This is a genomic window from Bacillus sp. HNG, from assembly GCF_003400205.1.
GTDB lineage: Bacteria > Bacillota > Bacilli > Bacillales > Bacillaceae_L > Ferdinandcohnia.
The window spans coordinates 288,358-346,028 of sequence record NZ_QUQV01000002.1 but is presented as its reverse complement, the minus strand read 5'-3'; the positions used below and the strand labels follow the sequence as shown (position 1 = coordinate 346,028).

General features: G+C 37.5%; 63 protein-coding genes, 1 pseudogene and 1 other annotated feature (2 of these 65 only partly in view). Of the genes and pseudogenes, 48 read left to right on the top strand and 16 right to left on the bottom strand.

Translation table 11 applies throughout. From position 1 onward, the window contains the following. Together DZB84_RS05070 and DZB84_RS05065 are read left to right on the top strand one after the other, a co-directional pair. Positions 1-369 carry the 3' portion of a YitT family protein gene (locus tag DZB84_RS05070; RefSeq protein ID WP_116351176.1) on the top strand. 474 nt of this gene lie to the left of the window's left edge, so the window shows 369 of its 843 coding nt (coding positions 475-843); its start codon lies beyond the left edge, outside the window; it ends in the stop codon at positions 367-369. Positions 370-418: 49 nt separating this feature from the next. Next, entirely contained in the window at positions 419-1,294 is an 876-nt protein-coding gene (locus DZB84_RS05065; RefSeq protein ID WP_189655150.1) for a BsuPI-related putative proteinase inhibitor, read from the top strand. Positions 1,295-1,343: 49 nt separating this feature from the next. Here DZB84_RS05065 and DZB84_RS05060 read toward each other — a convergent pair whose 3' ends face one another. The 3 genes from DZB84_RS05060 to DZB84_RS05050 form a co-directional block, all read right to left on the bottom strand. After that, positions 1,344-1,541 carry a DUF3813 domain-containing protein gene (locus DZB84_RS05060; RefSeq protein ID WP_116351174.1) on the bottom strand — a complete coding sequence of 66 codons (198 nt, stop codon included), beginning with the start codon at positions 1,539-1,541 and terminating at the stop codon, positions 1,344-1,346. A gap of 1 nt (position 1,542) precedes the next feature. Further along, positions 1,543-1,692: a competence protein gene (locus tag DZB84_RS05055; RefSeq protein WP_116351173.1), complete on the bottom strand. Its 150-nt coding sequence runs from the start codon at positions 1,690-1,692 to the stop codon at positions 1,543-1,545. A gap of 159 nt (positions 1,693-1,851) precedes the next feature. After that, complete coding sequence (locus DZB84_RS05050) at positions 1,852-2,667, bottom strand: Cof-type HAD-IIB family hydrolase (protein WP_116351172.1); 816 nt, start codon at positions 2,665-2,667, stop codon at positions 1,852-1,854. Positions 2,668-2,811: 144 nt separating this feature from the next. On the opposite strand from DZB84_RS05050, the gene yjfP reads away from it, so the two are divergent. Continuing rightward, on the top strand, positions 2,812-3,579 hold the full coding sequence (gene yjfP, locus DZB84_RS05045) for an esterase (RefSeq protein ID WP_116351171.1): 768 nt from the start codon (positions 2,812-2,814) through the stop codon (positions 3,577-3,579). 49 nt (positions 3,580-3,628) lie between these two features. Here yjfP and DZB84_RS05040 read toward each other — a convergent pair whose 3' ends face one another. The 7 genes from DZB84_RS05040 to DZB84_RS24825 all read right to left on the bottom strand — a co-directional run bounded on the left by DZB84_RS05040 (position 3,629) and on the right by DZB84_RS24825 (position 7,327). Next, complete coding sequence (locus tag DZB84_RS05040; RefSeq protein ID WP_116351170.1) at positions 3,629-3,937, bottom strand: metal-sulfur cluster assembly factor; 309 nt, start codon at positions 3,935-3,937, stop codon at positions 3,629-3,631. Between the two features lie 262 nt (positions 3,938-4,199). Beyond that, positions 4,200-4,502 (bottom strand): metal-sulfur cluster assembly factor, encoded by a 303-nt coding sequence (locus DZB84_RS05030; protein WP_116351168.1) that lies wholly within the window; start codon positions 4,500-4,502, stop codon positions 4,200-4,202. A gap of 14 nt (positions 4,503-4,516) precedes the next feature. Then, a complete protein-coding gene (locus tag DZB84_RS05025) occupies positions 4,517-5,758 on the bottom strand; it encodes a hypothetical protein (RefSeq protein ID WP_116351167.1) in 1,242 nt (413 codons plus the stop codon). 14 nt (positions 5,759-5,772) lie between these two features. Then, on the bottom strand, positions 5,773-5,979 hold the full coding sequence (locus DZB84_RS05020) for a DUF2249 domain-containing protein (RefSeq protein ID WP_116351166.1): 207 nt from the start codon (positions 5,977-5,979) through the stop codon (positions 5,773-5,775). Next, positions 5,979-6,218, bottom strand: coding sequence for a DUF2249 domain-containing protein (locus tag DZB84_RS05015; protein WP_116351165.1), 240 nt, complete (start codon positions 6,216-6,218; stop codon positions 5,979-5,981). The genes DZB84_RS05020 and DZB84_RS05015 overlap by 1 nt, the downstream gene beginning before the upstream one ends. 123 nt (positions 6,219-6,341) lie before the next feature. Further along, on the bottom strand, positions 6,342-7,031 hold the full coding sequence (locus DZB84_RS05010) for a Crp/Fnr family transcriptional regulator (RefSeq protein WP_116351164.1): 690 nt from the start codon (positions 7,029-7,031) through the stop codon (positions 6,342-6,344). Between the two features lie 158 nt (positions 7,032-7,189). Further along, positions 7,190-7,327 (bottom strand): hypothetical protein, encoded by a 138-nt coding sequence (locus DZB84_RS24825; RefSeq protein WP_189655149.1) that lies wholly within the window; start codon positions 7,325-7,327, stop codon positions 7,190-7,192. Positions 7,328-7,530: 203 nt separating this feature from the next. Here DZB84_RS24825 and DZB84_RS05005 point away from each other — a divergent pair, with 203 nt between their 5' ends. From DZB84_RS05005 to DZB84_RS04990, 4 genes are all read left to right on the top strand, one after another. Beyond that, positions 7,531-7,761, top strand: coding sequence for a DUF2249 domain-containing protein (locus tag DZB84_RS05005; RefSeq protein ID WP_116351163.1), 231 nt, complete (start codon positions 7,531-7,533; stop codon positions 7,759-7,761). Between the two features lie 149 nt (positions 7,762-7,910). Further along, positions 7,911-8,516, top strand: a complete 606-nt coding sequence (locus tag DZB84_RS05000; RefSeq protein ID WP_189655148.1) for a molybdenum cofactor guanylyltransferase — start codon at positions 7,911-7,913, stop codon at positions 8,514-8,516. A gap of 113 nt (positions 8,517-8,629) precedes the next feature. Next, entirely contained in the window at positions 8,630-8,923 is a 294-nt protein-coding gene (locus tag DZB84_RS04995) for a DUF5316 domain-containing protein (protein ID WP_116351161.1), read from the top strand. Between the two features lie 144 nt (positions 8,924-9,067). Continuing rightward, the gene (locus tag DZB84_RS04990; RefSeq protein ID WP_116351160.1) at positions 9,068-10,192 is read left to right on the top strand and encodes a TIGR04053 family radical SAM/SPASM domain-containing protein; all 1,125 of its coding nucleotides are present in this window, start codon (positions 9,068-9,070) and stop codon (positions 10,190-10,192) included. 133 nt (positions 10,193-10,325) lie between these two features. Here DZB84_RS04990 and DZB84_RS04985 read toward each other — a convergent pair whose 3' ends face one another. Beyond that, positions 10,326-11,030 (bottom strand): Crp/Fnr family transcriptional regulator, encoded by a 705-nt coding sequence (locus tag DZB84_RS04985; protein ID WP_116351159.1) that lies wholly within the window; start codon positions 11,028-11,030, stop codon positions 10,326-10,328. Between the two features lie 451 nt (positions 11,031-11,481). Between DZB84_RS04985 and modB the strand changes: the two genes are divergently transcribed. The 5 genes from modB (at position 11,482) to DZB84_RS04960 (ending at position 15,546) form a co-directional block, all read left to right on the top strand. Next, complete coding sequence (modB, locus tag DZB84_RS04980) at positions 11,482-12,135, top strand: molybdate ABC transporter permease subunit (protein ID WP_116351158.1); 654 nt, start codon at positions 11,482-11,484, stop codon at positions 12,133-12,135. A 135-nt stretch (positions 12,136-12,270) separates the two neighbouring features. Further along, positions 12,271-12,795 carry a cupredoxin domain-containing protein gene (locus tag DZB84_RS04975; protein WP_116351157.1) on the top strand — a complete coding sequence of 175 codons (525 nt, stop codon included), beginning with the start codon at positions 12,271-12,273 and terminating at the stop codon, positions 12,793-12,795. 14 nt (positions 12,796-12,809) lie between these two features. After that, entirely contained in the window at positions 12,810-14,297 is a 1,488-nt protein-coding gene (locus DZB84_RS04970; protein ID WP_116351156.1) for a cbb3-type cytochrome c oxidase subunit I, read from the top strand. Continuing rightward, positions 14,287-14,895, top strand: coding sequence for an SCO family protein (locus tag DZB84_RS04965; RefSeq protein ID WP_116351155.1), 609 nt, complete (start codon positions 14,287-14,289; stop codon positions 14,893-14,895). The genes DZB84_RS04970 and DZB84_RS04965 overlap by 11 nt, the downstream gene beginning before the upstream one ends. A gap of 9 nt (positions 14,896-14,904) precedes the next feature. After that, positions 14,905-15,546, top strand: coding sequence for a hypothetical protein (locus DZB84_RS04960; RefSeq protein WP_116351154.1), 642 nt, complete (start codon positions 14,905-14,907; stop codon positions 15,544-15,546). A gap of 94 nt (positions 15,547-15,640) precedes the next feature. Here the strand turns inward: DZB84_RS04960 and ric are convergent, their stop codons facing one another. Then, a complete protein-coding gene (gene ric / locus DZB84_RS04955) occupies positions 15,641-16,348 on the bottom strand; it encodes an iron-sulfur cluster repair di-iron protein (RefSeq protein WP_116351153.1) in 708 nt (235 codons plus the stop codon). A gap of 151 nt (positions 16,349-16,499) precedes the next feature. Between ric and DZB84_RS04950 the strand changes: the two genes are divergently transcribed. The 13 genes and pseudogenes from DZB84_RS04950 (at position 16,500) to DZB84_RS04890 (ending at position 29,408) form a co-directional block, all read left to right on the top strand. Then, on the top strand, positions 16,500-17,501 hold the full coding sequence (locus tag DZB84_RS04950; RefSeq protein ID WP_411266254.1) for a methyl-accepting chemotaxis protein: 1,002 nt from the start codon (positions 16,500-16,502) through the stop codon (positions 17,499-17,501). Positions 17,502-17,560: 59 nt separating this feature from the next. Beyond that, positions 17,561-18,829, top strand: coding sequence for a molybdopterin molybdotransferase MoeA (locus DZB84_RS04945; RefSeq protein WP_116351476.1), 1,269 nt, complete (start codon positions 17,561-17,563; stop codon positions 18,827-18,829). Next, positions 18,814-19,323: a molybdopterin-guanine dinucleotide biosynthesis protein B gene (gene mobB / locus DZB84_RS04940; RefSeq protein WP_116351151.1), complete on the top strand. Its 510-nt coding sequence runs from the start codon at positions 18,814-18,816 to the stop codon at positions 19,321-19,323. Before DZB84_RS04945 ends, mobB begins: the two co-directional genes overlap by 16 nt. Continuing rightward, complete coding sequence (locus tag DZB84_RS04935; RefSeq protein WP_116351150.1) at positions 19,320-19,793, top strand: molybdenum cofactor biosynthesis protein MoaE; 474 nt, start codon at positions 19,320-19,322, stop codon at positions 19,791-19,793. Before mobB ends, DZB84_RS04935 begins: the two co-directional genes overlap by 4 nt. Then, the gene (gene moaD / locus DZB84_RS04930; protein WP_116351149.1) at positions 19,790-20,023 is read left to right on the top strand and encodes a molybdopterin converting factor subunit 1; all 234 of its coding nucleotides are present in this window, start codon (positions 19,790-19,792) and stop codon (positions 20,021-20,023) included. The genes DZB84_RS04935 and moaD overlap by 4 nt, the downstream gene beginning before the upstream one ends. A 137-nt stretch (positions 20,024-20,160) precedes the next feature. Further along, a complete protein-coding gene (gene argC / locus DZB84_RS04925) occupies positions 20,161-21,201 on the top strand; it encodes an N-acetyl-gamma-glutamyl-phosphate reductase (protein WP_116351475.1) in 1,041 nt (346 codons plus the stop codon). 18 nt (positions 21,202-21,219) lie between these two features. Beyond that, positions 21,220-22,449: a bifunctional ornithine acetyltransferase/N-acetylglutamate synthase gene (gene argJ, locus DZB84_RS04920; protein ID WP_116351148.1), complete on the top strand. Its 1,230-nt coding sequence runs from the start codon at positions 21,220-21,222 to the stop codon at positions 22,447-22,449. Between the two features lie 11 nt (positions 22,450-22,460). Then, positions 22,461-23,237: an acetylglutamate kinase gene (argB, locus tag DZB84_RS04915; protein WP_116351147.1), complete on the top strand. Its 777-nt coding sequence runs from the start codon at positions 22,461-22,463 to the stop codon at positions 23,235-23,237. Beyond that, positions 23,237-24,388, top strand: coding sequence for an acetylornithine transaminase (gene argD, locus DZB84_RS04910; RefSeq protein WP_116351146.1), 1,152 nt, complete (start codon positions 23,237-23,239; stop codon positions 24,386-24,388). Before argB ends, argD begins: the two co-directional genes overlap by 1 nt. Before the next feature lie 110 nt (positions 24,389-24,498). After that, positions 24,499-24,894: pseudogene (locus DZB84_RS04905) on the top strand (carbamoyl-phosphate synthase domain-containing protein); the annotation flags it as partial. 93 nt (positions 24,895-24,987) lie between these two features. Further along, on the top strand, positions 24,988-28,113 hold the full coding sequence (carB, locus tag DZB84_RS04900) for a carbamoyl-phosphate synthase (glutamine-hydrolyzing) large subunit (protein ID WP_116351144.1): 3,126 nt from the start codon (positions 24,988-24,990) through the stop codon (positions 28,111-28,113). After that, complete coding sequence (gene argF, locus DZB84_RS04895) at positions 28,110-29,069, top strand: ornithine carbamoyltransferase (protein WP_116351143.1); 960 nt, start codon at positions 28,110-28,112, stop codon at positions 29,067-29,069. Before carB ends, argF begins: the two co-directional genes overlap by 4 nt. Before the next feature lie 159 nt (positions 29,070-29,228). Beyond that, entirely contained in the window at positions 29,229-29,408 is a 180-nt protein-coding gene (locus DZB84_RS04890) for a YjzC family protein (protein WP_116351142.1), read from the top strand. Positions 29,409-29,570: 162 nt separating this feature from the next. Here the strand turns inward: DZB84_RS04890 and DZB84_RS04885 are convergent, their stop codons facing one another. Beyond that, positions 29,571-29,759: a YjzD family protein gene (locus DZB84_RS04885; protein WP_116351141.1), complete on the bottom strand. Its 189-nt coding sequence runs from the start codon at positions 29,757-29,759 to the stop codon at positions 29,571-29,573. A 152-nt stretch (positions 29,760-29,911) separates the two neighbouring features. On the opposite strand from DZB84_RS04885, the gene DZB84_RS04880 reads away from it, so the two are divergent. From DZB84_RS04880 to DZB84_RS04870, 3 genes are all read left to right on the top strand, one after another. After that, positions 29,912-30,643 (top strand): alpha/beta hydrolase, encoded by a 732-nt coding sequence (locus DZB84_RS04880; RefSeq protein ID WP_116351140.1) that lies wholly within the window; start codon positions 29,912-29,914, stop codon positions 30,641-30,643. Between the two features lie 90 nt (positions 30,644-30,733). Beyond that, positions 30,734-31,300, top strand: coding sequence for a hypothetical protein (locus tag DZB84_RS04875; RefSeq protein WP_116351139.1), 567 nt, complete (start codon positions 30,734-30,736; stop codon positions 31,298-31,300). Positions 31,301-31,387: 87 nt separating this feature from the next. Continuing rightward, entirely contained in the window at positions 31,388-32,344 is a 957-nt protein-coding gene (locus DZB84_RS04870; RefSeq protein WP_116351138.1) for a BMP family ABC transporter substrate-binding protein, read from the top strand. A 32-nt stretch (positions 32,345-32,376) separates the two neighbouring features. Here DZB84_RS04870 and DZB84_RS04865 read toward each other — a convergent pair whose 3' ends face one another. Next, positions 32,377-32,667, bottom strand: coding sequence for a hypothetical protein (locus DZB84_RS04865; RefSeq protein ID WP_116351137.1), 291 nt, complete (start codon positions 32,665-32,667; stop codon positions 32,377-32,379). A 252-nt stretch (positions 32,668-32,919) separates the two neighbouring features. On the opposite strand from DZB84_RS04865, the gene DZB84_RS04860 reads away from it, so the two are divergent. The 3 genes from DZB84_RS04860 (at position 32,920) to DZB84_RS04850 (ending at position 36,031) form a co-directional block, all read left to right on the top strand. Further along, a complete protein-coding gene (locus DZB84_RS04860; protein WP_116351136.1) occupies positions 32,920-33,852 on the top strand; it encodes a beta-ketoacyl-ACP synthase III in 933 nt (310 codons plus the stop codon). Positions 33,853-33,931: 79 nt separating this feature from the next. Further along, positions 33,932-35,170 carry a beta-ketoacyl-ACP synthase II gene (gene fabF, locus DZB84_RS04855; RefSeq protein ID WP_116351135.1) on the top strand — a complete coding sequence of 413 codons (1,239 nt, stop codon included), beginning with the start codon at positions 33,932-33,934 and terminating at the stop codon, positions 35,168-35,170. Between the two features lie 87 nt (positions 35,171-35,257). Next, on the top strand, positions 35,258-36,031 hold the full coding sequence (locus DZB84_RS04850; RefSeq protein ID WP_189655147.1) for a DUF2268 domain-containing putative Zn-dependent protease: 774 nt from the start codon (positions 35,258-35,260) through the stop codon (positions 36,029-36,031). 696 nt (positions 36,032-36,727) lie between these two features. Here DZB84_RS04850 and DZB84_RS04845 read toward each other — a convergent pair. Next, complete coding sequence (locus DZB84_RS04845) at positions 36,728-37,639, bottom strand: nuclease-related domain-containing protein (protein ID WP_116351134.1); 912 nt, start codon at positions 37,637-37,639, stop codon at positions 36,728-36,730. Positions 37,640-37,936: 297 nt separating this feature from the next. Between DZB84_RS04845 and DZB84_RS04840 the strand changes: the two genes are divergently transcribed. The 12 genes from DZB84_RS04840 to DZB84_RS04785 all read left to right on the top strand — a co-directional run bounded on the left by DZB84_RS04840 (position 37,937) and on the right by DZB84_RS04785 (position 51,200). After that, positions 37,937-38,950, top strand: a complete 1,014-nt coding sequence (locus DZB84_RS04840) for an ABC transporter ATP-binding protein (RefSeq protein WP_116351133.1) — start codon at positions 37,937-37,939, stop codon at positions 38,948-38,950. A 2-nt stretch (positions 38,951-38,952) separates the two neighbouring features. Continuing rightward, the gene (locus tag DZB84_RS04835; RefSeq protein WP_116351132.1) at positions 38,953-39,945 is read left to right on the top strand and encodes an ABC transporter ATP-binding protein; all 993 of its coding nucleotides are present in this window, start codon (positions 38,953-38,955) and stop codon (positions 39,943-39,945) included. A 44-nt stretch (positions 39,946-39,989) separates the two neighbouring features. Then, positions 39,990-41,705, top strand: a complete 1,716-nt coding sequence (gene opp4A / locus DZB84_RS04830) for an oligopeptide ABC transporter substrate-binding protein (RefSeq protein ID WP_116351131.1) — start codon at positions 39,990-39,992, stop codon at positions 41,703-41,705. A gap of 89 nt (positions 41,706-41,794) precedes the next feature. After that, on the top strand, positions 41,795-42,760 hold the full coding sequence (opp4B, locus tag DZB84_RS04825) for an oligopeptide ABC transporter permease (RefSeq protein ID WP_116351130.1): 966 nt from the start codon (positions 41,795-41,797) through the stop codon (positions 42,758-42,760). 12 nt (positions 42,761-42,772) lie between these two features. Next, positions 42,773-43,681 carry an oligopeptide ABC transporter permease gene (opp4C, locus tag DZB84_RS04820; protein ID WP_116351129.1) on the top strand — a complete coding sequence of 303 codons (909 nt, stop codon included), beginning with the start codon at positions 42,773-42,775 and terminating at the stop codon, positions 43,679-43,681. 492 nt (positions 43,682-44,173) lie between these two features. Beyond that, a complete protein-coding gene (locus DZB84_RS04815; RefSeq protein ID WP_116351128.1) occupies positions 44,174-45,157 on the top strand; it encodes an ABC transporter ATP-binding protein in 984 nt (327 codons plus the stop codon). Beyond that, a complete protein-coding gene (locus DZB84_RS04810; RefSeq protein WP_116351127.1) occupies positions 45,154-46,176 on the top strand; it encodes an ABC transporter ATP-binding protein in 1,023 nt (340 codons plus the stop codon). The genes DZB84_RS04815 and DZB84_RS04810 overlap by 4 nt, the downstream gene beginning before the upstream one ends. 114 nt (positions 46,177-46,290) lie before the next feature. Continuing rightward, on the top strand, positions 46,291-47,964 hold the full coding sequence (locus tag DZB84_RS04805) for a peptide-binding protein (protein WP_116351126.1): 1,674 nt from the start codon (positions 46,291-46,293) through the stop codon (positions 47,962-47,964). Between the two features lie 136 nt (positions 47,965-48,100). Continuing rightward, positions 48,101-49,051 carry an ABC transporter permease gene (locus DZB84_RS04800; RefSeq protein ID WP_116351125.1) on the top strand — a complete coding sequence of 317 codons (951 nt, stop codon included), beginning with the start codon at positions 48,101-48,103 and terminating at the stop codon, positions 49,049-49,051. Between the two features lie 15 nt (positions 49,052-49,066). Next, positions 49,067-49,975, top strand: coding sequence for an oligopeptide ABC transporter permease (opp4C, locus tag DZB84_RS04795; RefSeq protein WP_116351124.1), 909 nt, complete (start codon positions 49,067-49,069; stop codon positions 49,973-49,975). A 159-nt stretch (positions 49,976-50,134) separates the two neighbouring features. Next, positions 50,135-50,350 carry a YuzI family membrane protein gene (locus DZB84_RS25710; protein ID WP_116351473.1) on the top strand — a complete coding sequence of 72 codons (216 nt, stop codon included), beginning with the start codon at positions 50,135-50,137 and terminating at the stop codon, positions 50,348-50,350. 100 nt (positions 50,351-50,450) lie between these two features. Next, the gene (locus DZB84_RS04785) at positions 50,451-51,200 is read left to right on the top strand and encodes a YjbA family protein (protein ID WP_116351123.1); all 750 of its coding nucleotides are present in this window, start codon (positions 50,451-50,453) and stop codon (positions 51,198-51,200) included. 59 nt (positions 51,201-51,259) lie between these two features. On the opposite strand, the gene trpS is transcribed toward DZB84_RS04785, so the two are convergent. Next, entirely contained in the window at positions 51,260-52,249 is a 990-nt protein-coding gene (gene trpS / locus DZB84_RS04780; protein ID WP_116351122.1) for a tryptophan--tRNA ligase, read from the bottom strand. Positions 52,250-52,332: 83 nt separating this feature from the next. Next, positions 52,333-52,571: a binding site (T-box leader), on the bottom strand. Between the two features lie 182 nt (positions 52,572-52,753). Here trpS and DZB84_RS04775 point away from each other — a divergent pair. The 5 genes from DZB84_RS04775 to DZB84_RS04755 all read left to right on the top strand — a co-directional run. Beyond that, positions 52,754-54,382 (top strand): peptide ABC transporter substrate-binding protein, encoded by a 1,629-nt coding sequence (locus DZB84_RS04775; RefSeq protein ID WP_116351472.1) that lies wholly within the window; start codon positions 52,754-52,756, stop codon positions 54,380-54,382. Positions 54,383-54,473: 91 nt separating this feature from the next. Then, on the top strand, positions 54,474-55,409 hold the full coding sequence (locus tag DZB84_RS04770) for an ABC transporter permease (protein WP_116351121.1): 936 nt from the start codon (positions 54,474-54,476) through the stop codon (positions 55,407-55,409). Between the two features lie 3 nt (positions 55,410-55,412). Then, complete coding sequence (locus tag DZB84_RS04765) at positions 55,413-56,330, top strand: ABC transporter permease (RefSeq protein ID WP_116351120.1); 918 nt, start codon at positions 55,413-55,415, stop codon at positions 56,328-56,330. 12 nt (positions 56,331-56,342) lie between these two features. Next, positions 56,343-57,401, top strand: a complete 1,059-nt coding sequence (locus DZB84_RS04760; RefSeq protein WP_116351119.1) for an ABC transporter ATP-binding protein — start codon at positions 56,343-56,345, stop codon at positions 57,399-57,401. A 1-nt stretch (position 57,402) separates the two neighbouring features. Next, positions 57,403-57,671: the 5' portion of an ABC transporter ATP-binding protein gene (locus tag DZB84_RS04755; protein ID WP_116351118.1), read on the top strand. Its footprint extends 670 nt past the window's final position; the window shows 269 of its 939 coding nt (coding positions 1-269); its start codon is at positions 57,403-57,405; its stop codon lies off the right edge, out of view.

Below are 57,671 nucleotides of genomic sequence, written 5' to 3'. Positions count from 1 at the left end.
AACGGACTCATTATTATTACAGCAGGCTTCTTGTTTGGTTGGGAAAAAGCCTTATATACCCTTGTTGCCTTATATGTGCTAACAAGGGTGATTGATACGGTCCATACGAGTCATGTAAAGGTATCGGCGATGATTGTAACGAAAAAAGCAGACGAATTGAAAAAAGCGATTCATTCTAAGTTAGTGAGAGGAATTACGGTGATTCCAGCAAAAGGAGCATTTTCGAGCGAACCAAAGGATATGCTAATGATTGTTTTAACAAGGTATGAATTATATGACTTGGAGCGTATTATAAAGGAAGTTGACCCTCATGCCTTTACTAATATTGTACAAACGGTCGGAGTCTATGGATTATTTCGTAAAGAGTAGTAACTTTTTTAAAGGATCTATCGACATATTAGGTAAAGGGGTGACAAACATGAGAAAATGCCTTTTAGTAGTCTTACTATTTGTAATGAGTTTATTTATCATATCAGGATGTGGTACAACAACAAAAGAAGATGCTCTTCCAGTGAATGCAGGGGGCGATGAAAAAGTAGAATCAGAAACGCCACCAGAACAAGAGGGTGAAGAACCTGGAGGTGATGCGAACGTGGTTGAAAAACTTCAAACAAACCTATCTATTCAAACTGAGGAAAACGAAGCATCTTTTAAAATTTCATTGAAAAATACGAGCGACAATTCCGTGAAAGTGACCATTCCAAGTGGTCAAAAATATGAAATTGTTGTGACGGATCCAAATGGAAAGGAAGTTTACCGCTATTCGATCGATAAAATGTTTATCCAAATGATTGAAGAGATGGAGTTAAAACCGGGTGAAGAAAAAGTCTGGGAAGAACCATGGGATTACACATCAAACGATGGAACCAGACTTGCTCCAGGTGAATATAAAGCAACTATTTTCCTTACTGTTTCACAAGTAAATGGACAAAAAATCGAAGCAAATGCATTACAGTCAGAACAAAGTTTGACAATTCCTGAAGAAGGAAATACGGCATTCCGCAATGTTCAAGTACTTGGAGAAAATGGGGAATACACAGTAACCGGAGAAGTACGAGTGTTTGAAGCGACATTCTTCTATGCTGTCGAGGATGGTCATGATTATGTGGTTCCTGAAACGGTTCAAATGGCATCTGAAGGTGCACCAGCGTGGGCACCATTTGAAATCAAAATTTCCATTCCAAAGGATAAAATCCCTACAAATGGAGCATTGATCCTTCACTTATATGAAAGAAGTGCGAAAGATGGATCGATCACAAACCTATATCATGCAAAACTTCAACAGTTCCAATAAAAAGGAAAAGGGTCAGACGATATGTCTGACCCATTTTTTGAATTAGCACTTATTGTAGTTGGTCTAATTCATTTTGTAATTCGCGGAGTTGCTCTTTTTCGGCTGTTGTAGAGTTAGCATAAGCAGAAGAAAGTGCATTTTTTGCAACTGAAATCGCATCCTGTATGGAAGTATCACTTTGACCCGCGCTTGCTAATTTCGCAACTTCTACAGTTTCACGAGCCTTCTGGAATAAACGGTTCCCCATTTTAGATTCCTCCAAGTGATGAATTTTCGACATTTTGCTTTTTCTTTGCTTCTGCTTCAGCTAGAGTTGAACGGTAAGGAAAGCGCTGAGCATGTTGTTGAACAGCATCTGCACCTTGATGAACAAATCGTTTTGATTTATTACTACCCATCCGTAAATTCCCCCTTTAACAGCTTTAAAAGAAGTGCGCTTTAAAAGGCGCTAATCATATTGTTTGAAGTTTCGGTAGGAATATATAAGGTAATTATTTCTGAATGTTTTGGTTAGAATTAATCAAAAAAAGAAACCGGTTCTTCATACCGGTTCCTTCTTATTTTTCTAATTTTAATACATCCTCTAAATAAAGAGCAATTCCGTCCTCTTCATTAGTCATTGTCACATGGTTTGCAATATTTTTTAATTCATCAATCCCGTTACCCATAGCAATTCCATGACCAGCATATTCAATCATTTCTAAATCATTATCTTCATCACCAAAGGCAATAATTCGGTCTTTTGGAATTTGAAAATAATTGGCTACCTTTTGAATGCCAACCGCTTTATTTAAACCGGATTTAACAATCTCAATGACATGCCAAGGTGCAGCCCACTTTCGGTGATCGACCACTTCTGCATGCATTTCAGAAAGATACTCTCGGATTTTATCTGCAATTTCTTCGTCAGGATGTATTAAAAGTGAAGTAGGGTCACGCTTTAAAATTTTCCGTAAATCGCCTGTTTCGATATTCGGTTTACCCATACCGAAAATATCTAACATCGTATCATCGTGATAATGAAAATACACGTCATCAATCACTTCTGCTAGGATATTCTTGACGCGAAAGGTATCGGCAACCTCAACAATTTCTTTTACGGTTTGTAATTCAAGTGTGTCGTGATAGACACCCCAACTTTGATCAAGAGGGTGATGGACAAAAGCTCCGTTGAAATTAACGATGGGTGTTGTAAGACCTAGTTCTTGATAGTACATGGAACTCGAACGGAAAGGTCTTCCTGTCGCAATCATAACCTGATGACCGGCCTTTTTTGCTTTTATGATAGCCTCTTTTGTTCTTTTTGATATCGTTTTATCATCTTTTAGTAAAGTACCATCTAAGTCTAGTGCAATTAAATGTTGTTTTGTCATAAATATCTCCTCTGCTCTCTTTCTTCTACTTAAACAGATATTAAAAAAATCGTCAATTGAAAAAGCTAAACTTTTTAAGTTAACTACCAATTAGTGGTACACTAGAAGATGTCTCAAAGTTTCTATAAAAGGAGTACATAAAGAATGGTTATTGTTGAAAAGACTAAAATAGCAGATATTCCGGCATTACATATTGTAAAAAATCAGATAAAAGACGAAAAAGCTCCGCTCATTCTGTTCGTTCACGGATTTGGTAGTGCAAAAGAACATAATTTACACTATGCCTATCTTTATGCAGAAGAAGGATTTCGTGTGGTTTTGCCTGAAGCAGACTATCATGGAGAAAGAGACAAGGGTCTTGAAGATCTTGAAATGAATTTTAAATTCTGGGATATTGTCATCAATGAGATCAAAGAACTTCAAAGGATCAAGGATGAACTAGTCGGAAAAGGCTTAGTTGATGAGACAAGAATAGGTGTTGCGGGAACTTCAATGGGAGGAATCGTAACGCTAGGAGCATTGACCCAATATCCATGGATTAAGACTGCGGTAAGCCTCATGGGGAGCCCCTATTACGAAGAATTCTGTCGTGGACAAATTGAGGAATTGAAGCGACATGACATTGAACTTCCTTTCACAGATGCAGAATTAGAAGAAAAATATGCTGAATTAAAGAAATATGATTTAAGCTTGCAACCAGAAAAATTAAATGGAAGACCATTGTTTTTCTGGCATGGCGAAAAAGACAAGATGGTACCATTCAAATATACATATGAATTTTATCAAGAAATTCAACCGCTATATAAAGGGAAAGAGGAGAACCTATCCTTTATTGCAGATAACCGTGCTGATCACAAAGTCACAAGAGAAGGTCTTCTCGCTTCAGTAGACTGGTTTAGAAAGCATCTATAAAAAAAGAGAACGTGTCGAAGTTTAATCGACACGTTCTTTTCAAATCGGTTTATCTAATTCCTAATGCTATTTTTGCGTAACGGCTCATCATATCTTTGTTCCAAGGTGGATTCCAAACGATATTCACGTCTACGTCCTTGACTTCTGGTAATTCTGTGAGTACACGTTTAACGTCCATTGCAATTGTTCCAGCAAGTGGGCATCCCATTGATGTTAGAGTCATTGTAACTTGCGCTACATCTTCGTCATTCATATCCACATCATAAACAAGTCCTAAGTTTACAATATCAATTCCTAATTCAGGGTCCACTACCTGTTCAAGTGCCCCCATTATATTTTCTTTTAAAGCTTCATCCATTTGTTAACTCTCCTTTCGAGAAATAGCTTATTTAAGAGGTGTCTAGCTCCAGGCGTCATCGGCTCGAGGTCATAAGCCAATCGCTTCTGAAGGTAAAAAACACCTTCTGTCAGCGCTCGTCTTATGCTTGACTTGCACAGGAAGTGCTGACATCGACGTTCGCCACAGGACGTGGCGGTAGTTAGTCGATGTTCTGCTACCAAGGCGCCTTGCGCTTTTCTTAAGTATAACGAAACATCGGAAGAAAGTGAAATGCTCTGCATTAATAGCCACGTAATTGCTTCATGGCTTCTTCTGACATGCGATCAGGTGACCAAGCAGGGTGCCAAACCATTAATACCTCGACATCATTTACCTCGTCAAGGTAAGCGACTGCATGCTTTACACCGCTTGTAATACTATCATGGAGGGGACAGCCAGGTGTAGTTAGTGTCATTTCAATATAAACATTCATATTTTCTTTTATATCGATTTTATATATAAGTCCTAAATCAACAACATTAATATTTAATTCAGGGTCAATTACTTGTTTTAATTGTTCAAGGATTTTCTCTTTTAATTCCATCATCTTTCTCCCCTTTATTTAAAAAGTACCTTCATAATGCTATAACTGAAAAATAAAGTTGAAGCAAGTACTAGGCTTTGGCCAATCGAAAAAATAAGCAATTGCCCGAATGCTATCGATAAAACGACGATAAGACAACCAGCAACAAAGCAAGAAAAAATCGGAATTGCCAGTTTTTCATCAATCATTTGTTTTAAAGTCGGTACATCTCTTTTTCCAATAAGCTTACTGTACCTGTGTGTCCACCACAGAAAAGGAATAATTTTATATAAGTAGCCAAGAATGCTGTTTGCAATCCACAAGAAGAGGTAAAGAAAAATAAGTATACCATACATCTGATAATAACCTGGTAGGAATGAAAGGATCGCTCCGAAAAAGTGAATCACTAAGCCAAATCCAATTGCAATTAATGAAAATGTAAATGGTTTATCCAGCTTTTTCTTCAATCTTACCTTGATAATCGTTGTAATGTGGTAAGAAAAAAGAGCGAATCCTGCAAACAGTATGCTCATCCCTGCCTGTAATAACATGTTTTTCTCAGTTATAAAGCTGCTAATAGTAACAATAAGGCCAATGCCATACACGATATAGACCCATCTAGCGGGTTTCATTGAAAAGCCATGTGCTAACGAAAACATAGGGACCATTTTATAGGAAAAACCGAAAATTAAAAATGTAAACCATCCTGCAATTCCAAGTAAAATATGACTTTTTAATACAGCAAGATGATTTAAATCTGCGATTCCAGCTCCTAGATTGACAATTAATAGAATTCCAAGTGTGATTGTGAGTAGTAAGCAAATGAGAGCACTACCAACAAATAAAGTTAAAATATTCTTCTTGGCTTGCTTTTTCATCGTCATAAACATTTGTACGAGAAATAGCAATATACCAGTAACAGCAAGTGACCCTGTAAAAATAGACAAAGTTGGTGAGAAGGAAAGGGTGATTCCAAAACCACCAAACCCTATTGCTGTTACCCAAAATTGAACAAACCCAAACTTTTCACTCCAAATTGGCGTTAAAAAGGCTACTGGCACAAGCTGGTACATGGCTCCCATCGCAACCATTAAGGCCCATCCTAAAATCAATAAATGGGCAGACGAAAGGAGGGGAAAGGTGCGAAAATTCCCATCAATGACCACATGTCCATTAAATAACAGGATTACCTGAGATGTGACCAAGGCCACAACACTAAAGATAATAAAGGAAAGTGGCAGCCTTATATCTGTTTCATTTGATAATTGAGGCATCATTAACAAGCAGCTCCTTACTTCGTAATCTCAATTTGAAAGCCGCCATCAGGATGTGGTTCTGTCGTATGTTTGTAGCCTAATTCATCCAGCTGTTCATACAAGAACATCGGTCGGCGATCATTGATAATCGTCAGAGTGTCGCCTTTATTTAATTTTTCGAGAGCTTTCAATGTCCTCATCATTGGAGTAGGAGGCTCAAGACCTCGATTATCTAATTGCATTACTTGTCACCTCTTTTTGTAAAGGTAACCTTCCAATGTTTTTTATCAATTTGCTCTGCCTCATTTGAAAATCCTTTTACTTTTAAAATTGGAAATAAAGGAGTCGGTTTAAAAGGTGCGTGTAATATGAATATATCTCCATCCTGTAAAGGTTTAATCGCCTCCATAATCTTTTGAAAAGGCTCAATTTTATTTTTAAGATCTTCCCTAACATCTACTTCTACAACTTTTGAATCCATGATTGATATCCCCCTTATATAACGGTTATAACTTAATGATAATCATTTTCAATGAGAAACGATGTGACTTGAATCACAAGTATCAGAAAAAATGAAGTGAAATCACCATTTCCTTTGGGGGGGCTAAAAAATCTCATCATGTAGCTTCATATGATCCAATAGGTAATATCCATCAGGAGTCATGTCTACGATATGTTTCTTCTTCAATACTGAAATTGTCCGGCTTACTGATTCACGTGTTGTACCAATCATGTTAGCAAGTTCACGATTTGTAAATTGAGTAGTTAGCTTAAAGCGATTGTCGATCTTTTCTCCGTTGCTTCTACATAAACGAAGTAAAAGCATGATAATTTGTTCTTGTGTATTTAGTAGGATTTGTTCCTCCAGTCGCTTTTGAAGGTCGATGATTTTTTCACCTAACACTTTAAAAATTTTGATGCAAAGCTCAGGATTTTTTAGTAATATTTCTTCAAATCGATCAATGGGGGTGTAGATAATGTTCGATTCCTCAATTACTTCTGCATGTGCAGGATACCCACCTTTTCGAAAAAATCCAGCATGTGGAAACATTTCTCCTGCTTCAAGTACGGATACAATCTGTTCCTTCCCGTGCATATCAGATTTATAAATTTTTACCTTTCCGGATTGAATGAAAAACACACGATCAAGTGGATCGTCTTGCATAAAAATAAACATCTTTTGTTTATATAAACGAGACTGTGAAATTTCAACAATTGGATCAAGTTCTTCCGAGGTTAATTCCCGAAACAAGGGAACTCCTTTCAATTGTTCACGAATGGATGTTATCCCCATCTTGCTCACTCCTTATTTGATTTACATTACCTTAGGCAACTCTGTATTTAGTGTAGCAATCCTTGTTTTTAAAACTGTGATATACATCATAGGTGATAAGAAACAAAATCAATGTTTAAAAAATAGACACAAAAAAAGCTAGGAGAAATTCTCCTAACTTAGTCAACTTGTTTTTCTTCGGCACAATCAAAGCAAAGTATTCCATTTTTATCATCTAAAACAACACCATTAATAAATCCATCTAAACAATAAATTTCTTTCTCACATTCCTTACATGTACCAACAAATTCTTTCATCTTTTCACCCCGTTAATTCTTTTGGACTCCACAATTCATGAGGTATAACAAGATGTTTACGTGGCGTTTAAAGATTCTCTATCATTATCGCATATTTTTTTAGACATATGATTAAAAACATACGTACATAGTGATAAGTTTCACTACAATTACTGAAGAGACTAGATACAATGGACCCATAAAACAAAAGGAGGAATGTTAATATGGTATTTGCAGCAAAAGTAAATGCACCAGATTACGCACCGAAGGATAAGCACCCTACAATTTTTAGAACATTTGATAGTTTGCAACCAGGTGAAATCATGGAGCTAACAAATGACCATGATCCACGACCACTCCAATATCAATTCATGATGGAACGCGATAATGAATTCACTTGGGAATACCTTGAACAAGGCCCTGATGTATGGCGCGTTGCAATCGGAAAAAAATAAAAATTAATCAGGATACTAATATCGAGAAAGGTGTAGGCAATGTCAATTTACGGCGTAGTCTGCATCTTTTTTTATAATTGGAAAAGTTTTATTTGGAAGACTGTTCCTTTCGTGCTACTATGATGAAAAAAGTAAAAGGAAGTTTCAAGATGGATCAATCAAAAATCGCAGGTATCCTTTTAGCCGGTGGAGAGTCAAGAAGGTTTGGGAGCCATAAAGCGTTTGCCAAACTTCATCGTAAATTCTTTTATGAATATGCTATCGAGGCGTTGGAGGGGAATGTGAGAAAGCTTATTATTGTAAGTCATCCCACATTAGTAAGACAATTTCAACATCAAACCTCAGTAGAGGTAATTCAGGATTTACCTGAATATAAAGGGAATGGGCCGCTTGCTGGTATGCTCACCGCCATGCAAAAAGTACCGTCAGATTGGTTTGTTGTTTTACCTTGTGACACCCCTTTTGTGACTAATGAACTTGTGAAGCAACTAATCACTTATACAAATGACCAAAGGATTGATGCTGTCGTTCCGGTTATCAATGATCGCCAACAGCCCTTAATCGCTGTTTACCACAGTAGGGTTGCAAAGAGAATAGAAAAGTTGCTAAAAATTCAACATTTTAAAATGAGCGATTTATTAGACGCTTGCAATGTTAAATTCGTAACCAACCATGACCTTCAACTTAAAGGAATGGAATTTGAAAATATCAATGACCAAAATGAATATAAAAAAGTACAGCAAAAGCCAATTTAACAACCATAGTCAATTGGCTTTCTTAATTAATTTTACTTAACACAATCATAATTATCAGAAAAGTACGATAAAATAGGAATAAAACTAGATATTTTGAAAAGGAGGGATCATGTTTGAGAGTAGGCTTAGTTTTAGGTATTTTAACCTCTGGACTTCTACTAATCATTGGTTTGTCTACTCGACAATTTGAAACATATTCAGTTATTTCTGGGACACTTGGGATTATTTGTTTCCTGCTTGCGGGAATCGTTTCTGATTCTTTTATCAGTGGAGATCGGGCAAGAGCAAATTACTACACCGAAACCAAACGAGACCGCAAAAAAAGAATTCGATATTCCTATCTATTTTTCCTCTTGGGGGCTCCAAATTTACTTGTAGCCATTGTTTTAACCCTCAATTACATGTAACTTTTCTTCACATTAATTTGAACACCTCATATCATATTTCTAATTGTGAACATTTTCAAACACCTCCTTAACCTGTGATGTACCTCACATTCTTCACTTTTTTATAGTGTTAAAATGTGGACATTAAAAAAGGAGGTTTGCCTCATGTTTGAAAGAGACTATAATAAAGACCCATTTATTGTTATTTGGGAACTTACAAGAGCTTGCCAATTAAAATGTTTACATTGCCGTGCAGAAGCACAATATACGAGAGACCCTAGAGAACTTTCTTTTGAAGAGGGTAAAAAGTTAATTGACCAAATATATGAGATGAATAATCCAATGCTAGTGTTCACAGGTGGGGACCCATTAATGCGCCCTGATGTATATGATATTGCTGATTATGCGATTAAAAAAGGTGTCCGTGTTTCAATGACACCAAGTGCAACACCAAATGTTACAAAGGAAGCCATTCAAAAGGCAAAAGAAGTAGGCTTAGCACGTTGGGCTTTTAGCTTAGATGGACCAACTGCAGAAATTCATGACCATTTTCGGGGAACAAAAGGTTCTTTTGATTTAACAATGAGAGCCATCAAATATTTACACGAACTTGAAATACCAATACAAATCAACACGGTCATCTCAAGATATAATGTCCATGCCTTAGATGAAATGGCAAAATTGGTTGAGGACCTTGACTGTGTGTTATGGAGCGTCTTTTTCCTTGTACCTACGGGTCGTGGTAAAGAAACCGATATGATCTCTCCAGTTGAACACGAAAAGGTTTTCCGTTGGTTATATGATTTAAGTAAACGTGTTAAATTCGATATAAAGACAACAGCAGCGCAGCATTATCGTCGGGTTGTGATTCAATCAAAACTGCGTGAGACGAAGGATACGGAAAAACATATTCGCTATGAAGATGCACTTATGAAGGGGAAAACTGGCCAAATTGATGGACTAGGAAGAGCGCCTCAAGGTGTAAACGATGGTAATGGATTTGTCTTTATTTCTCACATTGGAGATGTGTATCCGAGTGGATTACTTCCTGTAAAAGCCGGAAATGTGCGTGAGACACCAGTAGCAGAAATTTATCGTGAATCCCCAATATTTAAAGATCTGCGTAATCCAGATAAGTATAAAGGGAAGTGTGGGGTATGTGAATTCAGACATGTCTGTGGTGGATCACGTTCTCGTGCATATGCGATGACTGGAGATTACATGGAGAGCGAACCATTCTGTGTATATATCCCAGAAGCACTTCGGAAAAAAGAAAAAACACTTCAATAAAGGTTCGGTAAATAGGAACATGCGGAAAAAAGTCAATCCTTCAAAAGTGATTGGCTTTTGTATTTGAGGACGGTTAGCACCTGTCCTAGAACCCAAAAGACCCATGGGATCCCCATGGGTCTTTGTAGCGACTTTATTCAATGCTACAATACTTTGCTGGACAATCCTCACATTGGATTTCCTTTTTAATAAATGCCAGATCGTGAATCGTAATATAGCCTTTGGTGACAGAAATGACCCCTAGAACACGCAATTCATGCAGCATGCGGTTTACACTTTCTCTTGTGGTAGCGCAAAAATTGGCAAGCTCCTGATTTGTTAAGTGTAAGTCTATCAAGATTCCATTCTCTTTGTGAACACCATAACTATTGGTCATGCGAACTAAGGTGGAATATAAAGCTCCTTTTTTACCTAATAAAACAAGATCTCTAAACTTCGTTTGTGTTTTTCGGAAATGATCACTCATCCATTTCATAAATTCAAATGCAAGATTCGTATTTTCAAAAAGTTTTCGTTCTAAGTCATCCTTTTGAATAACAGCAATATCGCTATCTTCTAAAACTAGACAATCAAATAAATATTTCGGCTGATCGGTGAATAATGTCAACTCTCCAACGATTTCATTTTGGCTACAAACTCGAAGGGATAATTCACTTCCATCAGATGTTCCTTTGCTAACCCTTACACGCCCAGAAAGAATGAGGTAAAGTTCGGAAGCCTTCATACCTTCCCGAAATAAATACGTTCCTTTTTCTATTTGGATGACGTGATTAGCTGATTTCATAAGCTCTGTTAATTCATCTGATATTTTTGCTTTTTGTAATGTCAAATGACTCATAGGTACCACCTTCCTAAGCAGGAATGCTATACTTGGTTAAGAGGATGTTCAAAAAGTCCGGTGAAAATGACACATCGAATAGAGGAACTTCGACTAAATGCCGACACGTCCTGTGTCGAACGTCGAAGTCACCACATCCTGTGGAAGCGCGTTGGCTTGCTTTTCCGTTCCTCACGTATTAACTGCATACGCTCCGGTACTCAAAGCTGCACCGCCTTGAAATTTCGACGCACAGGACGTGCTAGTGTCGACAATGCCACAGGATGTGGCGCTCTTGTCGACGCGGTCCTTTTCATCCTCCTTTTGAACAATTACTTTTAATAAAATAATATAATGTTAGTTATTACTGCGGTGTATAATAAATCACACTTAGTGTAAAAAAGCTTCAAAATGCTTGTAAAATAAGGAATATATCAATTATGAACAATTTTTAACAATTGAGGTCAAAGTCATGGAACAGCTATTTTGGTCACCTATTAAACTTTCAATATCCATTGCTATTACCGCGGGCTGTATTGTCTTACTGCTTGGTTTGGTCACAGGGAAATGGATGTCCCGTAGGAAATTTAAAGGAAAACTCATTCTTGAAACATTATTCATGCTGCCGCTTGTTCTTCCCCCGTCAGTAGTAGGTTTTTTATTAATAGTGATATTTGGAAGAAATAGTTTTGTTGGAACATTTATTGAAAATGTAACGGGTCAACCAATTATGTTCACTTGGTGGGCAGCAGTTATTGCTTCTACAGTCGTGGCGTTCCCGCTCATGTATCAATCTGTGAAAACAGGCTTTCAATCCGTAAACCCAGATATTGAGGATGCTGCTAGGACAGACGGTGCAGATGAATTTCGGATATTCCTTTACGTTTCCATACCATTATCAATTAAAGCAATTGTCACGGGTGGGATCTTAAGCTTTACTCGTGCACTTGGTGAATTTGGTGCAACCCTCATGTTTGCTGGAAATATACCAGGTAAAACACAAACATTGCCAACAGCAATCTATGTTGCAATCGATAGTGGGAATATGGAACTAGCTTGGTTATGGGTCCTAACGACTATCTTTATTTCCTTTCTAATGCTCGCGTCAACCTATTTAATAAAATAAAACAAAGAAAAGATGCATTCTTGACAAGAATGTGTCTTTTTTCGTTTTCCAACCATTTTGTGACAAACTTAACAGATTTAAGGTTGAACAATATGTGAGAATCATGCTGAACAGAGAATTTAGGAGGGGGTTCTTTTGTACCAAACAGCAGCTTGGTATCTTTCTATTATTTTAATGACCTTAATTACCGTTATTTTTATTACCGTTGTCTTAAAAACAAATAGACGAAAAGAGTATGATTCAATCCAGAAAAAATGGTACCGCTTTAGAACGATTTATTTCATTGCTTTACTTGTTGTATTTGGAACTGCAACTTATTTTACACTGCAGGATCTTCCGTTTGAAAGACCAGTATATGGACAGGAAGAAGATCCAGTTATTGTTGATGTGGAAGCTGTTCAATTCGGCTGGAAAATGAGCCAAACTGAATTCAAAGTGGGGGAACCAATCGAATTTGATATCACAAGCACAGATGTTAACCACGGCTTTGGAATCTACGACAAAGACATGAATTTATTAGCACAAACCCAGGCAATGCCAGATTATACAAACACTGTTTTCTACACATTCACGGAGCCTGGTACGTATCAAATTTTATGTATGGAATACTGTGGACTTGGTCACCATCTCATGATTGGTGAAATTGTCGTAACAAATTAAGGAGGGGGTTAACAATGTCTACTAATATTGGAATGGGAGCGACAAATAACTCCCGAAACAAAACGATTGCTCTGTATCTATTAGCAGGTGGGTTAATCATTTTATCAATGATGGTATTTGGAGTTTTGATGCTTCTTGCACAAGGAAAAATGATTGATGTAGACCCAGGATTTTTTTATGAAATCATGACTGTCCATGGAACAGGTATGATTGGTGCAGCTGCATTAGCTGCAGCTGCTGTTATGTGGTACTTCCTTAGTAAATATGTACAATTAAGCAAAAGTATTCTAATCACGAATTTCATCACCTTTATCATCGGAGTCGTCATGGTGTTAGTAGGAATATTCGTGTTTGACTTTGCAGGAGCTTGGACATTCTTATATCCGCTACCATCTATCTCTGCTGGTGGATGGGCAGTTACGGGAGCAGCACTTTATTTGGGCGGTATGCTTGTACTCGGTGTAGGATTTTTATTACTAAATTTAGATGTAGCTAGAGCAATTATTAAACAATATGGAAGCTTAGGCGGAGGGTTAGGCTGGTCAATTGTATTTGGAAAGGAAAAAGGCTATGGTCCGCCAGCGGCTGTCGTAGCTAGTACAATGGTTTCAATTGTAAACACCACTGCATTAATTGCCGGAGCAACAGTACTAATTATGAACCTTATAAATCTATTTATTCCAAGTATCTCAATTGATCCAATGCTTGCGAAAAATCTAACATATGCGTTTGGACACATCTTTGCAAACTCGATCATTTACATGGGTGTTATTGCGGTTTATGAAATTTTAGCAGCCTATACAAATCGTCCATGGAAAGCAAATCGTCCATTTCTAATTGCGTGGAACTTTTCAACATTATTTACAATTACGATTTATTCTCACCACTTGTTAATGGATTTTGCAATGCCAAAGTGGATGATCATTATCGGTCAGGTGCTTTCATATGCAAATGGATTACCAGTATTAGTTGTCACAGCTTATGGTGCGTTAATGATTGTATATCGTTCAGGTATTAAGTGGGACATTGCCTCATCGTTTATGTTTTTATCCATGTTTGGTTGGGTTATTGGTGTCGTACCTGCAATTGTCGATGCAACGATTGTTGTAAACCATGTGATGCATAACACAAAATGGGTACCAGGGCATTTCCATATGTATATGGGATTAGGTGCAACAGCTATGTTATTTGGATTCATGTATTACCTAGCGAAAGTGAATGGAAAAGAAAAAGAAACTGCGCTAGATACGATTAGTTTTTGGGTATACACGATGTTCTTCATTGGATTATGTGGATCGTTCCTTTTCTCTGGAAAAGTAGGAGCGCCAAGAAGATGGGCTGAGCATTTCCCTGAATGGATTCCATATGACCGTATGGGAGTAATCTTTGGTATCTTTATCGTCCTTGCTGTCTTGACATTTGTTATTCGGTTTTGGAATTTTTCAAGGTCAATAGATTATAAGTATCAAGGAAAAGTAGGATCAGAACGCCATGTTGCGTAAAAGTGTTGGAATTCTATTTGCACTTATAGCGGGTATTACTTTACTTTGGATAGGTACAGATGGATTTCGAGCTTTTACAGCAGAGAAAGCAAGAATTATTGAATTAGAAAGGGAGCAGCCAAAGCTCCCTTCTGCAACATTAATCGATTCTAATTCAGAGACTTTCCACTTACAGGAATTAGAGGGGAAATACACACTTTTGACCTTCATGTATACAAGTTGTGGGGATGTTTGTCCAGTTTTGGAACGGAACTTTGCTGAAATATACGAAAACATTCCTAAAGAGGTTCTAGGAAAAGAAGTTGTTCTGGTAAGTATAAGTTTTGACCCTGAGAATGATACTCCATCGGTTTTAAAATCCTATTCAAACCATTTTGGAGCAGATGGGGAACAGTGGAAAATGGCAACGATTCAGGACGGGCAGGAATTACAGGATGTGTTAAAAACACTTGAAGTAATTGTTATTCCGAATGAATACGGAGGGTATGAGCATAATTCAGCATTTTATGTTATCAACCCAGATGGAAAATTAACAAATATCTTTGATTACCAAACACCACAAACTGTGGTGGAATACTTAGATTCTTTTCTATTTTAGAGGTGAAATATGGACCGTTTACGTTATTTATTGATTGGACTACTTTTACTTCTATTCGTTTCTTTCCCATACGTAAGGGTATTGCTAGAAGAGAGCATGGTAGGAACTATGTTCATTCAATATCCATTATTAGTAGGGGGTGGCTATTTTCTTGCTAAAGGGTTTCCTATAAAATGGCGAAGCTTTTTACTTTACTTCAACCAAAATGGGCTTGCGGGGATTATTGTGATATTTTCGATTGGTGGATTTTGGATGTTGCCTCGAGCTATGGATGCCGCATTGAATGACCCATACATGGAAGCTGCAAAATATATAAGTCTTTCATTGATTGTTGGGGTATTATTGTACTATAGCTGGCATCTGCTTGGTCCGATTAGCAAATCCTTTATTTGGGCAAACCTCATTTCTAAGATTTTTGTGATGAGTTGGCTTTATTTAGTGATACCTGCAAGACTTTGTAATAATTATTTAGTGTCTGCTCAGCAGCAGCTTGGAAAAGCATTGTTAATCTTAGGTCTAGTAATCTGTATTCTATTTATTGGGCGTGTTTTTATTGGAAAACCAGTTGTTAAGATTAAAAGTGATAAACGTAAATTATTCAATATAAATTCTACTCCATCGGAACGATCATCTGTTCCAACATTTAAATAAATGTGAAACATACGGTTTTTATATTATTAAAACCCGAAACAAAAGCTTGCCACACAATTGAAGGCAAGCTTTGTTCTACTTTATATGTTCTTAATTAACTTCCTGTAGCTGCTCTTGGAAATAAGATATTGTTTTCTAAATGTATATGCTGAAATAGGTCTGCTTCAAGTGCTTCAAGACGTTGGTAGACTAGGCGATATGTTCCACATGCACCAATTGGTGGTTGGAAGTCATTTGTAATGTCACGGATTTCTTTAATAATAGTTCCAGCCTCGTCATGATCACCTTCTAGATCAGCTACATGTTTTTTCACTAATTCATGATTTTTAGGTGTTGGTTCGTTTTCAAATTTGAGAATAAGAGGGAATGACTCTGCTTCCTCCTTAATGGTATGTTGTTCAAGCTCGACCTTTAATTGATTAAACAGTGAATGCACTTTAGCAAGATGTGGATGATTTCCTCCATGTACTCTCAAAACCTTTGTTACATATGGGCTAAGCTGCGGAAGCTCTTCATTTAAATAGCGGTGATGTTTATTTACGATATGGTCAATTAATTCAGAAAAGCTTGCAGCCTTCCAATCCACTGTTTTTTCATTTAATTCTTTCATTTCTTGATAAAGAGTATTTAATTTTGACAAAACCTCATCTATTGAAAGGTTTCTTTCTTCTATGGCATCTATAAGTGGTCTGTTACCACCACAGCAAAAATCTATTCGAAGTTTTTTGAATAGGTCTCCAGCCTTCGGAAACTCAGTTACAATTTCTCCAATGATATGTTGTTCTGTAAAAGTTTGTTCCATGATCTTACCTCCTATTTTGTAAACTACTTATAGAATAGCTGTTAAAAAGGAAGAATGAGGTGATACGTATCACACATATGTAGAAAACGTCATCAATGATGATAAATGTGATGAGCATCACAGGTTAAAAGGGAGTAAGTTTGGTACGATAATGCCAAATAGAGATTGCTACTTAGGAGATGTCATAACGATGTTTATTCGTAAACAATATATTGTAGGGCTTGAGAAAGAAAACAAACAACTTAAACAGGATATGAAAGTATTAATAGAGGAAACAGAACAACAGAAAGAAAATACATCCTTGTTTTTTAAAAATTTTTACGAAGAGCTAGTAGCAACAATCGAACAGCACGAGCATGTAAATGGTCAGCATCATGTTCTAGGAGAGTTGGTTGGCAACATTAAGTCTAAATTCGACCGAGTTGATGAGCTTAGTCTATTATCCTATCATAACTCTGCTAAATTATATGAAAATGGACAAACATTACTTTTAGCTGCTGAAGACATGGTTGCAAAATCAAGTGAAGGAAAAAAACAAGTATTAGAAGTGGAATCTATTATGAAAGAACTTGGTTCCCAATTAAGTGATACATCTGAAAAAATGAACCATTTAAATAATCGATCAAAGGAAATTGAAAATATCGTACAAGTCATTAAGGAGATTGCTGACCAAACGAATTTATTAGCATTGAATGCATCAATTGAAGCGGCAAGAGCGGGAGAGCAAGGAAAAGGATTTTCAGTCGTTGCGGCTGAGGTAAGAAAGCTTGCAGAGAGTACCGCTTCAAGTACTGAGCATATTAGTGCCCTTACAAAAGCAATCCAAAAAGAAATTGACGAAACCTTACTATCAACAACGAATAGTACAAGCCTTGTACATTCAGGGGTTGATGCAAGCATTTATACAACTGAAAAATTTAATTATATTATGTCTGTCATTCAGACTGTCCAAAAAGAGGTACATTCTGTTTTAGATACGATTGAGGAACAAAAGGTATATTCACAGGATGTTATGCAAGAAATTTCAACAACAAAAGAGTTGTTTGATAATGCCAACGATTTAATTACCCAACATATTACGGACGCCAAAGTTGTCGATGATAAACTTGAAGAAGGAATCGTTCAACTTAATGAAATGACAGCAAGAAAGTAGTGGTTTTTTCTAATATATACTACAATAGGAAAAAAGTAGATAAAAAGTGAGTGAAAATGATGGTCGAAAGAAGAACACCCATACCCGTTCCAGAAGCAGTATCGCGAGTAATGGAATTTGCAGGTACAGGGACAAAGGAAAAAGTATCAATAGAAGCTAGTTATGGACGTTTTTTAGCGGAGGACGTAATTGCTGACCATGATGTTCCACACTTTGATCGTTCACCATATGATGGCTTTGCTGTTCGGGCAATGGATACAACAAATGCGGGACTAGAAAATCCGATAGAATTTGAAGTAATTGAAGAAATTGGAGCTGGGTCTGTTGCAACGAAAAAGGTGGAGGCTTTTCAAGCTGTTCGAATCATGACGGGTGCAGCAATGCCAACAGAATGTGATGCAGTTGTCATGCTTGAATTAACAACTGAATATGAACGTGATGGTAGGAAGTTCATGTCGATAAAGCGACCATTTAAATCTGGCGATAATGTATCGTTTCAAGGTGAAGATACCCAAAAAGGTTCCGTCTTAGTCGAAAAAGGCGTCTTTATTAATCCTGGCGTTAAAGCACTTTTAGCCACCTTTGGCTACCATCAAGTTGAAGTTGCTAAGAAACCAGTTGTTGGTATTTATGCGACTGGAACAGAACTGCTTGATGTCCATGAGGAACTTGTACCTGGAAAAATTCGAAATAGCAATGCTTATATGATAAGTGCACAAATTGAAAGAGCGGGTGCAGAGCCAAAGTATTTCGGAAAACTCCCCGATGATTTTGATCTTTGCTTTGAGGCAATCAAAAATGCAATCGATGAAGTGGATATCTTAATTACGACTGGCGGAGTTTCTGTCGGGGATTATGATTACCTTCCTGCGATTTATGAAAAATTAGGTGCGGAAGTCTTATTTAATAAAATTGCAATGAGACCGGGAAGTGTTACTACAGTTGCTCAATTACATGGTAAGTTATTGTTTGGATTATCTGGAAATCCTTCTGCTTGTTATGTTGGCTTCGAATTATACGTTAGACCGGTAGTCCGAACAAGATTATTTTCTACCAACCCGCATCTTTTAAAACTAAAAGCTGAGCTCGATGCCGACTTTCCAAAACCAAATCCATTTACGAGATTTGTAAGGAGTAAAATCAGTTTTTCGGATGGAAAACTTGTAGTGACACCAAGTGGTCTAGATAAATCAAATGTCGTTTCCTCACTAGCTGGAGCAAATGCGTTTATGGTTTTACCAGGTGGAACGCGAGGATTTAGAAAAGGTGATGAAGTAGACGTATTGTACCTAGAGGACCAGGAAGGAAGTATATGGCCTTGGAAATAAGGTTTCCACTTCTCCAAGTCGTTGGGTATCAAAATAGTGGGAAAACGACACTCGTTGAAAAAATCGTAAAAAAAGGTACTGATTTAGGTTATCAAATTGCTACTATTAAGCATCATGGGCATCAAAGTAGCTTACAAAGTCTTCATCAAGAAAAAGATTCTTCCCGCCACTTTAGAGCAGGAGCGTCTGCAACGATTGTAGAGGGTGGAGGGAGCCTGCAGCTTGAAGCGAAGACTTCCAAATGGCCGCTCGAGAAGCTAATTCAGCTTTACGCTTTTTTTGAAAATGATATGATAGTAATTGAAGGATATAAAAGCGCAGAATATCCCAAAATCGTCTTAATTAAAAGAGAAGAGGATATCGAACTCTTAAATTCGTTAACAAATATTGTTGCGGTTATAAGCTGGATACCGATTCAAATTAAGTTTCCTCTTTTTCTTATCAACGAAGAAGAGAATTATTTAAACTGGATTTATAGTGAGGTACATCAATGAATAATAATGATTTATTTAAAATAACGAATGAGCCGATTCAGGTTGAAGAGGTGACAAATAAGGTCATTCGACGTGAAGCTGGCGCAGTTACGACCTTTATTGGAACAGTTCGCGAATTTACTAGGGGGAGAAGAACCCTTTATTTAGAATATGATGCGTATATTCCAATGGCGGAAAAAAAGCTGGCTCAAATTGGTGAAGAAATTTCGGTAAGATGGCCAGAAGCGAAAACGGCGATTACCCACCGAATTGGGCGTTTGGATATTTCTGAAGCAGCAGTCGTCATTGCAGTTTCCACACCACATCGTAAGGATGCCTATGCAGCAAATGAATATGCAATCGAACGTATAAAACAAATCGTCCCTATTTGGAAAAAAGAACATTGGGAAGACGGGGAAATGTGGATTGGAGATCAGTTAGAAACGAAACAATATGCAACTGGCCGACCTGAAGAGGAGGATTTAAGATGATTACGATATTATTTTTTGCCCATTTACAGGAAATGGCGGGAACTGAAAGGCTCTCGATTCATGCAGATCAGCTAACCATTTCATCTCTTAAAGAGAAGCTTGCTAATGAAAATGGTATAAAAAATCTTGATCAAATCATGTTTGCTATAAATGAAGAGTATGCAATAGATGAAGATATTGTAAAAGCAGGAGATACTGTAGCTTTGATACCACCAGTAAGTGGAGGTTGATTTTAAATCAACTTCACTTACTGTTTTTTTTTGCGCAAAAAAATCAGATATTTTATAAAAATACAATTGATTTAATTTTTATACAGCTTTATAATGATACTTATTCAAATATTAATAAAAACAATGAGGTGGATATTTTGAAAGCGGCAATTATAGGGGTTACTGGTTATGGCGGAATTGAATTACTACGATTATTGGCTAACCACCCATCTATAGACGTGCACTCCATTCATACTTCGTCACAGACAGGGATGAGGCTTTCAGAGGTCTACCCACATGTTACGAATCTTGTAAATCATTCATTAGAAGAAATTGATATTCCGAAGATAGCAAATGAAGTGGACGTTGTTTTTCTTTCAACACCATCAGGAGTTTCCACAACCATTGTGCCTGAGTTGCTGAATGAAAATGTGAAAATTATTGATCTTTCGGGGGATTATCGTTTAAAAAATCCAAGTGTATATGAACAGTGGTATAAAAAGCCAGCTGCTTCACAAGAGGATTTAACCAAAGCTACATATGGTTTACCAGAATGGTATAAGGAAGAGATTCAGAATAGTAGGTTTATTTCAAATCCAGGCTGCTATCCAACGGCAACTGTACTAGGGTTAGCACCGATCGTTAAACATGAATTAATTGATGAAAAATCAATTGTAATTGACGCAAAATCTGGTATTTCTGGAGCTGGAAAAAGTCCTTCAAGAACCACTCATTTTGCTGAAAGCAATGATAACTTTTCAATCTATAAAGTGAATCAACATCAACATATTCCTGAAATTGAACAGGTGATTCAAGGCTGGGACGATTCAATTCCATATATAACATTTAGTACTCATTTGGTCCCAATGACTAGAGGAATCATGTCAACGATGTACATAAATAGTACAGTAGATTCACTTTCATTGGAGCAACTATATGAATTATATAAGGAAAGTTATCAGGATTCACCATTTGTAAGAATCAGAGAAAAGGGTACCTTTCCTGCTACAAAAGAAGTGTATGGCACAAATTATTGTGATATCGGCCTTGCATTTGATAAAAGAACAAACCGGATTACCGTGGTTTCAGTAATCGATAACTTAGTTAAGGGAGCTGCTGGTCAGGCAATCCAAAACGCGAATATCATGTTTGGTTTAAATGAAAAAACAGGATTAAACTACGTCCCATTATTTCCATAGAAAAAGGAGTGACTTTGCATGATAGATATAAAGGAAATTCAAGTTTCGAAAGTAGAAGAGGGGTCTGTTGTAACTCCTAAAGGATTTAAATCAGCGGGTGTGCATGCCGGATTACGTTATTCAAAGAAAGATTTAGGGGCAATTGTTTGTGATGTTCCGGCGAACTGTGCAGCCGTATATACGCAAAGTCATTTTCAAGCTCCTCCATTAAAGGTTACAAAAGAAAGTATCGCTGTAGAAAATAAACTACAAGCAGTTGTGATTAATAGCGCTTGTGCTAATGCATGTACAGGTGAACAGGGTTTACTAGATGCATACGAAATGAGAGCCGAAACGGCTGCTCATTTTGGAATCGAAGATCACTTAGTCGCGGTTGCTTCAACGGGTGTAATTGGTGAGCTCCTGCAGATGGATAAAATTAAAGCAGGTATCAAACAACTTGAGCCGAAAAATACAGCAGAAGCTGCTAGTGACTTTCAAACAGCGATTTTAACAACAGATTTAGTGATGAAAAAAGCATGTTATCAAACAACTATTAATGGAAAGACGATTACAATTGGTGGAGCAGCAAAGGGGTCAGGGATGATCCATCCAAACATGGCTACGATGCTTGGCTTTGTAACAACTGATGCAAGCATTGATTCAGAATCCCTCCAAGCAGCGATGAAAGCTGTGACTGATGTGACATTTAATCAGATCACAGTAGACGGTGAAACCTCAACAAATGACATGGTATTGGTAATGGCGAGTGGGTTAGCAGAAAATAATCAACTTTCACCAGAACACCCTGAATGGGACTCATTTGTGTCGGCCCTTCAGTTTACTTTCGAAGACCTTGCTAAGCAAATTGCAAAGGATGGAGAAGGCGCTACAAAACTTGTAGAGGTCAATGTATCAGGTGCTTTATCTGATGTCGATGCCCGTATTGTAGCTAAAAAGATTGTAGGTTCAAACCTTGTTAAAACAGCAGTCTACGGAGCAGATGCGAACTGGGGAAGAATTATCGGGGCGATTGGTCATAGTGTAGCAACTGTGAATCCGGATGTTGTAGATATCTCAATTGGCTCCATTCAAATGCTAAAAGGAAGCCAACCAGTAGCTTTCTCAGAAGAACTTGCAAAACAGTATCTTGAAGGGACGGATATTGTCATCCATGTTGACCTCCATCTTGGTAATGGTAACGGAACGGCTTGGGGCTGTGACTTAACCTATGATTATGTCAAAATCAATGCAAGCTATCGTACGTGAGGAGACTAGAAATGGAGACAATTGTTATCAAATGTGGAGGAAGCATTTTAGCTCAGCTGTCAGATTCCTTTTTTAATAGTTTAAAAGAATTAAAGGAAAGTGGTTATAGAGTCGTAGTTGTTCATGGGGGTGGACCGGAGATTGCTCAGACTCTCACCTCTTTGAAAATAGAAAGTGAATTTGTGAATGGGTTGAGGAAGACAACAAAGGAAGTCCTTGATGTTGTTGAAATGGTATTATCAGGGACAGTAAATAAAAAAGTAGTCATTGAACTAGAGAAAGCAGGGATCCCTGCAGTAGGTTTATCTGGTTGTGATGCACAACTAATAAAAGCAAAACCTATAAACCTCGGGCAATTAGGGTATGTCGGTGAGGTTGAAGAAGTCAATGTTTCGTTCCTGGAATTTCTTTTATCTCAAAATTATGTTCCCGTCATCTCACCAATCGGGATTGATGAGAAGTTTACAAAATACAATATCAATGCAGATACTGCAGCAGCAAGTGTTGCTACAGCATTAAAAGCAGAGCATTTATTATTTGTTACAGACGTAGATGGAATTAAAAAGGATGGTGAAGTTCTACCTTCACTCTCAACCGATTCCGTACTTTCACTGATCGAAGAGGGAACCATCTACGGTGGAATGATTCCAAAGGTTAAGGCCGCTCTCTCCGCTCTTCATGATGGGGAAATAAACGAAATCATTATCATCAATGGAAAAGGGTCATTGTTAACAATTGACGGAACTTTAAAAGGAACAAAAATTGTAAAAGAACTAGAGGTGGTTTAATGGATGCACTATTTCCAACCTATGCGAGATGGGATTTAACAGTTGAATCAGCAGAGGGTGCAATCATTGTAGATAATACAGGAAAAAAATATTTAGATTTTGTCTCTGGAATCGCAGTTTGTAATCTCGGACATCGCCACCCAGCTGTAATCGAAGCTGTGGAAGAACAACTAAAGAAATATTGGCATGTTTCAAATTTATTTAAATCCGATATTCAACAAGAAGTAGCCGGGAAGCTTGTAGAGAATTCAGAACTGGATGCTGTTTTCTTCTGTAACAGTGGTGCCGAGGCAAATGAAGCAGCATTAAAGCTTGCACGAAAATATACACAAAAGTCAAAGGTCATTACGTTTCTCAAATCTTTCCATGGTAGAACATTCGGAACGATGGCAGCAACTGGGCAAGATAAAATTCATTCAGGGTTTGGACCACTTTTACAGGAATTTATCTATCTTCCTTACAATGATTGTGAAGCATTAGAAGAAGCAATGGATGATTCGGTCGCAGCTGTTATGGTTGAAGTTATTCAAGGAGAAGGTGGAGTCGTTCCTGGCACAGAAACGTTTTTGAAAAAGATTGAAGAACTTTGCGAGAAGTGTGGTTCCCTTTTCATAATTGATGAAGTTCAAACTGGGATTGGTCGAACAGGAAGAGCCTTTGCTCATCAGCATTTCAATCTATCCCCTGATATTATCACATTAGCAAAAGGTTTAGGAAGCGGTCTTCCTGTTGGTGCAATGCTAGGAAAGGAAAAGCTGAAGGAAGCATTTGGACCAGGCTCACACGGTTCTACCTTTGGCGGTAATCCACTTTCATTAGCAGCAGCCAAAGCAACATTATCCATTATTTTTCAAGATGAATTTTTAGCAGAGGTCGAGAAAAAAGGAACTTATTTAAAAGATGAGCTCACTAAAGCTTTGCTCGATCAAGATGTAGTAACTGAGATTCGCGGAAGTGGATTAATGCTAGGAATTGCTTGTCAAATTGAAGTCGCAGCCTACATTACAAAGCTTCGCGAAAATGGATTGTTGGTTCTTCAAGCGGGACCAAATGTGATTCGGTTATTGCCACCATTAACTGTTACTTACGAAGAAATTGATGATGCAGTTAAGTTGATAAAAGATAGTCTAGTTGCGGAGTACATTTCTTAATCTTCCCTTGGAAGTTAGGATTGTTCTATTAACCTGGTCATACTATGCATTTTTTTGAATAAAATTGTATAAAAATACGACTACTCAAATAAAAATACGAGGTGAAACAGATGAAGGGATATCTGCACTTAGCGAATGGTGAAAGCTTTGAAGGTAATATTTTCGAGAATTGCTCAAATACAGCGGCTGAAAGTGGAATCGGATTCTATACAGGAATGACCGGCTATCAGGACGTTATCACCGATCCTTCCAATAAAGATCAAATCATTGTTTTCACATACCCCCTCATCGGTAATTGCGGAATTAATGAGCTTGAATTTAACACGAAGCCCGAAGTAGCAGGGGTCATAGTTTATGAAACGAAGGATACCCATTCTCATTATAATGGGAAATACTCGCTTACACAGTATTTACAGAAGTGGAATATTCCATTGCTCTCACATGTCGATACTCGAGCAGTTGTGAAAAGGATACGAGACAATAAGACAGAAAAGGCAGTCATTAGTAAGCAATCCGTTTTAGCGGGAGTATTGAATTAAGTTATTAAAGGTGAAAGGTACAGATTTTTATACAAACAGAAGGTTAGGGGAGAAAAGTTTATGCCTAAAGATCATTCAATTCAATCAATTTTGGTAATTGGCTCAGGTCCTATTGTTATCGGGCAGGCTGCAGAATTTGATTATTCTGGTACACAAGGCTGTAGGGCATTGCGGGAAGAAGGTTACAAAGTTATTTTGGTGAATAACAATCCTGCAACCATTATGACCGATGAAGTCAATGCAGATGTTGTGTATTTTGAGCCACTTACAGTTGAAAGCATCGAGAAAATCATTGCAAAAGAACGTCCAGATGGATTACTTGCAACCCTGGGTGGTCAAACAGGCTTAAATTTAGCTTTTAGCTTAAATGAACATGGAATTTTAGATAAATATAATGTGAAAGTTCTAGGGACATCGATTGACTCCATTAAAAAGGGTGAGGACCGAGAGGCTTTTCGAAGCTTAATGAATGAATTAAATGAGCCAGTCCCTGACAGTGAAATTGTCACAACAGTTGAGGAAGCTATTGCTTTTGTACAAAGGATAGGATTTCCGGTCATTATTCGTCCAGCATACACATTGGGGGGAACAGGAGGAGGCATTGCGCACGATCAGCAACAATTGATTCAGCTTTCTAAAAATGGCTTGTCCGAAAGCCCAATTACTCAATGTTTGATTGAAAAAAGCATTGCTGGATATAAAGAAATTGAATATGAGGTTATGCGTGACCAAAATGGAACTTGTATTACGATTTGTAATATGGAGAACATTGACCCGGTTGGCATTCATACGGGGGATTCGATCGTTGTAGCACCCTCACAAACCTTAACAGATGATGAATTCAAAATGCTTCAAACATCATCGGCAAAAATTATCACTGCTTTAGGCATTGTTGGTGGATGTAATATTCAATTTGCATTGGACCCGTATAGCAAAAACTACTATCTGATCGAGGTAAATCCGCGCGTAAGTCGTTCTTCAGCACTCGCATCAAAAGCAACCGGCTATCCGATTGCAAAAATAACAGCAAAGCTTGCAGTGGGCTATACATTAGATGAATTAATCAACCCGATTACAGGTAATTCATTTGCAAGCGTCGAACCTGCATTAGATTATGTGGTCGTAAAATTCCCGCGCTTCCCATTTGATAAGTTCATGGATGTTCCAAATGTACTCGGAACACAAATGAAAGCAACTGGGGAGGTCATGTCACTTGACGTGAACCTAGAAGGTGCCATCCAAAAGGCGGTTCATTCCTTAGAGGGGGAAAACGAAAGCTTACGTTCACCTAAACTTGGAAGCCTTTCAGCTGCAGAGCTCAATCATCTCGTTGAAACGGGGAGTGAAAATCGCTTTTTTGCAGTACTAGAACTATTTAGAAGAGGAACTACTGTAGAGGAAATTCATAAAATCTCAAAAATCGATGAATTCTTCCTACACATTTTCAAAAATTTAGTGGAGTATGAGGATAAAATTAGCCGAACATCAGTCCATGAAATTTCAAATGAATTCATGCAAGAAATAAAGGAAAAAGGGTTTACGGACCAATATATTGCCTACCTCAGTGGTGAGGAAGAAAAGGCGATTCGGGCTAAACGTAAGGAACTTGGCATTATCCCTAGCTATAAAAGTGTTGATACATGTGCGGGTGCATTCGCATCCAAGTCGTCTTATTATTATTCAAGCTATTTTGGAGAAAATGAAACTCAAGGTTCTTCCAAACAAAAGGTATTAATTCTCGGCTCAGGACCTATTCGAATTGGTCAGGGAATTGAATTTGACTACAGTTCTGTTCATGGAATTTTCGCCTTACAAGAGGAAGGGTATGAGACCATTTTACTGAATAATAATCCTGAAACAGTTAGTACTGATTATGAAATTGCAGACAAATTGTTCTTTGAACCATTAACTTTTGAACATGTGTTAAATGTCATTGAATCTGAAAAAGTGGATCAGGTGATCGTCCAATTTGGTGGTCAAACAGCCATTAATCTTGCACAAAGATTAGAGGCAGCAGGTGTATCAATTGTGGGAATTACCCACGACATCATTGACCAGCTTGAAGACCGAGACCGTTTTTATAAGCTGTTAGAAAAGGTGAATATCAAACATATTCCTGGAGAGATCGCTGACGATTCACAAGAATTACTAGAAAAATCGTCTGAAATCGGTTATCCTGTGTTAATTCGACCATCATATGTAATTGGTGGGCAAGGAATGGTTGTCATCAATGACGAGGATGAGCTTGTATCCTTTGTAAAAGAAATCTCAAATGAATCATTTCCACTCCTTATTGATGCATATGTCCCTGGTTTAGAGATCGAAGTTGACTTACTTGCTGATGGGAACGAGATTCTCATTCCTACCATTGTTGAGCACATTGAAAAAGCGGGTGTTCACTCAGGCGATAGTCATGCGATTATACCAGCCGTTTCATTATCTGAAGAAAACAAGAAAATTGTTGCAGACTATGCAGAAAAAATTGTTCGTGAACTACAGTTTAAAGGGATCATGAATATCCAATTTGTTGTGAATGACAATCAAATATACGTCCTTGAAGTGAACCCACGCGCTAGTCGTACAGTTCCGGTTATAAGTAAAATAACAGGAATACCAATGGCGCAGCTAGCTTCAAAACTTGTACTTGGAAAGTCACTACAAGAAGTTTCTTCGCAAGTTGGCTTATTACCTGATTTACCTTACTATACTGTTAAGTATCCAGTCTTCTCAACTTATAAACTGCTCGGAGATCCAACGGTTGGGCCGGAAATGAAATCAACAGGGGAAGGAATCAGTATTGCAGAAACGATTGATGAGGCCTTAACAAAAGTGTTCCATAGCTATATTTTATCGAAAAAAGATGCAGACGAAATTGTCTTCGATACAGACCTTATTCCAGCAGAAATCGTGCACATTGCTGAAAAAATAGGTTTAAACGTTTATGCTGCAAATGACATTTCAGAGTGGGTCAAGAGTGATAAAGCTTTAGCATTTGTAAGTCTAAATAAAGATGAAAATTCAAAAGAGAATAAAATAAAGGCAAGTCAACAGCGAATTCATGTATTTACTGAAATAGAGACATTACAGGCATTTTTAAAAGGATTTCAAGATTCCCGCTTTACAGTTATGTCGATTCAAGAACGTAGAGGAATATTCAAAAATGAGAAAGAAGTGATTGTCAAATGACTACTACTTTAAAACATAATCTTAGTAAGTCGTTAAAAGGAAAGGATTTACTTACCCTCCTTGATCTAACGCAGGAAGATATCATCGCATTATTAGATTCAGCCATTGAAATCAAGCAAAAACATAAAAATGGGGAAGAAACGGCTTATTTAAAAGGGAAAACCTTGGCAATGATTTTTGAAAAGCATTCAACCCGCACAAGAGTTTCTTTTGAAGCCGGAATGCTTCAGTTGGGTGGAAATGCAATCTACCTCAATAGTAATGATATGCAGCTAGGTAGAGGGGAATCAATTGCGGATACCGCAATGGTTTTATCTGAGTATGTGGATGCAATCATGATTCGTACATTTGAGCATGAAAAAATTGAAGAACTTGCTGAGTTCGCAAGTATTCCGGTCATTAATGGCTTAACAGAAGATTTTCATCCATGCCAAGCGTTAGCTGATTTACTGACGATATATGAACGAAATAAATCCTTTAAAGGAAGCAAACTCGTCTATGTTGGAGACGGAAACAATGTAGCGCATTCTTTAATGATTGCTGCGGCAAAGGTTGGATTAGACTGTACGGTTGTTTGTCCGTCTCAATATGAGCCAAAAGCATTTATTGTAGAGAAAGCAAAAGAAATTGCAAAAGAGACAAATGCCATCATTGAAGTTAGTCATGATCCAGTCGAGGGTGTAAAGGGTGCGGATTACATCTACACGGATGTTTGGGCAAGCATGGGCCAAGAACAGGAACAGGAAGAGAGAATGCAAGTGTTCATGCCTTATCAAGTTAATTCAGTACTCGTAAGTGCAGCAAATGAAGATTATCTTTTCTTGCACTGTCTACCGGCTCATCGCGGAGAAGAAGTAACCGCTGAAGTGATTGATGGCCCAAACTCTGTCGTATTTGAACAAGCTGGGAATCGTCTACACGCTCAAAAGGCAGTTTTAAAAGCAATAATGGAATAAATACCTTAAGTGGGTCAAGGGGACAGGTCCCTTGTCCCACATTTAATGATACACAAAGCTCGGTAACTGGCCTTTCATCCTACACTTGTGCTTTTTAACATGAATTTAAGTATGAGTGGGAATAGTAATCTTGTAATACTATTCAAAAGGAGGATTAAGATGGGGCAAAGTCATGAATTTCGTGCAGGGCATAAAGCACCGAATAATGGGATTTATGTAGAAATCGGCGAGCAAGGAGATATGGTTAAAAATCCAAAAAGCATAAAATTAAATGCTGGTGACCCATTTCCAGAAAACTCTAACCACAATCGCAAATGGACATATAAAAGAAAGCCGTGATAACCAAAAAAAGACCCATGTTGGGTCTTTTTTTGATGGTCTAGTTCAGGCGCCATCGGCTCGAGGTCATAAGCCAATCGCTTCGGAAGGTAAAAAAGCACTTTCTGTCATCGCTTGTCTTATGCTTGTCGCCGATAAGCGGGCACCTTGCACTTTTCTTAATTAATGATGTGGTTCCTCGACAGGCTCATTTGGAATAACAGAACCTAAAATAATAATTAAGGCTGTCACAATAACAGCTACGATTGAAGCTGTTGAAAATGAATATGTAGCTGCCTGCATTGAGCCAATTACATATGAAGCCATTTGGATTAAAAGGAATGTCCAAAAAAATGTCCAAAAATAACGCAAGATTTTCACCTCATTAAGATATATCTGTAATTAGTTTACCACAATTGACATCTGATAGAAAAGATATTTGTAGGCATTTCCCCCTTTCATCTTTATAACCACAACATACACTAATAATGAAGGACGAAAATCAGGAGTAGGGGAAGGAAACAATGGTACCAAACAAACTTTTTTTCAAACTCGACACGGAGTGGTCTGCTCTTCATTTGCCAAAACGTCCAAATGGCTTCGCTGTTTTAATCATCGGGGATAAAACAAATTTTGTAGAAGAGAACTCAAGCTATTGGATTCAAAACTATGCAAGGTCTCAAATTCTCGAATATCTCAAGGATGAAGGATATACAGTATTTTATTCAAACTTATACGGTGCAAACTGGGGAAATCCAGCTTCCGTTAAATTAGCGACACAGCTCTATCACATTATTATGAAACGAGAAATTCTTAACACCCGTATTCATATTCTGGCGGAAGGTATGGGTGCATTAACAGCAATCCAATTAAGCCAAAAGCTAAATAAAGAAATTCGCTCTATGGCATTCCTTAATCCCTGCATTGATCTAGTGGCACATGTCGATAATGAAAGAAAAAATAAATTTTTTTATAAAAAACTGATAAAAGAAATAGCTCAAGCTTACCAACTTGACGCTAGGGAAGTCGAATCGAATATTGAACAATTAGCACCAAGTAATAAATTACTTCACACAAATATCCCGATCAAAATTTGGCGTAGTACAAATGAAAGAACATACACTCCGGAAATACACAGTAAAAAATACCAAGGCGTAAATGAGATGGTTACTTTAAGTTATAATATTAGTGAAAATACCTATGCATTTAGTCGCTCAATTGGTAGCTTCTTCAAAGAAAATGAAAAGGAATTATAAAAAGTCTCTGTTTCTTTTTGTTAGGATAGGGACTTTTTATTTATCAGCAAGCATACGATACTGTAACAAAATGTATAGGAGATGTTACAAGTGAAGAAGGTCATCTTATTCGACACTTTCTCGTTTGTAGGGTATGGACTCTGCTGCAGAATGATAGACAAGGAAATCCATGTGATTGGAGTAGATGCGAACCCAAAGGGAAATAGCCCAGAAGAGGATAAAATGCTTCGAATTGGGCGTAATGCTTTTTTTGAATTTATTGAGTATCCAAAAGCAATGGTAAACGAAAGGATGTTCATCCAATCTGATGCCGTGATTTACCCATGGTATAACATTGACTCATCGGAACGTAATGAAGAAAAAAAGAAAAGCCTTCAATCGGTGCTTGAATACTGTAAAGAAACAAATACAAAGCTGATCCTAATTTCGGCACATACGTTAGGCAGGAATACAATCGCTGATTTAGAAGACGAACTTGATGATAGCTGGTATGCCAAAATTCATTTTGATAACAGTTTGTTTGACCATCAAAAGGTTCGAACAAAACATATTGAGTTTTTGTTTACGTTTATTGATTTTTCGAATAAAGATATAGGAGAAGCAATCATGAAAAAGAATGATCACGAAGAGTGGATTTTCCAAAACTTTTATGTCTAGTCCTTTTTTTCCTTTCCAATTCCTCATAAGTACAATAAAATATAATTGAATGATTTTGTTGTTGGGGTTTTTGAAGGAGTTGTAATAATGAAAAAGCCGTTCAGGTGGATAACACTCTTATTTCTATTAACCATCCTTGTCTCTTGTGGACAAACAGATGCTACTACAGGGGTAAAAAAAGTAGGCTTACTTGTACCAGATACAATTGATGATCAAGTATGGGGTACGGAAGGATATAAGGGATTATTGCAAATAAAATCAAAATTTCAGGTTGATGTCTTTTATAAAGAAGGAATTACGACGGAAACTGCGACTCGAACAGCAGTGAATGAATTTGTCGATAACGGCGTCAATTTAATATTTGGTCATGGAAGTGAATATGCTGAATTTTTTAATGAGATTGCAGGTGACTACCCTGACGTCCATTTCATTTTTTTTAATGGTGATACAAGAAAAGAAAATGTCACGAGCTTAAACTTTGAGGGGCATGCTATGGGCTTTTTCGGCGGAATGGTTGCTGGAAAGATGACGAACACCAACAAGGTTGGTATAGTTGCCGCTTATGAATGGCAACCAGAAATCAATGGGTTTTATGAAGGTGTTTTATTCCAAAACGATGAAGTTGATGTAGATATTGGCTATGTTCAAAATTGGGATGACGATGAGAAGGCTATTGCAATAGCAGAAAGTATGATAGCTGATGGTGTAGATATTATTTATCCTGCCGGAGATGGGTACAATGTTCCTGTAATAGAAAGGATTAAAGAAGAAGGCCTATATGCAATTGGCTATGTGTCAGACCAATCTGACTTAGGTAAAGAAACAGTGTACACAAGCACGGTCCAGCATGTAGACCAACTTTATCTATTAGTCGCAAATAAATTTAATGAAGGCGAGCTCGCATCTGGAACTCTTTATTTTGATTTTCAGGATGATGTGATCTCCATGGGTACCTTTAGTCCAAAGGTTGATAAAAAGTTTATAGAAGAATTAACAGGGTATATTGAAGAATACAAAAAAACAGGCGATCTTCCTTCAAAATAGGAGAAGCTATCACATAAGGTGATAGCTTCTTCTTATTTTTTTCGAAAAAAATCTAAAAGTGGGGAAAGGTCTTTGATCGCAGGTTTAATTTTACCAATAGATGTCATAATATCATCTAGTTGCCCCATTAGTTGATTAAAATCAACTTCATCTGAATCGTTTGCTTTCGAATTTTTTAATGGTGCTCTGTTTTCATCTCTCCTTGGACGAGGTCCAAACATTAGACGATCAAACCGCTCCCTTTTGGAAACCTCACGTTCACTTTCCTGCTTCACCTTGGTTTCCTCTTGCTTTACATCCAAATCCTCATTTTCTTTATCCATTTTTTATCACCAACTAACATTTTAAATTTTATTACTTTATTCATATGTAGAACGATTAAAAAAGAAATAGGCCTGTATCATGCATAACACTAGGCAAACGTGGAATCTTACAAAAAATAAAACCAAATAGTTGATATCAAGAAAAAAATGAATTAAAATTAGTACCAAGTCATAAGATTTGATAATAAAAACAGAATTTAACATGCTAATTCTATAAACTTAAGTTTTCTCATAAAAAAGGGAGATGTTTGTATGGGTGTAGGAATAATCGGAATCAATCGATTCGTACCAGAAAGAGTGGTAACAAATCAGGATCTTGAAAAAATACTTGACACTTCAGATGAATGGATTCGAACAAGAACAGGGATAGAAGAACGTCGAATTGCAGATGATGATACAAATACATCTGATATGGCCTATGAGGCAGCACGGAAAGCAATTGATGATGCAGGAATTACTGCACTAGATTTGGACTTGATCATCGTAGCTACAGTTACGCCTGACCATCCATTCCCATCTGTATCATGTATGATTCAAGAACGTCTGGGTGCAAAAAACGCAGCTGCAATGGATATTAGTGCAGCATGTGCTGGTTTTATGTACGGAATCATTACAGGTAAACAATTCATTGAAACAGGTACCTATAAGCACGTGTTAGTAGTAGGTGTTGAAAAACTATCAAAAATCGTTGACTGGAGCGACCGTAACACAGCCGTATTATTCGGAGATGGAGCTGGTGCAGCTGTCCTTGGTGAAGTTTCAGAAGGTAGAGGAATCCTTTCATTTGAATTAGGTGCTGACGGTACAGGTGCTAAACATCTTTACCAAGACGAACACATTATTATGAATGGACGCGAGGTTTTTAAATTTGCCGTAAGACAAATGGGTGAATCAAGTGTAAATGTGCTTGAAAAAGCTGGATTAACACGAGAAGATGTCGATTACTTAATCCCACACCAGGCCAATATTCGAATCATGGAAGCTTCGAGGGAAAGACTTGAGCTACCGGTTGAAAAAATGTCAAAAACTGTGGATCAGTTTGGAAATACATCTGCAGCCTCAATTCCGATTTCAATTGTTGAGGATATCCAAGCAGGAAAAATTGAAGACGATGACGTAATAGTTATGGTAGGATTTGGTGGAGGCTTAACTTGGGGTGCCATCTGCATTAAATGGGGTCGCTAAGCAAGTACCTTTACTAGGAAAACACCAATTATTGTAATAAATGATAGAAACTCTGAAATAGGTTGGAAGGAGAAAAGGTATGCAAAAGAAACGTGTAGTAGTTACTGGATTAGGCACAGTATCGCCGTTAGGTAATGATGTGAAAACAACGTGGGAAAACGCAAAAAACGGAGTCTCAGGGGTTGGTCCATTAACAAGAGTTCAAATCGAAGGCTTACCCGCAAAGGTAGCAGCGGAATTAAAGGATTTTAATCCTGAAAATTATATGGACAAAAGAGAAGCACGTCGTATGGACCGCTTTACTCAATATGCAATGGCCGCTTCTTTAATGGCTGTTGAGGATGCTAAATTAACCATCACTGATGAAATCGCTCCACGCGTTGGAGTATGGATCGGTTCAGGAATTGGTGGAATGGAAACACATGAAGAACAGCACAAGATTTTCTTGGAAAAAGGCTATCGTCGTGTAAGCCCATTTTATGTACCAATGATGATTCCAGATATGGCAGCAGGCCAGGTATCAATTGCAATTGGGGCAAAAGGTATTAACACATGTACCGTTACAGCATGTGCGACAGGTACAAACTCAATTGGAGATGCGTTTAAAGTCATCCAGCGCGGAGACGCGGACGTCATGATCACAGGTGGAACAGAAGCCCCATTAACGAATATGTCATTTGCAGGTTTCGTTTCGGCAAGAGCCTTATCGTTAAACCCAGATCCAAAAACAGCAAGCCGTCCATTTGATAAAAATCGGGATGGGTTTGTAATGGGTGAGGGCGCTGGAATTCTTGTTCTTGAAGAACTAGAACATGCATTAGCACGTGGTGCCCATATTTACGCAGAAATCATTGGCTATGGAGCAACTGGTGATGCACACCATATTACCGCTCCAGCACCAGGTGGAGAAGGTGGAGCTCGCGCAATGCGTCAAGCTATTGCGGATGCAGGACTTAATCCAAGTGATGTTGATTATATCAATGCTCACGGAACAAGCACAGATTACAATGATAAGTTCGAAACAGCAGCTATCAAAGAAGTATTCGCTGAACATGCCCATAAAGTAGCAATCAGTTCAACAAAATCAATGACAGGTCATTTACTTGGTGCTGCGGGTGGTGTGGAAGCAATCTTCTCGGTTCTTGCAATTAAAGAAGGAATCATCCCACCAACAATTAACTATGAAACACCAGATCCAGAATGTGACTTAGATTATGTTCCAAACCAGGCAAGAGAGCAGGAAGTAAATGTTGCACTAAGTAATTCTCTAGGCTTCGGTGGACACAACGCGACCATTCTATTTAAAAAATATCAATAATGTATAGATAAGAGTCAGACTCAAAAGGTCTGGCTCTTTTTTCATGAATTTGAATACAATAAAGTGTCTGTGAAAGGATGTGATGAAGTGGGAGTAATACCTACAGATCAATGGCTAAAGGAATCAAAAGCAAGTCCAATTGAAGTGTGTAAAAAACTAACAAGTTTTTTTCCAAGAGGGGCCACTGCACGCGATATTTACGATTATCTAATGATGCACGGTATGTTTAGGTCGTCTTCTGGTAATATACTTGGAAGACTTCCGAAAAACGTATGGGGTTTGGTGGAAAAGGAATATGCTGACTTACAAAAAATTTGGAACGGTCCAGATGTTCCGATTTTCATTTTCCCAGCTGACGCAGGAAACTCTAAAATCAAACGCGAGTTTAATGGAAAATCTGGTCTTGCCTTTAAGGACAAATTATTTCTATTTTTCTCACCACATAATACCCAATCAGAAATAAAAGCCGTTTTAACCCATGAATACAATCATGTATGTCGTTTAAAAAAACTCAAAAAAAATGAAGCTGACTTTACGCTTTTGGATACAGTGATATTAGAGGGGATTGCAGAGAATGCGGTCCGTGAACAATGTGGAAGCGAGAATTTAGTAGGATGGACGAAATATCACTCAGATGTGGAACTCCGAAAAATAGTCAAGCAACTCATCATCCCGAATCGAAATATGAAAAGAAATGAAAGAAAACATAACGATCTCTTGTACGGAAAGGGATTTTACCCAAAAATGGCTGGGTATTGCGCGGGCTATTATCTCGTTCGAAACTATTTGGAATCTAACAAACTACGGATTAAGGACATTTTTGCGATGGATTCAATGGAGTTTGTGAAGGAATATCTGTGATCTTTAACCGCAGGGAAGGAGGACCTGGGGTTTTTTGTTTGTGGTTTTACAGCGGTTTTCGGTTGATTACTTTCAACCTGTTAAAAACAGCAAAGCAGTGTTTATCCGAAAAGGTTGGAGTAGACTCAACCTCCTAGAAACAGGAAACTAACGTCACTCAAGAAGATCCGGAGTCCCCCAACCTCCTAGAAACAGGAAACTGGCGTCACTCAAGAAAATCTGGAGCGCCCCCAACCTCCTAGAAACAGGAAACTGGCGTCGCTCGAAATAACCTGTAGCGCCCCTAACCTCCTAGAAACAGGAAACTGGCGTCGCTCTAGAAGGCCTGTAGCACCTCGAACCTCCTAGAAACAGGAAGCTGGCGTCACTCAAGAGGACTTGTAGCACCCCCAACCTCCTAGAAACAGGAAACTAGCGTCACTCTAGAAGACCTGGAACCCCTCGAACCTCCTAAAAACAGGAAACTGGCGTCACTCGAGAAGACTTGTGGCACCCCTAACCTCCTAGAAACAGGAAACTGGCGTCACTCCAGAAGACCTGGAACACCCTCAACCTCCTAGAAACAGGAAACTGGTGATCTCCAAGAGACCTAGATCCCCACCAACATCCAAGAAAAAGAAAACTCACTCCACCACAAATCAAATCGCTAGATATAATGGTAAATTACCAATCTATAAAATACAAAAACTAAAAGTATCACTCAAAATAAGAGGAATTTCCAAAATGCACATGCTTATAATTTGTCTGAAGTACTTTCCTGATTGTTTTCTTTGATTTTATAACCTTACACCAATCATAAAGTTTATTGGTGGTAATTCTTTGGTCTGGAAACAATAGCGAAAACTCTTGTACACTCCTTAAAATTGCTACTTCCTTATCCTCTACAAAACCACAAGTTTTACATATTATTGTCTTAGTTTGTCCTGAATCGGACATATCTAAGTTTCCACACCTTACACACACAATCCCCTTTTCCATCTCATCGTAGTTATACTCTGGCAACAATGAATAAGGCGAGTCTTTAATATGCGAAGCCAAAAGCTTATTTGCAAGTCCTTGATGTTTTACGTTTAATTTCGAAGACTGTGTATTTAGTTGTTTAATAAAGCGCTCAAGTTGAGTAGGAAAAATAATCGGTAGGTCGGGTGAAGCTTGGTAGAGGTAAAATTCAGGGTTAATGAATACGAGGTGGCCCTCGACTGAAAAGTTCATACGGTGCTGTTGAAGTAATTGCCGAAAGAGAGAGACACTCCGAGATAGTTGAATAAGCGGGTTTTTTATCTCCTTTCCAGATATGAGCCGCAAACAATCGTCATCAAGCAAGTAATCCCCTTCATAATTTTTCACTTCAAAAATATGAATTTTGGGTTGAGTAATAAGGAGCGTATCAATTTGATAATGGGTATGGTTTGTTTCTAGAAGCAAGTCATTGATCATGAGGCAATCGAGGGAGAGATTGATCATGCGTTTGTCAAACCTCTTTTCTCCATCATAACCCTTTTCAAGTGAAATGATTTGATTCTCCGTTTTCTCGGAAACTTTGATTCGAGCTCGGATAAATCGTAAAAGGATCAATTCATCCGGAATGGTACGATCTTTAATAATCATAACAACACATCCTTCCATAGATTCAAGAATAGTGTAAATCCTAACTCCCAAACTTACAATTCGTATTCTTTGAAAGATGTATAGACAACTTATTAGAAAATTCCAATATATTATATATTTATAATATATTAAAATAATTAGAGTTAATAGAAAACTAGTTTGAAACCTTGGTATTACAACGTTTCTCTTATTTTTTACTTTAAATATATAAAATTGTCTTGCAATTTTAACATTATAGTAATATTATTTTATTTACGAAATAAATGTGGCTAATCTAGAAGAATTTGGGGTGTTTTTATGCTACAGCCAAATAATGGAGCACCTTTGCTAGAGGTAAAGGGTTTAAAAACAGGTTTTAACATAGATGGAGAAATCTATCATGCAGTGGATGATGTTTCATTTACAGTTAATCCACGTCAAATTGTCGGAATTGTTGGTGAATCCGGGTGTGGAAAAAGTGTAATGTCAATGTCTGTTATGAAACTACTACCGGTAGGGATCGGAGAGATTACGGACGGAGAAGTGGTTTTTCAAGGAAATAATATTGAAAAACTATCAGAAACTGAAATGAATAAAATTCGTGGAAAAGACATGTCAATGATATTCCAAGAACCAATGACAGCTCTTAATCCAGTTTTCACCATTGGATTTCAATTAGATGAGGTTCTATTAAACCATCAAAATATCTCAAAGCAAAGAGCGAGAGAAATTAGTATTGAACTTTTAACTCAAGTGGGTATATCTCGTCCTGATAGCATTGTAGATGAATATCCACACCAACTTTCTGGTGGGATGAGACAGCGTGTAATGATTGCAATGGCTATTGCATGTCAACCAAAACTATTAATCGCTGACGAACCTACAACCGCTCTTGATGTTACAGTTCAGGCGCAAATACTTGAACTCCTAAAAACGATTCAAGAAAAAAATGACATGTCAGTCATTTTGATCACGCATGACCTAGGTGTTGTAGCCGAGATGTGTGATGAAGTAATTGTAATGTATGCAGGTAAAATTGTTGAAAGAACGGATGTTGATACACTTTTCTACAATCCAAAACATCCATATACAAAACTCTTAATGGAATCTATTCCAAAGCTTCATGAGGAAGTCGAAACATTAGGTTCGATTGAAGGAATTGTACCATCCTTAAAAAATATGCCGAAAATGGGTTGTCGGTTTGCTGACCGCTGTCCAGCAGCAATGCCAGAATGTAAAACAATGACACCGGTATTGGCGGAAGTTGAAGATGGACATGATGTTTCCTGTCTGTTGTATAAGAGTAGTCGACCTGTAGAAGAGGTGAAATAAGAATGGCTAATCCAACACTAGAGAAAAAAGACAATCTTATATTAGAAGTTAAAAATCTAAAAACCTACTATCCAATCAAGGGTGGGTTTATGAGAAAGACCATTGGAAATGTAAAAGCGGTTGATGGTGTTTCATTTGAAATTAAGCAAGGTGAAACATTGGGGCTTGTTGGTGAATCAGGATGTGGTAAATCTACAACGGGAAGAACTATTCTTCGCTTACTTGAACCAACAGATGGTCAAATTCTTTTAGATGGTGAAGATATTACGAACTTAAAAGGGAAACGCTTGAGGGATATCAGGAAGGATTTCCAAATGGTGTTCCAGGACCCATACGCTTCACTAAATCCAATGCAGATGGTTGGCGATATCGTAGCGGAACCAATCATGAACTACACTGGAAAATCATTAAATGCATTGAAAGAAGAAGTAATAGATTTATTAAAAAGAGTTGGCCTTCCTGAGGATGCTTTTTATAAATATGCTCATGAATTCTCTGGAGGACAACGTCAAAGAATCGGAATTGCGCGTGCTTTAGCGCTTAAGCCAAAATTGATTATCGCGGATGAACCAGTTTCAGCGCTCGATGTTTCGGTTCAATCGCAAGTTTTAAACTTATTAAAAGAATTACAAGAAGAGTTCGGATTGACTTTTCTATTCATCGCTCATGACTTAAGTGTTGTAAAACATATGAGTGACAGAATTGGAGTTATGTATCTGGGCGGTATTGTAGAAATTTCAGAGAAGGATGACTTATATGCTGAACCACTTCATCCATATACACAGGCATTGATTTCTGCGATTCCGGAGCCTGATCCAAGAAAGAAAAAGGAAAGAATTGTTCTTCAAGGTGATGTACCAAGTCCAGCAAATCCACCAAGTGGTTGCCCATTCCATCCAAGATGTCCAATGGCAATGGAGGAATGTTCGAAAGTTAAACCACAATTAAAGGAGGTGAAGCCAGGACATAAGGTGGCTTGTCATTTACACAAATAAATGGCAGTAAATTTTTAACACATACTTAAAGGGGGAAAACCTACATGAAAAAGTCAGCATTGTGGACAATCGTACTTTTGCTAGTTATGTCATTATTCCTAGCAGCTTGCGGTGGTAACGAAGAAAAAGCTGGAAAAGACAATGAAAAGACTGGCTCAGAAACATCTGAACCAAAAGAAGGCGGAAAAATCACTTTAGCAGTTGACCAAGCTCCTGAAGGTGTTTTTGAATCTGCTTATTATAGAAGTGTTATTGATGCACAAATTCTAGGTTTTACTGGCGGAAGTATTTACAAAGTAAATGACGACCTAGAATATGTACCAAATCTTGCTGAATGGACAATCAGCGATGACAAATTAACGTATACTTTTAAATTTAAAGAAGGCGTTAAATGGCACAATGGTGAAGAGTTAACAGCTGATGATTATGCGTTTGCTCTAGAAACAATCGCAGACCCTGATTATGACGGTTCTCGTTTCAACTATGTTGAAGGAATCAAAGGTGCTACTGAGAAAAAAGAAGGTAAAGCAGACCATATTGAAGGTGTTAATGTAATTGATAAATACACAGTTGCTGTCACTTTTAAAGAAGTAAAAATCAACAACTTAGAAAATCTATGGTCAGATCCAATGCCTAAGAAACATTATGAAGGTGTTCCTGTTGCTGAACTAGGAGAATCTGATCAAGTTCGTCTAAACCCAGTAGGTCTTGGACCATTTAAAGTGAAAAAAGTTGTACCTGGTGAATATGTTGAATTAGAACGTTTTGATGATTATTGGGAAGGAAAACCACTTCTAGATGGAGTAGTTATCAAAGTTATTGATCCTTCATTAGCAAACGGTGCGTTCCAAAATGGCGAAATTGATATTATGAACATTGCTCCTGCTTCTGTTAAAGAATTAGAAAAAATGGATCATGTTCGCGTAGAGGAAGCTACTGGTACTGTTTATTCTTATATCGGTCTACGTTTTGGTCATCGTGACCAAGCTACACGTACGAACGTAGCAGATTTTGATAAGTTTAAGTCTAAAGAATTACGTCAAGCGTTACTATATGCAATCGATCGTCAAGCAATGATTGATGGTTTCTTATCTGGTAAAGGTAAAGTATTCAACACAGTTATTCCTTCTGCTTTCTGGATGGCTGCTGATGATTCTGAACTAAACCAATATGAATTTAATCAAGACAAAGCAAAAGAACTATTAGCTTCAGCTGGTTATAAAGATGTAGATGGTGACGGATTTGTAGAAGATCCGGAAGGTAAGCCATTCTCTATCAAATTTGGTCACTATGCAGGTAATGCAACATTTGAAGGTCGTTCACAAGCAATCATCCAAAGCTGGAATGATATCGGTGTGAAAACTGAATTAGCAACTGGAAGCCTAATTGAGTTCAACCTTTACAACGAAATGAAAGACAACGACGATAAAGAATTAGAAGCATTCTTCGGTTCTTGGGGAACAGGTTCTGACCCAGATCCATCTGGTCTATGGGCTAATGATGCTGAGTGGAACTATGGTCGTTGGGTAAATGAAGATAGCCAAAGACTTCTTGATGAAGGCTTAAGTGAAAAAGCATTTGATAAAGAATACCGTGGACAAGTTTATGTTGATTGGCAAAAGCTATTCAACGAAGAATTACCAGCACTTCCATTATGGGAGAACATGGACCTTTATGGAATTAATGACCGTCTACAAGGCGTACATGTTAATGCTGTTGGATTCCAAGACAATGTTCATAAGTGGTATGTAACTGACTGATTGTAGATTGGTAGAGTTCAAAAGTCACGATTTGTGGCTTTTGAACTTCAATTTTAAGTATGAATTTTTTAGAATAAGGAGAAATTAACATGCTCCAATACTCAATTCGAAGAATACTAGGCATGATTCCATTATTACTCCTTGCCTCAATTGTGGTTTTTTCCTTGGCGAAAGTGATGCCAGGTGACCCATTTGGAGGAGAAATTGATCCATCCAATACTGACCCAAAATACATTGAAGAAATGCGAGAAAAATTGGGCTACAATGACCCAATATATGTACAGTATTGGAGATGGGTAACTGATTTCGTTCAGGGTGATTTTGGTAAATCTACTACACATAAAATGGATGTTTCAAAGTTAATTGCTCAAAAAATTCCCAATACCTTATTTTTAGCAATTGTATCCCTATTTTTTACGTACATTTTTTCATTCTTAATGGGAATGTATGCAGGCCGAAAACCGTATAAACTTGGAGATAATCTTATTGCAAGTTATAACTATATAGGATTAGCTGTCCCATCGTTTGTTGCCGGTATTGTGGCAATCTATTTCTTTGCGTTTCAGCTTAATTGGTTCCCATTCAGTGGGTCGGTTGAAGTTGGACTTGATGAAGGAACTTTTCAATATTATGTAAGTAAATTTCACCACGTTATGTTACCAGCACTCGTTTTAGGATTAATGGGTACTGCTTCATACACTCAATTTTTACGAAATGATATTATTGAAAACAGTCGTAAAGACTTTGTAAGAACAGCAAGAGCAAAAGGTACGAAAGAATCAACTATCTATAATAAACACATTTTACGAAATTCTATTATTCCGTTAGTAACATTTTTAGGATTCGATATTGCTACCTTAATAGGTGGTGCGGTTATAACTGAAACGATATTCACATACCCAGGAATCGGACAACTTTTCTTAGAATCCGTTAATACAAGGGATTATGCTGTTATGATGACGATCACAATGTTACTTTCATTTTTAACACTTTTCGGAAATCTTATCGCAGATTTACTGTATGGAATTGTGGATCCGCGCATTCGATTGGATTAAGGAGGAGAATAAATGGAAGTAGTTACTAATACAAATGTAGATTCACCAAAAAAAGAAACGAAAAGCCTTTCTCCTTGGGCGATAGCCAGAAGGAAATTCATGAAAAACAAACTAGCTATGGTCAGTTTAGTTTTTCTAATCTGTATTGTTTTAATTGCTATTTTTGGACCTATTTTTAATAAGCAAGATATTGTTCGTGTTGATTTCATGAACATGAGGAAAGAGCCTTCATCAGTGAACTGGCTTGGTACAGATACAAATGGACGCGACGTATTTGCAAGAATGCTACACGGTGCGAGAACATCCTTGATGATTGGATTTTCGTGTACAATCTTTATTACGTTAATCGGAACAATTGTTGGTTCTGTTGCAGGTTATAATGGTGGGAAAATAGACCAAATGTTAATGCGTTTTACAGATTTTGTTTTAGTTTTCCCATTTATGATCTTTGTAATTGTTTTAAACAGTATTCTTACTGGCAAGGTAACTGGAGCATGGACTCTAATCATTGTTATGAGCTTATTAAGCTGGGGTGGAGTTGCTCGTATTGTTCGAAGTAAAGTTTTAGCAGAAAAAGAAAATGAATATATTCTTGCTGCGAAATCGATTGGGACAAGACCATCAAAGATTATTATTAAGCATCTATTACCTAATGTTTCTTCCACAATCATTGTACAATCGACATTAATTTTGGCTGTTATGATTGTTGCTGAATCAGGTCTAAGTTTTCTAGGCTTTGGGGTACCAACGAATACACCAAGCTGGGGAAATATGTTAGCAGAAGCTAGGGATGCTGATGTTTTACGTAATATTACTTGGATGTGGGCTCCTCCTGCAATTGCGATTACATTAACAATATTATCTATTAATTTCATAGGTGAAGGGTTAAAGGATGCACTAAATCCAAAATCAAACCGTTAGCAGATCTATCACAATGTGTGATGGATCTTTTTTTTTGTTGCAAATTTTACTGATTCAACGCTTTTTTGCGATAAAGTATTATATCAAAAAAACAAAAAAACCTCTTTTAAACAAAGATATATTACGAATATTTCTTTTGTAAACCCGATTATATCAATTGATTCAAGAAATAATAATGACAATAATAAAAATTATCTTGCAATTTCGACATAGTTTTAATAGAATTTTAAATAGATTAAGAGAAAATAGAGTTTTCACTCTTTAAAGCAAATTAATTCAATTTTAAAAATTGACTTGTATTTGTAATCTTTCTGTAATAAAATTTAGATGATTCTTTTGTCAGATAATTTAGTACGTTTTTTACTTTAAAGCTTTACTCTGTTAAAATAAGAGAATGCTAGAAATTTTTGGTTGATATTTCAATAAATATATTATATTTTGAATAATGAGTGAACTTGTTTCAAGTTCCGATAAGGAAGGTGAACCTAATTTATGTCTACATTACTAGAAGTAAAAAATCTTAAAACATATTTCTACAAAAAGAAAACAGTAATACCTGCCGTAGATGGCGTTGATTTAAAAATAAATAAAGGTGAAACCTTAGCTATAGTAGGTGAGTCTGGATCAGGGAAGAGTATTACCTCACTTTCAATTATGAAGCTCGTACCTAGTCCAGCTGGAAAAATCGTTGAAGGTGAAATCGTCCTTGATGGTAGAAACCTAGTTGATTTATCTGAAGCTGAAATGTGTAAGGTTCGTGGAAATGAAATATCAATGATTTTCCAAGAACCAATGACGTCTCTAAACCCAGTTCTTACTGTTGGTGAGCAAATAATTGAGGTGCTGATGTATCACCAAAAATTGTCCAAAGTAGAAGCATCTAAAAAAGCAATTGAAATGTTAGAATTGGTTGGGTTCTCAAGGGCAGCTGAATTAATTCATGACTACCCACATCGCCTTTCGGGTGGTATGCGCCAAAGGGTTATGATAGCGATTGCGATGAGCTGTAATCCAAAGCTTTTAATTGCGGATGAGCCTACAACTGCCCTGGATGTTACCATCCAAGCTCAAATTCTTGACTTAATGAAGGATCTTAGTCGCAAATTTGATACTTCGATTCTTTTAATCACACACGATTTGGGCGTTGTGTCGGAGGTAGCTGATAATATCGTAGTTATGTACGGGGGCCAAGTTGTTGAGCAATCACCAGTAGATGAATTATTTGATGAACCATTACATCCATACACAGTTGGACTGATGAACTCAATACCTGCAATAGAAGGTGACATTGAACGCCTTCAATCAATCGAAGGTAACGTACCATCACCAGAAAATATGCCAAAAGGATGCAGGTTTGCTCCGCGCTGTTCCAAAGCTTTTGACCGCTGTTTTGCAGAAGCTCCTCAGCTAAAACAAATGGGGAAAGAACGAGCAGTTCGCTGTTTCCTATATGAAGACGAGGGGGCTAAAGCATGACTACAACAAATATAGATAAGAAAGTTGATTCATCAAAGGAAAATAGTAATATCATTCTTGAGCTTCAAGATGTAAAAAAATATTTTCCAATCAAAGCTGGTCTTCTACAGCGAAATGTAGGTAATGTTAAAGCGGTTGACGGCATTAGCTTACAAATTAAAAAAGGGGAAACAATTGGACTAGTTGGGGAGTCTGGCTGTGGGAAATCTACAACTGGAAGAACCATAATCAGATTGTATGAACCAACCGATGGAAAAATTATCTTTAAGGGAAAAGACATTACACATATGTCCGAAAGTGAGCTAAGAAAATCCGTTAGAAGAGACATTCAAATGGTATTCCAGGATCCTTTCGCAACCCTTAATCCAAGAAAAACTTTACGTTCTATTATCAAAGAACCATTAATTACTCATAAATTATACACCGCAAAAGAACGAGAAGAAAAAGTAAAAGAATTAATGGAAACTGTTGGACTGAACGCGTCATATATCAACAGATATCCACATGAATTCTCGGGAGGGCAGCGTCAAAGGATCGGGATTGCAAGAGCACTCGCATTAAATCCTGAATTGATTATCGCTGATGAACCTGTTTCAGCACTTGACGTGTCGATTCAAGCACAAGTTATAAACTTAATGGAAGATCTTCAAGAAGAATTTGGCCTAACGTATATTTTTATCTCACATGACTTAAGTGTTGTTAGACATATAAGTGATAGAGTAGGAGTTATGTATTTAGGTAGAATGATGGAATTAGCAAATAAAGAGGATTTATATGCTGAACCACTTCATCCATATACACAAGCTTTATTATCTGCGGTTCCTGTTCCTAAAAAAGCTGGGGCAATTAAAAGAGAACGAATTGTACTAAAAGGAGAGCTTCCAAGCCCTTCAAATCCACCAAGTGGGTGTGTGTTCCACACAAGATGTCCAGCTGCAACTGATATTTGTCGCCAGTTGGTACCTGAATTTAAAGAAGTTAAACAAGGGCATTTTGTTGCATGTCACCTTTTCGAGTAAAGGTGGCTGCACAGAAAATATATAGATTCTTTGAAGGGAGGAGATGCCACCTAAGAGGGATCAATCTATGTAGTAAAAACTAAAAATTCTAACAAAATGATAGGGGGAAAAAACGTGAAGTTAAGAAAAAGCTTATGGCTATTTTTAGTCCTAACACTTGTAATGTCACTTTTCTTAGCAGCTTGTTCCGGTGGCGAAAAGGCCGGTACTGACACTGAAAAAGAAGAAACACCTAAGGAAGAAACACCAAAAGAAGAACCAAAGAACACTGATCCTGTAACGGGTGGAGATTTAGTTATTGGTTCTGCTGGTAGTCCAACATTGTTTAACCCATATTTCTCAACTGATACAGCGTCAAGTGATATTGAGGGGTTAATCTATAACGCACTTGTTAAAACAAATAAAAATCTTGAAACTGAGTTAGACTTAGCTGAAAAGATTGACGTTTCTGATGATGGTTTAGTTTATACTGTTAAGCTAAGAGAAGGCGTAAAATGGCATGATGGTGAAGAAATGAATGCTGACGACTTAGTATTTGCTTACAGTATGATGAAAAACCCAGATGTAGTTTCTGAGCGTAAATCAAACTTCGAAAGCCTAGAAAAAATTGAAAAAATTGATGATTACACTGTTAAATTTACTTTGAATAAAGTAGATGTAACTTTCTATCCAACTACATTAGGATCATATGGTCCACTACCTGAGCACATCTTAGGTGATGTTGATCCTGCTACATTACATGAAAATGAATTTAATACTAAAAACCCTATTGGTACAGGTCCATTCAAATTTGTAGAATGGAAAGATGGCGAGTATGTAAAGGTTGAAGCAAACGAAGATTATTTTGAAGGTCGTCCATATTTAGATACAATCACAACTAAATATGTAGCTGATGCTAATGCATTAATCGCAGCGTTACAAGCTGGGGAAATTGATATGTACAATGCATTCCCTGGTACAGAAATTGATACTGTAAAAGCAATCGATGGTGTTAAGATTGAAGAAGATCTAGCATTATCTTATACATTCCTTGCATTCAATCAACAGGATGAAAGATTCCAAGATAAGAAAGTTCGACAAGCGTTCACTCATGCTGTAAACAAAGAAGCAATTGTAGAAAGCATTATGAATGGTGCTGGTCAACCTGCTGAAGCTCCTGATAGCCCATTAATGTGGACATACAATGATGAAGTTCCAAAATTTGAATATGATTTAGAAAAAGCAAAAGCATTACTTGAAGAAGCTGGCTGGAAAGATACAAACGGTAACGGTATCGTTGATAAAGATGGTAAAGAAATGTCCTTCTCTATCAAAACAAACCAAGGTAACAAAGTTCGTGAAGACATTGCTGTAGTGTTACAACAACAATTTAAAGAAATTGGTGTTGAAGCAAAACCAGAAATCGTTGAATGGTCTGCATTTATTGAAGCTATCTCTGCTCCAAACTGGGACTATGAGGCTATGATTCTTGGTTGGTCATTATCAACATTCCCTGACCAATATGATATCTTCCACTCTTCTCAAGCTGCTGAAGGCTTAAACTTCGTATGGTATAAAAACGAAGAAGCTGACAAGTTAATGGAAGAAGCAAGACAAACAACTGATAGAGATCGTTATGTAGAAATTCACAAAGATCTATATCAAATTCTTGTAGAAGACCAAGCTTACACATTCTTGTATTACCCAATTGAGTACCGTGCAATGCCAGAAGAATTACAAGGTTATGAGTTCCATTCGAAAAATCAATTATTCAATGCACACAAATGGTGGTTACAAACTGCTGAATAATAAAAGACAAACATGATTGTTGCAGAGGGAAGGGTAAATTTTCCCTTCCTTCTTTTTAAATACTGAAAATAACTGGATACCTATATCTAGATTGAACATAGAATAAAAATTTACTAAACGTGAAGGAGAAATAGCTATGGTCTCTTATATCATCCGTCGAACATTAATGGCTATTCCCCTATTATTAGGAATTACCATCGTCTCTTTTGCTATCATGCATATGGCCCCAGGTGACCCGACTGCACTCATGATGGATCCTAATATTAGTCCAGCAGATAGAGAATTGGTTATGGAGAAATATGGTTTCAATGACCCAGTCCATGTACAATATTTCAAATGGTTAGGAAATATGCTTCAAGGTGACTTTGGAGATTCCGTTATTAATAAAGGAAGAGATGTTTCTGAATTGATTTGGAATCGATTGCCGAACACCCTGTTGTTGATGGGAGTATCTACGATATTAGCCATCGCAATTGCAGTACCATTTGGTGTAATTTCAGCTGTACGTCCGTATTCTAAAGTAGACTATACTGTTACCGTTTCGTCATTTTTAGGACTTGCTATTCCAAATTTCTGGTTTGGATTAGTTTTAATTATGGTGTTCTCAGTTCATTTACACTGGTTCCCGGCTTCAGGTACACATACCCTAAATGCTCCTTTTAGTATTTGGGATCGAATTCACCATCTAATCTTACCGGCCTTTGTTTTAGCCACCGCAGATATGGCAAGCTTAACAAGATATACTCGTTCAAGTATGATTGAGGTTGTTAACCAAGACTATATGAGGACTGCTAGGGCAAAAGGTTTTAAAGAAGGAAAGGTTATTGCAAAGCATGGATTGCGAAATGGACTAATTCCGGTTATTACAATTTTTGGAATTATGATACCGAGCTTTATTGGTGGTTCAGTAATTGTTGAATCTGTATTTGGATGGCCTGGCCTTGGTAAATTATTCGTTGATTCAGCATTCCAACGTGACTATCCGATTGTAATGGCAATAACAGTAATTTCCTCCGTATTAGTAGTACTAGGAAATCTTATAGCCGATATTCTGTACGCTATCTTTGATCCGAGAATTGAATACTAAAAGGGGGGAAGCAAGATGGCACAACCGAATTTAGCAACTGGAAACGATATAGAGTTACAAGGTTTATCTACAAAAGCAGATACATTGACGAAAATAATGATTCGAAAGTTTTTCAAAAATAAGCTCGCAGTCATCGGTGCAGTGTTATTGATTCTGATTATTGTCTCGGCGATATTTGCACCATTGTTAACGCCACATGACCCGGACAAACAAGACTTGTTTAAGAGACTTGCTGACCCAAGTAAGGAACACCTACTAGGTACAGATACATTTGGCCGTGATATCTTAACACGATTATTGTATGGGGCTAGAATTTCACTATTAGTTGGGTTTGCTTCAGTAGCGGGCGCAATTACGATAGGCACAGCTCTTGGTGCAATTGCAGGATATTTCGGTGGTATTGTTGATGCATTGGTCATGAGATTTGTTGATATCATGCTATCTATTCCACAAATTTTCTTGCTTATTACACTTGTAACACTTTTTAAGCCAGGGGTAGATAAGTTAATTATCATTTTTGCTCTTACAGGGTGGATGACCACTGCCAGATTAGTCCGCGGTGAGTTTTTATCCCTACGTAGTCGAGAATTTGTATTAGCATCAAAAACAATTGGAACAAGAAGCTTTACAATTATCTTCAGAGAAATTCTTCCTAATGCTATGGGTCCAATTATCGTTGCGGCTACACTAGCAGTTGGAGGAGTTATTTTAGCAGAGTCTGCTCTAAGTTATCTTGGATTAGGTATAATGCCACCAACACCAAGTTGGGGGAATATGCTTCAGGGTGCACAAAGTATTACAATCATGCTTAACCAGTGGTGGGTTCCAATGGCTCCAGGTTTAATGATTTTAATTACAGTACTTTGCTTTAACTTTGTAGGTGATGGTTTACGTGATGCACTTGATCCAAAAATAAATGAGTAGAAAAAGCCGAGATGCCATCTTGGCTTTTTCTTTTGCCTCAAAACTATACATTTGACATCTTTTGTGAGCTTTAACCATAGATTATAGAAAGAAAATAGGACGAGCAGGTGATTTCATTGAAAGTGCATTTTGAACGCAGTCTTATTGTATGCTATACAGATGGTTAGGGCTTTTATATTTTTAGTTGGATTTGGGCTTGCGGTATGTGGAGGAATTTCTACGATTGCTTATTTAAATTTAACCACGACAGGTCTAACTTTTTTGGAATACCTACAATTCATAAGTAAAAGGATCGAATGCTATTTAGTTGTTGTGGGCTTTGTGATGATTTGTTTGAGTATTTACTATCCATCAAAAACATCCAAAAGAGATTAAAACGTGTAAGTATTTTCTAACAATACAAGAATAATTTGGAATAAAATTTCCTCATTCTGCCTATACTGTTGACAAACAGCTTTGAAGTGAGGGGTAAAAAATGTTGTTTCTTCATGATATTTGGGTAAATTGGTTTGAAGGTGAAGAAAATGGTTACAACGTTTGTCACTTCCATGAATGGCGCAAGGATGATAGTGTTGAACTGTTAGACCAGGTACCTTTACTAAAAATTGAGTCTCCGTTGTTTAACTACATTGAAAATGATTTAATGGAACTTCCACAACAACTTCTTATGGATGTTCACCAAAAAGCGTATGTTCGTAAAAATCACGAACGGATTCAACTCGATTATTGTTTTGTTGTAACAGACGGTCATGGAATTATGGCGATAGACACAATAGGCTACAACATCCCGATTCGGAAAAGTCGATTGATTCCAAGGCAGGAACAGCTTGTTTATGAAATGGTGAATGGTCATGAAGCGATTCCTTATACCTTTGATAGTAAGGATAGCACAAAGGAAAAGGAATATCATATTTTGTCTCCTTCGCCGATTGAAATGGCTGGCCTTACCCGCAAGGAAAGGCAGCTAAAGCAGCTACTTTTTATGGCTTTAGATCAGTTAGCCTCAACAAAAAATGTAGCGGAGATTAGGTATTGGTATACGGAGTGGAATCCTTCGCGATACCAAGAAATTCAAGAAATGCATTTCGAAGAAGTATGGCAAAATCTCTATGAAGAAACGAGAAATGGTTGGACAAGCAAACATGTTCAATTATGTGAAAACCTAATCAAGGGTCAACCATTTTTTGAAAAGCTTTGGGAAATTGAACATGAATCAAAAGTGTAATGACATGAAAATTAATTGGAAAAAGGATTTGTTCGTGAACAAATCCTTTTTCCTTTTCATTATTTTCTTTTTCTTCCTAGTCCCATTGCATTTTCCATTTTCTTGACAGTTTTACTTGCCACATTATTTGCTTTTGCAGCTCCAGCATCGAGGATATCGTCTAGTTTCGATGAGTTTAGAATCTCGTAATATCTTTCTTGAATTGGGCGAATTTCGTTCAATACAACCTCTGCTAGCTCAGCTTTAAATTCTCCGTATCCTCTTCCTTCATACAAGGATTCGATTTCCTTGATGGATTTGTTACTGAAATTGGAATAGATGGTAAGTAGGTTTGAAATACCAGGTTTGTTTTCCTTATCAAATTTCACAATTCCCTCTGAATCTGTTACAGCACTTTTAATCTTTTTCTCAATTTGCTTAGGATCATCGAGTAACGCAATATAGCTTTTTGGGTTTGGATCGGACTTACTCATTTTCTTTGTAGGATCCTGTAATGACATAATTCTTGCGCCTTCTTTAGGTATTCTGGCATCAGGTATTGTGAAGATTTCGCGATATTTTTTGTTGAATCTTTCAGCAAGGTCACGTGTTAATTCGATGTGCTGCTTTTGGTCTTCACCGACAGGAACAAGATCCGCATTATATAGGAGAATATCCCCTGCCATTAGAGGTGGGTATGTTAATAATCCAGCAACTACCGCTTCTTTTCCTTGTGATTTATCTTTAAATTGAGTCATTCTCTCTAGTTCACCGATATAAGAGACACATTGTAACATCCAGCCTGCTTGAGCATGTGCTGGAACCTCTGACTGAATAAATAGAGTTGCTTTTTCTGGGTCAAGCCCAATTGCGAGATATAAAGCAGCTAAGCTCCTGATATTTTCGCGTAGTTTTTTTGAGTCTTGCGGTACAGTAATCGCGTGTTGGTCCACAATACAATAGAAGCAATTATATTCATTTTGCAATTCGACAAATTGCTTCATTGCTCCGATATAGTTACCCAATGTTACAGAGCCACTTGGTTGAATACCTGAAAAAATAGTTTGCATGTTGATTCTCTCCTTTTAAAAATATGGATGATAAAGAGTAGTTTAAGCCAAAATAAAAAACCACCCGCACCTAACAATTAAATGTTAGGGACGAATGGTTACCGCGTTGCCACCCTAGTTATTTTACTCAAATTGAGTGAGTAAAATCTCTCGTATCCTTGTAACGTAAGGAACACGTCTTCACCTACTCCAATTTCAGCGAAGATGCTCAAAAGTCCATTCCATATGCACCATTACCTGTTCACACCAACCACAGACTCTCTGAAGAGGAAATTCCCTCCCAATGGTTATCATATGTACTACTCTTTATCATAGCCCGTTATTCATATTATTTTTATTATAATCTTTTCAATTCGAATTGCAAGTATTGAAGCAAAAAAATGAAGGAAAACATCTAAGTCCAATACGCATAAGATATTCCGTTTTGAAACAACATAAGTAGCGTATAACTTTCGTAACAAAAAAAGGAAAATACATACTTAGGAGGTCATCTGTTTGAGAAAAATGTCGTTGATATTAAGTATACTCTTAGCAAGTACTCTTGTACTTTCGGCCTGCGGCACTTTTGATAATGGCAAAAAAGAAGGTGGCGGAGCCGAGGGGGAAGGTGCAAAGCAAGAACTAAGAATCAATATTAGTTCTGAACCTCCAACATTACACCCTGGCTTAGCAACGGACTCAACATCTGGAGTAGTATTAAACCATGCTTTTGAAGGTTTAACTCGAATTAATAAAAATGGCGAGCCAGAAGAAGCAATGGCGGAAAAAATTGACGTTTCTGAAGATGGAAAGACGTATACCTTTACAATCCGTGATGCTAAATGGTCGAATGGGGATCCTGTTACTGCCCACGACTTTGAGTATGCATGGAAATGGGTATTGGTGCCAGGAAATCAATCTGACTATGCGTCACAAATATACAATTATGTCGAAGGAGCAAAAGATGCGTATAATACACCCGATATTTCAATTGAAAAAATGGAGAATGTCGGAATTAAAGCAATTGATGATAAAACGCTTGAGGTGAAATTAGTTAACCCAACTGCTTATTTCTTAGAATTAACGGCCTTTTATACTTATTTTCCCGTTAACAGTAAGATTGCGAAGGATAATCCTGATTGGGCAAATCGGGTGGATGAATCTTATGTTTCAAATGGTCCGTTTGTAATTGCAGATAAATCAGCAAGCATTACTCTTAATAAGAATAAAGACTATTGGGATGCTGATTCAGTCAAGCTTGAGAAAATTACGATGGATATGATCAATGATCCGAATACTGAATATCAAAGCTTTAAAAAAGGAGAGTTGGATTGGGCTGGTGCACCTACATCAGCATTGCCGACTGATGTAATCCCTACGTTAGATAAAGAAGGAACTCTTCAAAAAAGCCCTATCGCAGGAACGTATTGGTATAAGTTTAATATTAATAAAGAGCCTTTTCAAAACGAAAATCTTCGAAAAGCCTTATCGTATGCTATTGATCGAAAAGCGATTGTTGAAAATATAACCCAAGGTGGACAAATTCCCGCAATGGCTTTAGTTCCATCCGCAATTCTTAAGGAAAATGAGAAGGGCTATTTTAAAGACAACGATGTAGATGCTGCAAAGGAACATTTACAAAAAGCATTAGATGAACTTGGATTATCAGATGTTTCTCAACTTCCTGAGATTGCTCTTTCCTATAATACTTCTGAAGGACACCAAAAGGTTGCACAAGCTGTTCAAGATATGTGGAGAAAGAATTTAGGGATCAATGTAACCCTTAATAACGCAGAGTGGAACGTGTATCTAGATAATATAGACCAAGGTAATTTCCAAATTGGTCGCGCAGGCTGGTTAGCTGATTTTAACGATCCCGTAAACTTCCTTGAAATTTTTACAGTACCACAAGGAAATAATGATACAGGGTGGACAAATGAGAAGTTTAATAACCTGCTCGCACAAGCAGCTAAAGAAACAGACAAAGATAAGCGACTTAGTTTACTAAAAGAAGCTGAGCAAGTAGTAATCGGAGAAATGCCTATTGCCCCCATTTATTTCTATACTAACAACTGGGTTCAAAATGAGAACTTAAAAGGTGTAGTTATTTCTCCATTAGGAGATGTTCAATATAAGTGGGCTTATTTTGAATAACTCAAACCAAGAAAAAAGTAAGGTATATAGTTGGCCTATATACCTTACTTTTTGAAAAGGTCAAAAGTGCTAGCAATGGGAGGTGTACGAAGTGGCAAAATATATCATTAAGAGATTAATCTACATGCTCGTTTCTCTCATCTTGATTGTAACCGCCACATTTTTCTTAATGCAGGCGGCTCCAGGAGGTCCATTTACGAAAGAAAAGGATGTCCCTCCAGAAATTGAAGCAGCTTTAAATGCCCATTATGGTTTAGACCAACCGTTATATAAACAGTATTTTGACTATTTGTATGATGTGGCTAGATGGGATTTTGGTCCTTCCTTTAAATATAAAGCAATGACCGTGAATGAAATTATCAATAACGGCTTTCCCATTTCCCTTTTTTTAGGGATTGAATCCATCCTGATTGCAATTGCGTTTGGGGTTGTATTAGGTGTGGTTGCCGCCCTTTATCACAATAAGTGGCAGGATTATTCAGCGATGATTGTTGCAGTTTTGGGAATATCCGTTCCAAGTTTTATTTTAGCAACGGTTCTCCAATATGTATTTGCCATTAAGCTAGATCTTTTTCCAGTTGCGAGATGGGAATCGTTTATGCATACAATTTTGCCTGCAATTGCTCTAGCTTCATCACCAATGGCGTTTATCGCACGATTAACTCGTTCAAGTATGCTCGAGGTACTGGCCAATGATTACATAAAAACAGCTCGTGCTAAAGGATTAAAGAAAGGTACGATTACCATTAAGCATGCGATCAGAAATGCAATGCTACCTGTTGTCTCCTATATGGGACCTTTAACAGCAGGAATTTTAACAGGTAGCTTTGTAATTGAAAAAATCTTTGGAATACCTGGATTAGGGGACGAATTTGTAACGAGTATCACAAACCGTGATTATACCGTAATTATGGGAGTCACTGTTTTTTATAGTATCTTACTCTTGATTTCTGTTCTCCTTGTCGATATTTTGTACGGATTTATTGATCCTCGTATCAAGTTATCTGGGGCAAAGAAAGGGGAGTAACGTATGCAGAATATTCCAAAGGAAATGTTTACGCCCGCAACCATAAATGAGAATGAAGCTGAAAAAATTTCAAAACCAAGTTTATCATTTTGGAAGGATGTCACTTCAAGATTTAGGAAAAATAAACTGGCATTAGCTGGAGTCGTACTGTTAATCTTCTTACTAATTATGGCGATTTTTGGGCCAATGATGAATGAATTTGATTATCGAACAACAGATCTTGCCCATGCCAATGAGGCACCATCTAGCGTGCATTGGTTTGGAACAGATGAACTTGGAAGAGATGTCTTTACAAGAACCTGGCAAGGAGCACGAATCTCTTTATTTATTGGACTTGCAGCTGCTGTTATTGACCTCGTTATTGGGGTTTTATGGGGCGGTATATCCGGCTATATGGGTGGAAAAGTCGATGAATTTATGATGAGATTAGCAGATATTTTATATGGAGTACCTTATTTGTTATTAGTTATTCTACTCATGGTTATTCTTGAACAAGGGCTCGGTACTATGATTCTTGCGATGACCATAACCGGTTGGATCAATATGGCTCGGATTGTAAGAGGACAAGTCTTGCAGTTGAAGTACCAGGAATATGTTCTTGCAGCACAAACATTAGGTGCTGACGTTAAGCGCATTATGTTTAAGCACCTGATACCGAATTCCATGGGTCCAATTTTAGTTACCATGACGTTGACGATTCCAAATGCAATTTTTACTGAATCCTTTCTAAGTTATCTTGGCTTAGGTGTACAAGTTCCACTTGCCAGCTGGGGAACAATGGCCTCAGAAGGCTTGCCGGCTTTTGAATATTATCCATGGCGGTTGTTTTTCCCGGCAACGTTAATCTGTATCACGATCTTTGCTTTCAATGTAATAGGCGATGGAATGCGAGACGCATTAGACCCAAGGCTGCGCAAGTAAGGGAGTGAGTAAATGGAAAAGTTATTAGAAGTAAAAGACCTTGAAGTCTCTTTTCAAACTTATGCGGGTGAAGTGAAAGCAGTCCGCGGTGTGAATTTTGATTTATATAAGGGTGAAACACTTGCCATAGTTGGGGAATCAGGGTCAGGTAAAAGTGTAACCTCACAAACAATTATGAAGCTTATTCCGATGCCGCCTGGAAAAATTACAAAAGGACAAATCCTTTTTGATGGTGAAGACCTTGTTCCAAAAACGAATAAGGAAATGGAGAAGATTCGGGGAAAGGATATTGGAATGATCTTTCAGGACCCAATGACCTCCCTTAACCCAACGATGAAGGTTGGCATGCAGATTATGGAGGTTTTAATTAAACATCAAAATATGTCCAAGGGAAATGCAAAAGATCGTGCAATTGAACTTCTTAGACTAGTTGGAATCCCTAGCCCAGAGAAGCGGGTAAATCAATATCCACATGAATTTAGTGGTGGAATGAGACAACGTGCGATGATCGCCATTGCATTGGCTTCAAGTCCTAAATTATTGATTGCTGACGAACCAACTACTGCCTTGGACGTAACGATCCAAGCGCAAATTTTGGAATTAATGAAGGACCTCCAAAAGAAACTGGAAACATCGATTATTTTTATCACCCATGATTTAGGTGTCGTTGCCAATGTTGCAGATCGAGTGGCAGTTATGTATGCTGGGAAAATCGTTGAATATGGTACGGTTGATGAAATATTTTATAACCCAAAGCATCCCTATACATGGGGATTATTGTCGTCAATGCCAAGTCTAGATAATGATAATCAAACTGAGCTTATGGCCATACCGGGGTCACCGCCAGACCTTACAAATCCTCCAAAAGGGGATGCATTTGCACCAAGAAATCGTTTCGCGATGAAAATTGATTATGAAATGGAACCACCAATGTTTAAGGTTTCAGATACACATTATGCAGCTACATGGCTACTTCACCCAGATGCACCAAAAGTGGAGCCACCTGAAGCCGTAAAACGTCGAATGAAAGACTTCTCATCCGAAAAGCAACAAAGAAAGGATGATGAATGAAATGGCTGAAAAGCAAAAATTAGTTAAAATCAAAAATTTAAAGCAATATTTTAATGTTGGAAAACCTAATATGGTCAAAGCGGTGGATGGGATTACCTTTGATATTTACAAAGGAGAAACGCTAGGTCTAGTGGGAGAGTCGGGATGTGGAAAATCAACCACGGGAAGGACCATTATCCGCTTATATAACGCTACCGGCGGAGAAGTTATTTTTAATGGTGAAAATGTTCATGGGAAAAAATCGAAGAAAGAGTTGAAAAAGTTTAACCG

Coding starts and splice junctions, on each gene's coding strand:
- DZB84_RS05065 (WP_189655150.1), top strand. CDS start 419: ATGAGAAAATGCCTTTTAGTAGTCTTACTATTTGTAATGAGTTTATTT.
- DZB84_RS05060 (WP_116351174.1), bottom strand. CDS start 1,541: ATGGGGAACCGTTTATTCCAGAAGGCTCGTGAAACTGTAGAAGTTGCG.
- DZB84_RS05055 (WP_116351173.1), bottom strand. CDS start 1,692: ATGGGTAGTAATAAATCAAAACGATTTGTTCATCAAGGTGCAGATGCT.
- DZB84_RS05050 (WP_116351172.1), bottom strand. CDS start 2,667: ATGACAAAACAACATTTAATTGCACTAGACTTAGATGGTACTTTACTA.
- yjfP (WP_116351171.1), top strand. CDS start 2,812: ATGGTTATTGTTGAAAAGACTAAAATAGCAGATATTCCGGCATTACAT.
- DZB84_RS05040 (WP_116351170.1), bottom strand. CDS start 3,937: ATGGATGAAGCTTTAAAAGAAAATATAATGGGGGCACTTGAACAGGTA.
- DZB84_RS05030 (WP_116351168.1), bottom strand. CDS start 4,502: ATGGAATTAAAAGAGAAAATCCTTGAACAATTAAAACAAGTAATTGAC.
- DZB84_RS05025 (WP_116351167.1), bottom strand. CDS start 5,758: ATGATGCCTCAATTATCAAATGAAACAGATATAAGGCTGCCACTTTCC.
- DZB84_RS05020 (WP_116351166.1), bottom strand. CDS start 5,979: ATGCAATTAGATAATCGAGGTCTTGAGCCTCCTACTCCAATGATGAGG.
- DZB84_RS05015 (WP_116351165.1), bottom strand. CDS start 6,218: ATGGATTCAAAAGTTGTAGAAGTAGATGTTAGGGAAGATCTTAAAAAT.
- DZB84_RS05010 (WP_116351164.1), bottom strand. CDS start 7,031: ATGGGGATAACATCCATTCGTGAACAATTGAAAGGAGTTCCCTTGTTT.
- DZB84_RS24825 (WP_189655149.1), bottom strand. CDS start 7,327: ATGAAAGAATTTGTTGGTACATGTAAGGAATGTGAGAAAGAAATTTAT.
- DZB84_RS05005 (WP_116351163.1), top strand. CDS start 7,531: ATGGTATTTGCAGCAAAAGTAAATGCACCAGATTACGCACCGAAGGAT.
- DZB84_RS05000 (WP_189655148.1), top strand. CDS start 7,911: ATGGATCAATCAAAAATCGCAGGTATCCTTTTAGCCGGTGGAGAGTCA.
- DZB84_RS04990 (WP_116351160.1), top strand. CDS start 9,068: ATGTTTGAAAGAGACTATAATAAAGACCCATTTATTGTTATTTGGGAA.
- DZB84_RS04985 (WP_116351159.1), bottom strand. CDS start 11,030: ATGAGTCATTTGACATTACAAAAAGCAAAAATATCAGATGAATTAACA.
- modB (WP_116351158.1), top strand. CDS start 11,482: ATGGAACAGCTATTTTGGTCACCTATTAAACTTTCAATATCCATTGCT.
- DZB84_RS04970 (WP_116351156.1), top strand. CDS start 12,810: ATGTCTACTAATATTGGAATGGGAGCGACAAATAACTCCCGAAACAAA.
- DZB84_RS04965 (WP_116351155.1), top strand. CDS start 14,287: ATGTTGCGTAAAAGTGTTGGAATTCTATTTGCACTTATAGCGGGTATT.
- DZB84_RS04960 (WP_116351154.1), top strand. CDS start 14,905: ATGGACCGTTTACGTTATTTATTGATTGGACTACTTTTACTTCTATTC.
- ric (WP_116351153.1), bottom strand. CDS start 16,348: ATGGAACAAACTTTTACAGAACAACATATCATTGGAGAAATTGTAACT.
- DZB84_RS04950 (WP_411266254.1), top strand. CDS start 16,500: ATGCCAAATAGAGATTGCTACTTAGGAGATGTCATAACGATGTTTATT.
- DZB84_RS04945 (WP_116351476.1), top strand. CDS start 17,561: ATGGTCGAAAGAAGAACACCCATACCCGTTCCAGAAGCAGTATCGCGA.
- mobB (WP_116351151.1), top strand. CDS start 18,814: ATGGCCTTGGAAATAAGGTTTCCACTTCTCCAAGTCGTTGGGTATCAA.
- DZB84_RS04935 (WP_116351150.1), top strand. CDS start 19,320: ATGAATAATAATGATTTATTTAAAATAACGAATGAGCCGATTCAGGTT.
- moaD (WP_116351149.1), top strand. CDS start 19,790: ATGATTACGATATTATTTTTTGCCCATTTACAGGAAATGGCGGGAACT.
- argJ (WP_116351148.1), top strand. CDS start 21,220: ATGATAGATATAAAGGAAATTCAAGTTTCGAAAGTAGAAGAGGGGTCT.
- argB (WP_116351147.1), top strand. CDS start 22,461: ATGGAGACAATTGTTATCAAATGTGGAGGAAGCATTTTAGCTCAGCTG.
- argD (WP_116351146.1), top strand. CDS start 23,237: ATGGATGCACTATTTCCAACCTATGCGAGATGGGATTTAACAGTTGAA.
- carB (WP_116351144.1), top strand. CDS start 24,988: ATGCCTAAAGATCATTCAATTCAATCAATTTTGGTAATTGGCTCAGGT.
- argF (WP_116351143.1), top strand. CDS start 28,110: ATGACTACTACTTTAAAACATAATCTTAGTAAGTCGTTAAAAGGAAAG.
- DZB84_RS04890 (WP_116351142.1), top strand. CDS start 29,229: ATGGGGCAAAGTCATGAATTTCGTGCAGGGCATAAAGCACCGAATAAT.
- DZB84_RS04880 (WP_116351140.1), top strand. CDS start 29,912: ATGGTACCAAACAAACTTTTTTTCAAACTCGACACGGAGTGGTCTGCT.
- DZB84_RS04870 (WP_116351138.1), top strand. CDS start 31,388: ATGAAAAAGCCGTTCAGGTGGATAACACTCTTATTTCTATTAACCATC.
- DZB84_RS04865 (WP_116351137.1), bottom strand. CDS start 32,667: ATGGATAAAGAAAATGAGGATTTGGATGTAAAGCAAGAGGAAACCAAG.
- DZB84_RS04860 (WP_116351136.1), top strand. CDS start 32,920: ATGGGTGTAGGAATAATCGGAATCAATCGATTCGTACCAGAAAGAGTG.
- fabF (WP_116351135.1), top strand. CDS start 33,932: ATGCAAAAGAAACGTGTAGTAGTTACTGGATTAGGCACAGTATCGCCG.
- DZB84_RS04845 (WP_116351134.1), bottom strand. CDS start 37,639: ATGATTATTAAAGATCGTACCATTCCGGATGAATTGATCCTTTTACGA.
- DZB84_RS04840 (WP_116351133.1), top strand. CDS start 37,937: ATGCTACAGCCAAATAATGGAGCACCTTTGCTAGAGGTAAAGGGTTTA.
- DZB84_RS04835 (WP_116351132.1), top strand. CDS start 38,953: ATGGCTAATCCAACACTAGAGAAAAAAGACAATCTTATATTAGAAGTT.
- opp4A (WP_116351131.1), top strand. CDS start 39,990: ATGAAAAAGTCAGCATTGTGGACAATCGTACTTTTGCTAGTTATGTCA.
- opp4B (WP_116351130.1), top strand. CDS start 41,795: ATGCTCCAATACTCAATTCGAAGAATACTAGGCATGATTCCATTATTA.
- opp4C (WP_116351129.1), top strand. CDS start 42,773: ATGGAAGTAGTTACTAATACAAATGTAGATTCACCAAAAAAAGAAACG.
- DZB84_RS04815 (WP_116351128.1), top strand. CDS start 44,174: ATGTCTACATTACTAGAAGTAAAAAATCTTAAAACATATTTCTACAAA.
- DZB84_RS04810 (WP_116351127.1), top strand. CDS start 45,154: ATGACTACAACAAATATAGATAAGAAAGTTGATTCATCAAAGGAAAAT.
- DZB84_RS04800 (WP_116351125.1), top strand. CDS start 48,101: ATGGTCTCTTATATCATCCGTCGAACATTAATGGCTATTCCCCTATTA.
- opp4C (WP_116351124.1), top strand. CDS start 49,067: ATGGCACAACCGAATTTAGCAACTGGAAACGATATAGAGTTACAAGGT.
- DZB84_RS25710 (WP_116351473.1), top strand. CDS start 50,135: ATGGTTAGGGCTTTTATATTTTTAGTTGGATTTGGGCTTGCGGTATGT.
- DZB84_RS04785 (WP_116351123.1), top strand. CDS start 50,451: ATGTTGTTTCTTCATGATATTTGGGTAAATTGGTTTGAAGGTGAAGAA.
- trpS (WP_116351122.1), bottom strand. CDS start 52,249: ATGCAAACTATTTTTTCAGGTATTCAACCAAGTGGCTCTGTAACATTG.
- DZB84_RS04775 (WP_116351472.1), top strand. CDS start 52,754: ATGTCGTTGATATTAAGTATACTCTTAGCAAGTACTCTTGTACTTTCG.
- DZB84_RS04765 (WP_116351120.1), top strand. CDS start 55,413: ATGCAGAATATTCCAAAGGAAATGTTTACGCCCGCAACCATAAATGAG.
- DZB84_RS04760 (WP_116351119.1), top strand. CDS start 56,343: ATGGAAAAGTTATTAGAAGTAAAAGACCTTGAAGTCTCTTTTCAAACT.